The organism is Pseudomonas sp. MYb185, assembly GCF_002979975.1.
GTDB lineage: Bacteria > Pseudomonadota > Gammaproteobacteria > Pseudomonadales > Pseudomonadaceae > Halopseudomonas.
Map to the genome: position 1 here is coordinate 169,770 of NZ_PCQD01000007.1, position 56,093 is coordinate 225,862.

The window sequence follows — 56,093 nt, forward strand, 5'->3', positions numbered from 1 at the left end:
CGTGCTGACCAGCACCAGTCCGCCGCTGAGCATCGACGTGACCCTGGGACAGCCATTCAGCTGGGAGGTCGACGGCCACACTTTCAGCATGACCCTATCCGGCAAGCCGCTGGATGGTGACAGCTTCTCGGTGGACTTCAATAGCGGGGGTGTTGCCGACAACCGCAACGCGCTGGCGTTGGCCGGCTTGCAGACCAAGCAGGTGCTGGGGCAGGGCGAGGGCGCCCGCGGTTTCTCGCTGCTCGATGGCTATGGTGACCTGGTACAGCGGGTGGCCACCTTCACCGCACAATCGCGCACCGAGACCGAGGCCAACATGGCAATGCTGACCCAGGCGACCAACAACCGCAATTCGGTCTCGGCGGTCAACCTCGATGAGGAGGCGGCCAGCCTGATCCAGTTCGAGCAGTACTACAATGCGTCGGCGCAGATCATCCAGGTTGCGCGTACGGTATTTGATACATTGATCAGCAGCATGCGCTGACAGGACTGACAATCATGCGTATTTCCACCATTCAGGCATTCAATACCGGGGTTCGCGGGATTCAGGACAACTATGCCGCGGCGGTCCGCACCCAGGAGCAGATCAGCTCGGGCAAGCGCATCCTCACCCCGGCCGACGACCCGGTGGCGTCGGTGCGGCTGCTGCAGCTGGATCAGGAAGCCAGCAAGCTGAGCCAGTACAAGGACAACCTGACCGCGGCAACCAACAGCCTGACCCAGCAGGAAGCTATCCTCAATTCCGTAAACAACGTATTGCAGCGGGTCCGGGAAATCACCCTGGAAGCAGGCAATGGCGCCCTGGATGCTGCCGGCCGTCAGGCCCTGGCCCAGGAACTGGCGGAGCGCGAGGATGAACTCTACAGCCTGCTCAATAGCCAGAACGCCCGTGGTGAATACCTGTTTGGCGGCTATCAGAGCGACAGCCAGCCCTTCGTCAAGAACCCCGACGGCAGCTATACCTACGCCGGTGACGAGGGCCAGCGGTCGATCCAGATCGGCAGCGCGAAGATGATCGCCATCAATGACAACGGCAAGCAGCTGTTCGTCGATATCGGCAACGTCAACCGGGTGGAGACCGCTGCCGATCTGGTCGATACCGGCGAAGATCGCAATGCGCGCATCTCCCTCGGTGTGGTGGAGAACAAGGGCCGCTACGATACCGAGTTCTACCCCCAGGGCAGTGTCAGCATCCGTATCACCGACGATGCCAATGGTGACGCCGCTGGCTACGAAATCCTCGATAACGACGGCAATCCCATGGTGCCGCCGGTGACCGGTGAGCTGCAGGCCAACGCCAGCGGTAGCTACGAGATCCGTTATGCTGGCGTGGTGGTGACACTGGATGGTGAGCTGGAGCCGGGTGATCAGTTCTCTATCAGCGTCGGCAGCGGTGAGCAAACGGAAAAACGCAGCGTGCTCGACAGTGTCCGGCTGCTGCGCGAAACCCTGGAAAATACCGATGACAGTACCGAAGGCAAGCTGCAGCGCCGCGACATGCTGGCCATCAGTCTGCAGAATATCGACAATGCGAAGGACCAGGTCCTGGGTGTGCAGACCAGCCTGGGTGCCCGTCTCAATGTGATCGAGTCGACCATGCTGGAAAACGATGAGGCCACCCTGATCAATACCCAGGTGCAATCCGGCCTGGAGGACCTCGACTACGCTGAGGCGCTGAGTCGCCTGAGCATGCAGAGCATAGTGCTGGAAGCGGCGCAGCAGAGCTTCGTCAAGATCAGCGGACTCAACCTGTTCAACTACCTGCGCTGAGGCGCAGGGGGATTCTCAGGTAGCGAGTCCCGTTGGACTCGGGGCGTGGCAGTCGGGCATGGGCTGTTTGCGGGTGATCGCTTGCGTGGCTTGTTATATTAGATTAATCTAATTTAGTGAATTTTCAAGTAGGTTGATATGTCTTTGAGCGGGAAGGATGCTGAGTTTTTTGCCGAGGGCGCTGCCCGAGCGGCGGCCCTGCTGCGTGCGGTGGGCAACGAGCATCGCTTGTTGGTGTTGTGTCTGCTGGTCAGTCAGGGGGAGATGACGGTAGGTGAGCTGCTCGAGCGGGTGACGCTCAGCCAGTCGGCCTTGTCCCAGCACCTGGCGAAGATGCGCGAGGAGGGCCTGGTGACCTACCGGCGCGAGGCGCAGACGCTGCACTATCGTATCGCCGACCCCAATGTGGAGCGGCTGCTGGCTACGCTCAAGGCCATGTTCTGCCCCTGATCGAGAACACGCAGGAGAGGCCCATGTCATTGAAGTCGATTTCGCCCCAGGCGGCACGCCAGTTGCTGGAGCAGGGCGCGGTGCTGGTGGATATCCGCGCTGCGGATGAATATGCCCGCGAGCACATCGCCGGGGCGCGGCATATGCCGGTCGATCAGCTCGGCGGCGGGCAAAGGCCCTTTGCCGAGGCCAGCGCCGTGATCTATCACTGCCGCGGCGGCCAGCGGACCCTGATGAATGCGACGGCACTGGCGGAGTGTGTCAGCTGCGAGGCCTATATGCTCGACGGTGGCCTTGAGGCCTGGAAACGTGCCGGTCTTGAGGTCGAAACCGACCGTAGCCAGCCGCTGGAGCTGCAGCGCCAGGTGCAGATTGTTGCCGGCTCGCTGGTTCTACTGGGTGTGCTATTGGGATACACGGTCTCGCCCTGGCTGTTCCTTATCTCTGGGTTGGTCGGGGCCGGGTTGGTCTTTGCCGGGATCTCCGGCTTCTGCGGCATGGCACGGTTGCTGCGGGTGATGCCCTGGAACCGCCGTGCTGGCGGTTAAGCCAGGCGCTCGCTGTCGGCCAGGCGGTCGAGGATCGGGCAGTCTGGACGCTCGTCACCCAGGCAGCAGCTGGCCAGTTCCGACAGGCTGTCATGCATGGCCTGCAGCCCGGCGATCTTCTCTTCCAGTTCCCGCAGATGCTGGCGCGCCAATTCCTTGACCACCGCACTGCTGCGCTCGCGGTCCTGCCACAGGGCCAGCAACTGCGCGATCTGCTCGATGGAAAAACCCAGGCTGCGGGCACGCTGGATAAAGCGCAGGGTATGCAGGTCCTGCTCGTTGAACAGCCGGTAGCCCGCTGCGGTACGCGCCGTACCGGCAAGCAGGCCGATGCTTTCGTAATGTCTGATCATGCGTGGCGTCAGACCGGTGGCCTTGGCCGCCTGGCTGATATTCACTGCTGTTGCGCTCATTGAGGACACCTCATGCCGCAGAGTCGCTGCTGTCGGCCTTTTTGCTCTGATCCTTGCCTATTTTCAGCCCAACCTTGCTGATCCATTCACCTTCGCCTTCGGTCTCCGCTACCGTCCAGGTCATACCCTGCCATTGTATGCTGTCACCCTGCACAGGGTAGCCGCCGAATTGCCGCTCGAAAAAGCCGGCCAGGGTCTGCCGGTGCATTTCGGCAGGCACCTCAAAGCCATAGAACTGGCCGATATCTTTCAGCAGCGCACCGCCATCCAGGATGAAGTCGCCGTAGACGTGCTGGTTGGCCAGATGGCGGGACGTATTCACCGTGCTGAACAGCTTGGAGAGGGAGGGAAGATCCTTGGCGCGACCGATGATGCAGAGCACATCGCCCAGCTCAAGTCGGGTGCTGCCCGACGGATGGAGCAATTGCTTGCTGCGAAATACCGCGGCGATGCGGGTGTCCGCTGGCATCTTCAGGTCGCGCAGTTGCATGCCGATACACCATTTTGGCTGCGTCAGCTGGTAAACCATCAGTTCGTAATCGCTCTCCACAGACATGTCCAGGCTGGTGCGATACAGCGGCTCGGGGCTTGGCGGCATCTCTACGCCGCACAGGCGGGCGGCAAATGGCAGACTGGTGCCCTGCAGCAGCAGCGATACCAGTACCACCACGAAAGCCACGTTGAACAGAAGCTGCGCCTGTTCCAACCCCGCGACCAGCGGAAATATCGCCAGCATGACCGGCACTGCCCCGCGCAGACCCACCCAACTGATAAAGACGCGCTCGCGCCAGGAGAAGGAGAAAGGCGCGATGCAGATCAAGACGGCAATCGGGCGCGCCACCAGGATGATGAAGAAGGCGATTGCCAGGGCCGGCAGGGCAATGTTCAGCATTTCCGATGGCGTTACCAGCAGGCCGAGCATCAGGAAAAGTCCTATCTGGCTCAGCCAGGCCATGCCGTCCTGCATATGCAGGATGTTCTGCAGGTTGCGCAGCTTGCGGTTGCCCAGCACCAGCCCGGTAATGAAGATCGCAAGAAAGCCGCTGCCCCCCAGTATATTGGTAAGTGCAAAGACCAATATCGCACCGGCCGTGATCAGCAGTGGATACAGACCGGTATCCAATGTCATCCGGTTGACCAGCCAGGTGAGGAATAGACCGCCGGCTACACCACAGATACCGCCGATGCCGAATTGCTGGATGAACATCAGCAGGAAAGACCAACTGAAGCTGGTTTCCCCTTGGGCGAGCATCTCGACCAGCGTAATGGTCAGGAAGATCGCCATGGGGTCGTTTGAAGCGGACTCGATTTCCAGCGTAGCGCCGACCCGCTTCTTCAGGTTCAGCCCCTTGCCCTGAAGCAGGGAGAACACGGCTGCGGCATCAGTGGAGCCGACAATCGAACCCAGCAGCAGTCCCTCAAGCCAGTGCAGGTCAAGCAGCCAGGCCGTGGCCAGGCCGGTAATCAGGGCGCTGATCAATACGCCGAAACTGGCGAGTGACAGGGAGGGTGCCAGTGCTACCTTGAAGTTCTCGGCACGTGTGCGCATGCCCCCATCCAGCAGGATGATGGCCAGTGCCAGGCTGCCGACGATATAGACAACGTTGGTATTGTCAAAGACGACCCCGCCGAGGCCTTCCTCGCCGGCGAGCATGCCGACTACCAGGAACACCAGCAGCAGGGGGATACCCAGCCTGGAAGACATCGAGCTGGCCAGAATGCTGATGGTCAGCAGTCCGGCACAGATCACGAACAGGCTATTCATTATTTCCATGTATGATCAGGCCCAGCAAAAAGTTTGATGGTGGATGTTATCATCCCGACCGATGTTTTTTGCATGGAAAAGGCCCGGTTGATGCAAATGCGGCTCTCGGGGCAGGGTCGGCCTGGAAGCAGGCTGGCGAATCTGACACGGCTGGTGGTTGGCGGTATCCTCTGCAAACCAGGCCAGATCATGAGGGGGGCGTTATGACGGCAGCGCTGGCTCTGCTGTACAAACTGCTGCCGCTGTATGTGACCGTGATCCTGGGCTGGCTTGCCGGGCGGTTCCTGGAGGCCCGGGGTAGCCATATCGCCGGGATCATGATGTACATCATCACGCCGTCGGTGGTGTTTGCCGGGGTGATGCGGGCGCCCTTGTCGCTGGAAGTGATTGCGTTGCCCTTTCTCATCCTCGGCCTGTGTTCGCTGATCGGTTATGCACACCTGCTGCTGGCCCGTCGCTGGGTGGGTGATGCCAGCGCCAACCTCATTCCGCTGGCGGTGGGTACCGGTAATACCGGCTATCTGGGCATCCCGGTGGCGCTGCTGCTGTTCGGCGAGCAGGGGCTGAGCATCTATATCCTGTGCATGCTCGGCACGGTGCTGTACGAAAACTCGGTGGGTTTCTATCTGGCGGCGCGGGGACGCTACAGCGTGGCCGACTGCCTGCGCAAGATGAGCCGGCTGCCGTCGTTGTACGGCTTCTTCCTGGCCGTGGCGCTCAATCTCGGTGGGATCGGCATACCCTCGATCTTCGAGCCCCTGTTCGACAACCTGCGCGGCGCCTACAGCGTGTTCGGCATGATGATCATCGGCATGAGCATTCTCAGCTTCCGCGGGCTGGCGGGTAACCTGCGCTTCACCGCATTGGCGTTCTTCGGCAAGTTCATCGCCTGGCCGTTGGTGGCATTGCTGCTCTGGTGGCTGGACAGCCAGGGGCCGCAGATCTACGACCGTCAGGTGTATCAGGCGATCTTTCTGGTCTCCATCACGCCTATTGCGGCCAACACCGTGGTCATCGCCACGCTGCTCGATCTCGAGCCGGCGCAGGTGGCCGGCAGCGCCTTGCTCAGCACCCTGGTCGCGCTGTTCAGTATTCCGCTGATGATCGCGCTGTTTATCGGTGCCTGAGCGCTGGTTTGCTGCGCAGCGGATCGAGCAGCGCTGACAGGCCGTTGTGATCGATCTCCTGCATCAATTGCAGCAGGCGCCCGATCTCGCCCTGGGGAAAGCCCTCGCGGGCGAACCAGTTGAGATAGTGGCCGGGCAGGTCAGCGATCAGCCGGCCCTTGTATTTGCCATAGGGCATTTTGCGGGTGACCAGCAGTTGCAGGTCTTCAGGTTGCATGGGTGGCCTCCGGCTGGGAAATGCCCCGATTATACCCATGCAGGATCGCCGTGGCGCACGGCCGCAGCCTCTGGCCCGTGCATTGGGCGCTATTTATGGTTGTAACTTGCGCGCAAGCCGTTACAATAGCGCGGCCCTCATATGCAGGGCACGCTATGGTGACCCTGTCGGTCCCCTCGCAATGATTCGCCGTGAACCCGGTCAGGCCCGGAAGGGAGCAGCCGCAGCGGTTATATCGTGTGCCGGGGTGTGGCTGGCAGGGTTGCCACCCATGGCGCCTTCCGCCAGTTCTTCTATTTTTGTCTTCTTGTCTTCTTGTCTTCTTCTTCGCCGCTACGCGTCGAGGCGCTTCTGTCATTTGTCCGTCTATGAGACGCAGCGCTATTCAGTGGCGAAAGGAGCATCTCTCTACTAGAGTCTCATCAGTGGTTTTGTGGTTCTCTGATCCTGTAGTCAAAGCCCTTTTTGCATAACAACAAGAAGGTCAGCGCCATGAACAATGCCCAAACCAACATCCCGGCCCGCCTGCCATGGCGTGCTTCACTCCTCCTGCTTCTCGGCCTGGGACTCCTGGCTGGCTGCCTGGGTGGTTCTGGCGGGGTGTCCTGGCCAGGTGGTCCGAAAATGCCGGATATCGATGAAGAGCGCATTCTCCCTCTCATCTTCGTGCACGGTACCGCCGGATCGGCTTCCCAGTACCAGACCCAGGCCATGCGCTTTTCCAGCAATGGTTATCCCGGTGATCATATCCTTGCGTTCGAATACAGTACCGCCTCGGAGGCCGACGTAGGGCGCGCTCTGACCGGTGGCCTGAGCGCAGAGCTGGATGCTTATGTCGATCAGGCGTTGCAGGATCTGGACGCGGAGCAGGTCTACCTGGCCTGTCATTCGCTGGGTACCGCCGTCTGCGGCTACTATCTCGCCGCGCCGGACCGGGAGGCCAAGGTGGCCGGTTATGTGGCCATCGATGGTGCTACCGGTGACAACTGCCCGGGTGGGTCCAATTGCCTGGGCGTGTTCGTCGACGAGAGCAGGGCGCTGGGCCAGCGCAATGTCTATTTCCCGGATGAGACCCATGTGCAGGTGGCCACCTCGGCAGCATCCTTTGCCGCGCAATTCGAGTTCCTGACGGGTGTCGAGCCTGAGCGCAGCACCATCCTGCCGCAGCGCGGGGAGGTGCGTATCTCCGGTCGAGCGGTGTACTTCCCCGCCAACACCGGGGCGAGTGGCACCCGGCTGCAGATATGGGAAGTGGACGAGGATAGCGGTGAGCGCCTCGATAGTGAGCCGCTGACCAGCTTCGATATCGCCAGTAACGGCGAATGGGGCCCGGTCCGGCTGGACCCGCAGGCCCATTATGAATTCCACCTGCTGCGTCCTGGGCGGGCGGAACATCATTTCTACCGCCAGCCACTGATCCGGGACAGCGCCTTCGTGCGCCTGAACACCTCACCCGCCGGCTCGCCGATCGAAACCAACACCCAGGTCAGCGATGATCATGCGGCGCTGGTCATCAGCCGCGACATGGAATGGTGGGGGAGCCGGGGGGCGGATAATGACATTCTGGAAATTTCCACCACCAGCGCGCTGTGGGGAGATCAGCCGGCGGTGAATATCATCGATACAGCCATCGGCAGCAGCCGGATCGGTATCCATGTGCACGATGACCAGGCCACGCCGGCGTTGACCACCGGTGACCCATTACCCTACTTTCCGGACCAGCCATTCCAGTGGGGGGTGGATGTCTACATGCCGGCCAGCACACCCGTCGATGGCACCATCTCGGTGGTCAGCACACCGCGGGGCGAGACTGGCAGCCAGCAGCAGCTGAATGTGCCCAACTGGGCCTCATCCAGCCACCGTATCTCATTGATATTCAACGATTACATTCAGGATTGAAATGCAGGGCCGGGGCGGCTGTGCCGTCCCGGCCATCAAGGCGCTCACCCCATGCCCCTGTGCCGCTATCGGGGAGTGTATCTCGCATTCACCGGCCCCTTTGCGGTACAGTAGCTGCTTGCAAATGACACCGGACAGCAGCCCTCGATGAGTTACCAGGTATTAGCCCGCAAATGGCGTCCGCGCCTGTTTCGTGAAATGGTCGGCCAGACCCACGTGTTGCAGGCCCTGATCAATGCGCTGGATCACAATCGTCTGCACCATGCCTATCTGTTCACCGGCACCCGCGGTGTCGGCAAGACCACCATTGCGCGGATCCTGGCCAAGTGCCTGAACTGCGAGGCGGGCGTCAGTTCCGAGCCCTGCGGTGTCTGCTCCGCCTGCCGGGAAATCGACGAGGGGCGCTTCGTCGACCTGATCGAGGTTGACGCGGCCAGCCGTACCAAGGTCGAGGATACCCGCGAGCTGCTGGACAACGTGCAATATGCCCCCTCCCGCGGGCGCTTCAAGGTCTACCTGATCGACGAAGTGCACATGCTCTCCAGCCACAGTTTCAACGCCCTGCTCAAGACTCTGGAAGAGCCGCCGGCGCATGTGAAGTTCCTGCTGGCGACCACCGACCCGCAGAAGCTGCCGGTGACCATCCTGTCGCGCTGCCTGCAGTTCTCGTTGAAGAACATGCTGCCGGAGAAGGTTGTCGAGCATCTGCGCCATGTGCTGGCTGAAGAGCAGGTTCCCTTCGATGACGAGTCGCTGTGGCTGCTGGGCCGGGCTGCTGATGGATCCATGCGTGATGGTCTGAGTCTGACCGACCAGGCCATCGCCTTCGGCAATGGCGAGCTGAAGGCGTCCGAGGTGCGCAGCATGCTCGGCACCATCGACCACGGCCAGGTCTTCGACCTGCTCAATGGGCTGGCTGCCGGCGATGCGCGTGCGTTGCTGGCGGCGGTGGCCGAACTGGCCGAGCAGGGCGCTGATTTCGCCGGCGTGCTGGCCGAGCTGATCTCCACCCTGCAGCGGGTGGCCATCGCCCAGGTTCTGCCGGAGGCGGCGGATAACAGTCTCGGTGACCAGCAGCGGGTATTGGAGCTGGCCGGACGCATCAGCGCCGAGGATGTGCAACTGTTCTACCAACTGGCGCTACACGGCCGTCGTGATCTGCCGCTGGCACCGGACCCGCGCGGTGGTTTCGAGATGGCGCTGTTGCGCATGCTGGCATTCCGTCCCGGCACCCTGCAGCATACCGGCAGCGTCGCACCGGCAGGGCTGGCGCAGAGGCCACCGACGGGCCAGCCGGCAACCGAGCCCGCGCCGGACAGCGACACGGGAAAGCCCACCGGGATCAGCCAGGCCAGGGCTGATTCCACGGAAGATCGGCCGGCAGCACAGGCATTGCCCGCTGCCGAGCCGGCCATTGTCGCCAGCGCGCCACCGTCCGCTGCCACGCCGGCGCCTGTCACGCCTGCCGTCGCTGTCCAGCCGGAGCCAATAACGGAGCCAGCGGTACAGCCGGCACCAGCCCCGCAGGTCACAACCCCAGCTGCGGTACAGCCGCTGCGTTCGGCTACACCGGTCAAGCCAGCGCCGACCGCAGTCGAGGACGAGCCGCCGGAATGGTTGCAGGGTCCGCCGCCGGACGACAGCTTCGACCCGGATACCGACGATGACGACGTGGATGTCAACCAGTACCTGGGTGACTGGCAACCGGCGGAAGACGCCTCAGCCGAGTCGGCCGCCGAGGAGGACGAGGTCAGCGACCTGCCGCCGGCGACCGGGCTGGCCGCATACTGGCTGGAAATCTACCCTCGCCTGGGGGTAGCAGGCCTGACCCAGAGCATTGCCGCCCATTGCCAGTTGGTCAGCAATGACAACGCCGTCTGGCGGTTGCATCTGGACCCGGGTCACAGCGCGCTGTACAACGAAAACCACCGCCTGCGTCTGCAGAACGCCATCACCGAACTGGAAGGCCAGTCGCTGACGCTCGAGGTAGTGGTGCAGGCGCCGGATCAGGAGACGCCGGCCGTGGCTGCCGCCCGCCGGCGCGTGGCGCGACAGAAGGAAGCCGAAGCCAGCATCCAGAGCGACCCGCTGGTACAGGCACTGGTCAATGATTTCGCGGCGCAGATCTGTGCAGACAGTATCCGCCCGGTAGACGCTTGAATAACCCTTCGAGGATAGAACCATGATGAAAGGTGGCATGGCAGGCCTGATGAAGCAGGCCCAGCAGATGCAGGAAAAAATGCAGAAGATGCAGGAAGAGCTGGCCAACGCCGAAGTGACCGGTGAATCCGGCGCCGGCCTGGTATCGGTAGTCATGACCGGTCGTCACGATGTGCGTCGGGTCAATATCGACGACAGCCTCATGACCGAGGACAAGGACGTGCTGGAAGACCTGATCGCCGCCGCCATCAACGATGCGGTGCGCAAGCTGGAAAAGCATAATCAGGAGAAAATGGCCGGCATGACCGCGGGGATGAACTTGCCCGACGGTTTCAAGATGCCCTTCTGAGCGAGCGATCCCTACCGGTATGAGCTTCAGTCCGCTGATTCGCCAATTGATCGATGCGCTGCGTGGTTTGCCCGGTGTCGGGCCGAAAACCGCCCAGCGCATGGCCTTGAACCTGCTTGAGCGCGACCGTGATGCGGCGCGTCATCTGGCCCACGCGCTGGAATCGGCCATGGATGGGGTAGGCTACTGCAGCCGCTGCCGCACCCTGAGCGAGACCGAACTGTGCGAGCTGTGCGACGACCCGCGCCGCGATGACAGTCTGCTGTGCGTGCTGCAGAGCCCGGCGGACGTATGGGCAGTGGAGATGGCCGGCAGCTTTCGCGGGCGCTATTTCGTGCTCAAGGGGCACCTGTCGCCCATCGACGGGCTGGGCCCAGAGGAGATCGGCATTCCCGCATTGCTGGAACGGGTCGAAGGCAGTGCGGTGAGCGAAGTGATTCTGGCCACCAACCCGACCGTCGAGGGCGAGGCTACCGCGCATTACATCGCCAGTCTGCTCAAGCCGCTGGGCATCAGGGTGTCACGCATCGCCCATGGTGTACCGCTGGGGGGCGAGCTGGAGTTCATCGACGGGGGAACCCTGGCCCACGCGCTGGCCGGGAGAACACTGATCGGGTGAGGGGGCTGCTTCGATCAGCGGCTTGCCCGGTTTGTCGGGAAGCCGCTCGGCGCTGAGGGTTCAGATGCCGCCAGCGGCATTCTTCTCTTCAAGCTCATGGATGATGCGATCATAGGCTTCGCAGGCGCCATGATGGCTGCGGGTAGGGTCGCGCTCCTGCAGCGCCTTCAGTTGTTCATGCAGGCGGGCGGCCTTTTCAGGGTTGCCAGCCGCGATGCGGTTGATGGTCACGGCGGTTTCTTCCGCCTTCTTCAGGGCTTCTTCCGGGGTGCATACAACAGTCTGGGCCGATGCTGTGGCAGCGCAGGCCAACAGGGCGGCAAACATCAGGGGGGAGCGCAGTTTCATCATTTACCTCGTCAAACCCGCAATGGGGTGTAAAGACCTTATATTAGTCCTTCGCTGATCATCCTCCAAGCGTCATGGCGGCGCTGCGTCACCCTGAAGCAGGGCGGCTGCCGCGTCACTCCTGATCGCCAGCGGCCTCGCGCAGCAGTTCGGCTGGGACATCCCGGCGGTTGGCCAGGCTGGTATCGCCGCTTTCGGGATGGAATACGATCAGCACCTCGCCGCGTTCGATCAGCCGCCGCAGGCGCTGCACACGCTGCTCGAGGGTGTCGTCGTAGCCATTGTCGGTGCCGTCGCGGGTAACGAAGTCCTCCAGCATGTGCTGGAACACCTCGGGGTCGAGCAGGGTGTGGGGAATCAGCATGACGTCTACTTCCTGGATGACTGTCTGGAGATGAGCCAATGATACACTGTCGGTTTTTCCGCTACGCTTCCGGTTACGATGATTACTGATCCGCTGTTCTATCTGTGTGCGATTCCTGCAGTCCTGCTCTACGGCATCGCCAAGGGTGGTTTTGGCGGCAATATCGCCATTCTTTCGGTCCCGCTGATGTCCCTGGTCATGCCGCCCCAGCAGGCGGCGACCATTCTGCTGCCGATCCTCTGCACCATGGACCTGGTGGCGCTGCGCACCTTCCATGGTCGCTGGAGCAGGCCCAACCTGCGCATCATAATACCGGCGGCGCTGGTCGGTACGCTGTTGGCCTGGCTGAGCTTCCACTGGATGACTGACGCGCATATCCAACTGATGATCGGCGTGATCGCCGTGGTCTTTACCCTGAACATCTGGCTGCGCCGGGGGGAGCCGCCGGTGCGCGGCGTCAGCGTCTGGCGTGGCGGGTTCTGGGGTATGGTGGCGGGCTTCACCAGCTTCGGCATCCATGCCGGCGGACCGCCGATCAACGTCTATCTGCTGCCGCAGAAGCTGGACAAGACCTTGCTGATGGGTACCATCGCGGTGTTCTTCGCGGTGGTCAATTTCGCCAAGATTCCGGCCTATATCCAGCTCGGGCAGTTCGACAGCGACAACCTGCTCACCGCCCTGGTGCTGCTGCCGCTGGCGCCCATCGGTATCCGCCTGGGCTTCTGGATGCTGCAGCGCGCCAACCAGGAACTGATCTACCAGCTGTGCTACATCTTCCTGTTCTTCACCGGTTGCAAGCTGCTCTATGACGGGTCCGTTGCCTTGCTGTTCTGACCGCGGATCAACTGGCGCAGCAGGAAGCGGCTGGGGTGGACGGCCTGCGCGACATCCAGAGGCAGGGGCAATGGCTCATCGCCGATCCAGGCGGCAATCAGCTCGCCGCTCAGCGGACAACTGACCAGCCCGCGTGAACCATGCCCGGCATTGATGTACAGGCCCGGATACCAGTGGGCCGGTGTCGCTGGCTGTTTTGACGCGTCCTTGCCCAGCACCGCATAGTCTTCATTGAAAGCCTGCGCCTCGGCCAGGGGCCCGATCAGCGGCAGGTAGTCCGGGGAGGTGCAGCGTAGCGCCGCGCGGGCCGCCAGGGTTGCCGGGTCCTGGCGCTGCGGTTGCAGCGCCTCGGCCAGCGCCGGCGACAGCTTGTCCAGCAACGCCAGGTTACCGAGGTTCTCCTCGGCGCTGGGTTCGCTGTCCAGTCGGTCGAAACGAAAACTCGCGCCGAGGTGATGTCGGTCCTGACGCGCCGGCGAAATGTAGCCCTCGGCGCAGAGGACAGTGCGCAGCTGCCGGCTGGGCGCGGTGGCCGGCAGCTCGGTGATCTGTCCGCGGATCGCCTTGAGTGGCAGATGACTGCTCTGATGGAAGCGTCGGCTGTCGGCGGCGCTGCAGATCACCGCCACGGTGGCATTGGCGATGCTGTGACCCTGGGCGTCGAGAGCATGCCAGTGCTGGTCGCGCTGTTGCAGTTGCAGGGCCTCGTTATTGGTCAGCAACCGGATATTCGGATGCTGCAGCAGTGCCTGGCACAGGCTGGGCGGGTTGACCCAGCCGGCGCCGGGAAAGAATAGCCCCGGTCGTTGCACGGCCAGTCCGGCGAGGGCGCTGGCCTGTTCGGCATCGACGCTGTGCAGGAAGCTGTGCGGATAGTCCTGATCGGCCAGCGCCAACTGCCGCTGGCGTTCCTTGTCATCGGTGCTCAGCTGCAGCACGCCGCAGGCAGCCCAGGTGCTGTCACCCTGGGGCAGCACCTCGTGCAGCAGGCGCAGGCAATAGGTGTAGCTGGCCTGGACGAAGCGTGACAGTGGCGTCTGGTGTGGCGACAGCTTGCAGTAGAGAATGCCCTGGGTGTTGCCCGAGGCTTCGGCGGCGGCAGTGGCGTGGCGCTCGATGACGGTGACCTGCCAGCCACGCCGGGCCAGGGCGAAGGCGGTACAGCATCCGGATAGTCCTGACCCTATGATCAGCGCACGGCGTTCGCCATCCGGCAGGGTGCCGGGCCGCTGGTACCAGGGGGCGCTCCAGTCCGTTTCTGGCAGGCCCTGCATACGCCCGCAGAGCATTTCGCGCTTGCGCCCATAGCCCTTGACCTTGCGCATGTCGAAGCCAGCGGCCTGCAATCCGCGCCGCACATCGCCGACGCTGGTGAAGGTCGCCACCGTGGCTCCGGGACGGGATAGCCGCGCCATCTGCTGATACAGCGCCGGTTGCCACATATCGGGATTCTTCGCTGGAGCGAAGCCATCGAGAAACCAGGCGTCGACCTGGGCATCGAGTTGCGGCAGGGTGTCCAGCAGGTCGCCGACCAGCAGGGTCAGGGTGACCCGGCCGGCGGCCAGGGAAAATTGCTGCCAGCCGGCCGTCAGGTCACTGTATTGCGCCAGCAACTGGCTGGCCCAGGGCTGCAGTTCGGGCCAGAGCGCCAGGGCGCGCCGCATGTCTTCGCTGCTCAGTGGGTATTTTTCGCTGCTGATGAAATGCAGCCGGGCATCGGCGGGTGCCAATTGCTCCCAGCGTTGCCAGGCACAGAGAAAGTTCAGGCCGGTGCCGAAGCCGGTTTCGCCGATACAGAAGGTTGCGCCAGGGGGCAGGGCGGCCCAGCGTTGATCGAGATCGTTGTGCTGCAGGAACACATGGCGGGTTTCTTCCAGCCCCGACTCGCGGGAGAAATACACATCGCCGAAGTAGGTGGAAAAGGGCTGTCCGTCATCCGACCAGCTCAACTCTGCAAAGGGTGGTGAGGTTTTCACGGGATCTCCGGCGCATACTGAAGCCGGCTATTGTAACCGTGAAAGGACGTTCACCCCATATTGGGCAGAATCAGCAGCAGCCAGGTAGCGAGAAAAACCAGGGCAACACTGGGCAATTTGGCCCGAATATCGAATTTCATGATGTACCACCTTTTATTTTTGTGTGCGGGCATCTTTGTAAGTTGCCCGGCGGCCAGCGTCGGATAGAGCGCTGGGTTCGATTGTATGGGTTCAAACCGGTTGACCGCAATGCATGCGACCCTCAATTTACCGGCATGTTCCTCCATGCTAGAACATGACAGACGTCCTGTTAGAACGATTGGCTACATCCTTCCTGCGGCTAGTTGCCAGGGGATATGCCTGCTCGCACGCTGTTCAGTACCGCCGCGCAGCTCTACAATAGCGATCTTCTTCTTCCTTCCCTTCGTTTTCGAGAACACTCATGCACGTCGCATCCGGTCGCTGGTTGTACGGATTTCTATTGGCATTGACCACCACCGCCCTGTGGGGCGTGTTGCCGATCATGCTCAAGGAAGTGCTCAATGGCATGGATGCCTTCACCGTGTCCTGGTACCGCATGCTGTCCTCGGGGGTGGTGCTGTTACTGTGGTTGGCGGCGCGCCACCGTCTGCCATCGATTCGGGCACTGTCCTCGCGCAACCGCTGGTTGTTGCTGGTGTCGGTGCTCGGACTGGCGTTCAACTACGTGTTGTATGTGCTGGCGCTGGACAGGTTGACCCCCGGCACCATGCAACTGATGATCCAGATCGCACCGATCATGCTGATGCTCGGCAGCATGCTGGTGTTCAAGGAGCGCTTCGGTATCGGTCAGTTGCTCGGTCTGCTGATACTGTTGCTGGGCTTCGGCTTGTTCTTCAACCAGCGCCTGGTGGAGCTGTTCACCCAGTTGAGCGATTACACCCTGGGCATTCTCATCACCCTGGCCGCGGCCTTCGCCTGGGCGTTGTACGGCCTGGCACAGAAGCAATTGCTGACCATCTGGTCGTCGGTCACCATCATGATGGTCATCTACCTGGCCTGCGCTGCGCTGATCACCCCGCTGGCCACGCCCAGCCAGATACTGCAGCTCAGTCACCTGCAGCTGTGGCTGCTGCTCGGCTGCTGTCTGAATACCCTGGTGGCCTATGGTGCCTTCGCCGAGGCGCTGGTGCACTGGGAAGCCTCACGGGTCAGTGCGACGGTGGCGACCACACCGCTGTTCACCTTCCTGTTGGTGGCGCTGGGTTCGATGCTCTGGCCGGCGGTGATCAAGCCCGAGTTGCTGAACAGCATCGCCTACCTCGGCGCTTTGCTGGTGGTCTCGGGCTCGGCATTGATCGCCCTGGCGCCCAGCCTTCTGCAGAAGCTGAAGAACCGTCGTCTTCGGCAGCTGAGTATCAGTCCACCGCTGGAGTAGCAGCTCCTCTCTGGAAATGCTGGTCGAACCGCCCCCAACCTGCGGGGTGGTGTCGCAGGGGAGTGGCCAGATATCCACGCTCAATCGGTATTGGTTATTAATCTCAAATGGGAGTTAATATCATATCCGTCGATTGAGGCTTTCCCATGTTTCGACCCCGCATGCTGCCCTGCCTGGACTGTTGGTATTGGCAGGGTTTCCGTATCCGTTGTGCGCTGTTGCCCGATGAGCCGCGCCAGTTGGAGCAACATTGGGCGCTGGGGCGGCAACTGGTCGAGCATGGCCTGCTGAGTCCCTGGCGTATGTCGCTGGCCACCCTCAATCTGATGCTCGACAGTGCCTGCGACCCGGCATTGCCCTGGCATTGGCGCAACCTGTGCCTGGATAACGCCTATCGCTCCCTCTACGCCCTGGAACATCTGGCAGATGGTCCTGCGCAACAGCAGATGCTGAATCGTCTACGTAATCGCCTGGCCACCCTGCAGATGCAGCCCTCTCTTTCATTATCCGAACTGGCAGAAGGAAACCCCTATGACTGACACTCCCACCCGTAGCGGCACCCGCATCGAACACGACAGCATGGGTGAACTGGCCGTTCCGGTCGAAGCGCTGTACGGCGCACAGACCCAGCGGGCGGTGAACAACTTCCCGGTCTCCGGGCAGCGCATGCCGGCTGCGTTCATCCGTGCCCTGATCCTGGCCAAGACCGCTGCGGCGCGGGCCAACGTCGAACTGGAGCAGCTCAGTCCAGCACAGGGCGATGCCATCGTCGCGGCCTGCCAGGAACTGCTGGCTGAGGATTTCATGCAGCACTTCCCGGTCGAGGTATTCCAGACCGGCTCCGGCACCAGCTCGAACATGAACGCCAACGAGGTGATCGCCACCCTGGCCAGCCGCCTTCTTGGTGAGCAGGTCAGCCCGAACGATCATGTCAATTGCGGGCAGAGCAGCAATGACATCATTCCGACGACTATCCATGTCAGTGCCGCCATCGAGATCGCCGAACGCCTGTTGCCGGCACTTGACCACCTGCTGAATGTGCTCCGCGAGAAGTCGCTGGCCGTGCAGCCCTACGTGAAAACCGGACGCACGCACCTGATGGATGCCATGCCGGTGCGCATGAGCCAGGTGCTCGATGGCTGGGCACAGCAGATCCAGGCCAATATCGAGCATTTACGCCTGTTGTTGCCGAGCCTGCAGGCACTGGCGCAGGGTGGTACGGCGGTCGGTACCGGGATCAATGCCCATCCGCGCTTCGCCGAACTCTTCTGTGTCGAGCTCAAGGGGCTGACCGGTCAGCCATTCCGGCCTGGCGCCAACTTCTTCGCTCTGATCGGTTCGCAGGACACCGCGGTGTCGGTGTCCGGCCAGCTCAAGACCACGGCCGTGTCGCTGATGAAGATCGCCAACGACCTGCGCTGGATGAACTCCGGGCCGCTCGCTGGTCTCGCCGAGATCGAGCTGGAAGCGCTGCAGCCGGGATCCTCGATCATGCCCGGCAAGGTCAACCCGGTGATCCCGGAAGCCACGGCCATGGTAGCTGCCCAGGTCATTGGCAACGATACAACCATCGCCGTCGCCGGCCAGTCCGGCAACTTCGAACTGAACGTGATGCTGCCGGTGATCGCGCAGAACCTGCTGCATAGCATCGAGCTGCTGAGCAATGTCAGTCGCCTGCTGGCCGACCGGGCCATCGCCACGTTCAAGGTCAACCAGCCCAAGCTCAGGGAGGCGCTGGAGCGCAATCCGATTCTGGTCACGGCGCTGAACCCGCTGATCGGTTACCTCAAGGCGGCGGAAATCGCCAAGCAGGCCTACCAGCAGGGGCGGCCGATCATCGAGGTGGCACTGGAAAACACCGACCTGGAGCGCGATCAGCTCGAACAGTTGCTCAACCCGGAAAAGCTCACCCAGGGCGGCCTGTAACGGCGCCCTGATACCCGTCACGCTCACTGAGGAAGTCGATTATGAGCCATACCCTGCCTGCGTTGCCCTATGCCTACGATGCGCTGGAACCGCACATCGATGCGCAGACCATGGAGATCCATTACAGCAAGCACCATCAGACCTATATCAACAACCTCAACGCTGCGCTGGAAGGCCATGAACTCGCCGAGCTGCCGGTCGAGACGTTGCTGAGCCGCCTCGACCAGGTGCCAGAGGCATTGCAGGCCGCGGTGATCAACCAGGGCGGTGGGCATGCCAACCACAGCCTGTTCTGGACGGTGATGTCGCCGCAAGGTGGGGGCGAGCCGGAGGGCCCGCTGGCGCAAGCCATCGAGACGCAGCTGGGTGGCTTCGCCAGTTTCAGGGAGGCTTTCACCAAGGCCGCCTTGAGTCGTTTCGGCAGCGGCTGGGCCTGGCTCAGCGTGACCCCGGCGAAAACCCTGGTGGTGGAAAGCAGTGCCAACCAGGACAGCCCGCTGATGCATGGCAATACCCCGATCCTCGGCCTGGATGTGTGGGAACACGCCTACTACCTGCGCTATCAGAACCGCCGTCCCGAATACATCGGCGCGTTCTACAAGGTCATCGACTGGGCCGAGGTGTCCCGGCGTTACCATGCGGCGCTGAGCTGACTTTCTCCCTTCATCCTCAAGTAGCAACTGCCTGTCCGCGGGGGCTTTCCGGGAGATGGCAGGGTCAGGGGGCGGGCGGCCGCTCACCTAGCATGGCCTGCGGTTGCACGGCCTGGTCGAAGGTTCGTTCGTCCAGATAGCCGAGGGCCAGCGCCGCCTGACGCAGCGAGGTGCCTTCGGCATAGGCCTTCTTGGCAATCTCGGCGGCCTTGTCATAACCGATCACCGGGTTCAACGCAGTAACCAGCATCAGACTGTTGTCCAGGTGTTCGCGCATGCGCTGGGCGTCCGGCTGCATGCCGTCCACGCAGTGCCGGCGGAAGCTGTCGCAACCGTCGGTAAGCAGTCGCACCGACTGCAGCAGGGCATGGATGATCACCGGCTTGAACACGTTCAGCTGTAGCTGGCCATAACTGGCAGCCATGCCCAGGGAGACATCATTGCCCATGACCTGGCAGGCGATCATCGACAGTGCTTCGCACTGGGTCGGGTTGACCTTGCCGGGCATGATCGAACTGCCCGGTTCGTTGGCGGGCAGGCGCACTTCGGCAAAACCCGCTCGCGGGCCGCTGCCGAGCAGGCGCAGGTCATTGGCCAGTTTCATCAGGGTGACTGCCAGCTGTTTACAGGCACCATGCAGTTGTACCAGTGGCTCATGACCGCTGAGTGCGGCGAACTTGTTGGTGGCACTGGTGAACGGGAGCCCGCTGAGCGTGGCGACCTGTTCGGCCAGCAGTCCGGCGAAGCGTGGCGGAGTGTTCAAACCGGTGCCGACCGCGGTACCACCCTGGGCCAGAGCAAATACCCCCGGCAGGGCCTGTTCCAGCGCCTGGATGCCCATATCCAGTTGGGCAACGAAGGCCGACAGTTCCTGACCGAAGGTGACCGGGGTGGCATCCATCAGGTGGGTGCGGCCGATCTTGATCAGATCGGCATGCCGCCGAGCCTGCTCATCCAGACTGTCACGCAACGCCTTAACAGCGGGCAGCAGATGTTGACGAACCTGCGTCGTGGCAGCCACATGCATGGCACTGGGAAAGGTGTCGTTGGAACTCTGAGAGCGATTGACGTGGTCATTCGGGTGCACCGGCGCCTTGCTGCCGCGCGGTTGGCCTGCCAGCTCGTTGGCGCGGTTGGCAATCACTTCGTTGATGTTCATGTTGCTCTGGGTGCCACTGCCGGTCTGCCACACTGACAGCGGGAAGTGTTCATCGAGTTTGCCGGCGATGACCTCGTCCGCGGCCCGGGCAATCAAGTCGGCCACCTCGGGCTCCAGATTGTTCAACTGCCGGTTGGTCAGTGCCGCGGCTTTCTTGACCAGTGCCAGGGCGTGCACCACCGCCAGGGGAATACGCTCCTCGCCAATGGCGAAGTGGTGCAGCGAGCGCTGGGTCTGCGCGCCCCAGTAACGGTCGGCGGGTACTTCTATATCGCCCATGCTGTCCGATTCAATGCGTGTGCTCATGATCGCTCCCGTGGCTGGAGAATGATTGTCTGACCTGCCAGTATAGGTGCCTGTTCACTTCACGGATGCATTGTCATGCGATTGCTGACTGCCCTGGGCCTTGCCTGCCTGATCATCTCGCCGCTGGCCGGTGCCGACGAAGCGTCACACCGTGCCAGCGCCGAGCGTTTCCTCAAATTGGCCAATGCCGAGGGCATGACTGCGCCGGTCTATTCCCAGATCGAGCAGCTGTTGACCGCGCGTTTTGCCCAGATGGGTGGCTCCATGCAATATGAATCCATCCTGCGTGACTATCGTCAGCGCGCCAGGGCCATGCTGGATGAGCAACTGAGCTGGGAGGCGATCCGCGAGGAACTGGTGGATCTGTATCTACCGGTGTTTTCCGAACAGGAGTTCGAGCAGTTGGCGGTCTTCTATCAATCCCCGGCGGGCAGCAAGTTGCTGCAGCACCTGCCCCAACTGACCCAGGACTCGATGGCGATCACCCGCGAGCGGGTCGAACAGATCATCGCCCCGCAACTGGAGCAGTTGGTGGAGGAGATGGAGGCCGAGGTCGAGGAGCGGCAGGCAGGTAGGGCGGGTAACAGGGAGTAAGGGAAAGTATTGACCCTGCACATTGCCAATAGGCGAGGCCATACCCGACCTCGCTGACACTCAGCTCTGGTCGGTCAATGCTTTCCCGGTTCGCCAGGGCCCGGCTCAGTTACAATGAATCAAACTTTCATGGAGGCATACTCATGCGCACCACACAATCCGCCCTGGAACAGGCTCTGCAGAGCCTGGCCCCGATTCATCTGGAATTGCTCAACGAAAGCCACATGCACGCCGTACCGCCGGGCTCCGAGTCGCACTTCAAGCTGGTCATTGTCAGCCAGGAGTTCGAGGGGCTGAATGCGGTCAAGCGTCACCAGGCGGTATACCGCACCCTGGGCGACCTGATGCAGCAGATTCACGCCCTGGCCCTGCACACCTACTCGCCGACGGAGTGGGCGGCTACCGGCCAGGCGCCGAATTCTCCCCAGTGCATGGGTGGCAGCAAGGCGGATCATTGAACGGTTGGCAGACGGTGCGTTGCCAGATCTTTTTTTGTTAGACTTGCCGCCCCCAAAGTACGCCCTTTACGCGGGCGATAACTGAATAACGAGGTTCTGCATGTCCGACATCGTCGTGGTGGCGCTCTACAAGTTCGTCACCCTGGAAGATTTCGAAGCCCTGCGTCAGCCGCTGCACGACACCATGATGGAGCATGGCGTCAAGGGCACTCTGCTGCTGGCACTGGAAGGTATCAATGGCACCGTTGCCGGCAGCCGCGAAGGCACCAGCGCGCTGCTGGAATGGCTGCGCCGTGACCCGCGCCTGAGTGATCTGGACTGGAAGGAATCGCTCTGCGACGAGATGCCGTTCTACCGCACCAAGGTCAAGCTGAAGAAGGAAATCGTCACCATCGGCGTGCCGGGCATCAGCCCCAACGAGCGGGTCGGCACCTATGTCGAGGCGAAGGACTGGAATGCGCTGATCAGCGATCCGGAAGTGCTGCTGATCGACACCCGCAATGATTACGAGGTATCGATCGGCACCTTCGAGGGGGCGATCGACCCGCAGACCAAGTCCTTCCGCGAATTCCCCGAATATGTGCGTCAGCAGTACGATCCGCAGAAGCACAAGAAGGTGGCCATGTTCTGCACTGGTGGCATTCGTTGCGAGAAGGCTTCGAGCTTCATGCTCAAGGAAGGTTTCGAGGAGGTCTACCATCTCAAGGGCGGTATCCTGAAATACTTCGAGGAAGTGCCGGCCGAGCAGAGCAAGTGGCAGGGCGAGTGCTTCGTCTTCGACAACCGGGTGACGGTGCGCCATGACCTGGCGCCGGGCTCCTTCGACCAGTGCCATGCCTGTCGCCACCCGGTCTCGGCCGAGGACATGGCCTCACCACTCTACGAGCAGGGCATCAGTTGCCCGCATTGCCATGCCAGCCTACCGGAGAAGACTCGCCGTCGCGCCGAGGAGCGTCAGCGGCAGATAGAGCTGGCCAGGCTGCGCAACCAGCCGCACCCGATCGGCTTGCCACCGGAGCTGGCGACCCCCAACGCCAGATAACCCGTCTGCAGGAGACACCGCATGTCCCAGCGCCTGATCTATGTGATGGACCCGATGTGTTCATGGTGCTGGGGCTTCGCTCCGGTCATCGATGCCATTCAACAGGCCTTTCCGCACCTGCCGCTGCACCTGGTGGCAGGTGGGCTGCGGCCCGGGGTTACCGATCCGATGGCCGACTCCGCGCGCCAGGCGTTGGCCGAACATTGGCGGGCGGTCAAGGCCAATACCGGGCAGCCTCTATTGACCCCTGATGCGCTGCCGGCTGGATTCATCTATAACACTGAGCCGGTATGTCGGGCACTGGTCGTGGCCCGGGAACTGAATGTCGATCGGGTATGGGAGTTGGTCGGGATTATCCAGTACGCCTTCTATGCCCAGGCGCAGGATGTCACTCAGTGTACGGTGCTGGCGGATCTGGCCGAGCAGGCCGGCTACAGCCGTGGCAGATTCAGCAAGGCGTTTGTCGCCGAGGTGGCGCAGACCGCGGTGGCCGCCGACTTCACCTGGGCTGCCAATCTGGGGATCAGCGGTTTTCCCACATTACTCGCCGAACGCCATGGCATGCTGGCGCTGTTGTCACAGGGGTATCAATCGGCGGACGGCATCATGCCGTTGTTGCAGCGGTGGGTAGAGGCGGGGGAACAGCGCGCCTAGCGTCATTCCCCCTCCACCCTGACAGGCCCTTTCTGGACCTGCAGGAAAATCATACAAGCGACGCAGGAAGCCAAAGCCGAGGCGGGGGATCCAGGGAGTCTCAGTGGCGCGGGTCGAGCAGTGCCGGGCGGGATTTTTCTTCCGGGGCCTGGAACAGCAGATAGAGCTGGGTCAGCACATCGGGGATATGGTCGAGCATGTCCTGAACCATTTCCTCGTCCTTGGCGATCTCGGCGAACTCGGGCTGGTCTTCGAACAGGCCGGAACCGACCATGATCGGCAGCAGCAGTTCGCTGACGGTTTCCTCATCCTGGCTGAACCAGTCTTCTTCGCGCAGGAACACCCCTTCGAGGAAGCCGACACACCAGCTGCGCAGGTCGGACAGGTCCGGCTCGTCGCCCAGGGTCAGTTCACACGGCGGCTCCAGATCTTCATCGCTGGCCAGGATGCGCCCGATCAGCGCCTTGAGTTCGCGCAGGGTGCCTTCGATATCGGCCTTCTGGGCGTCATCGGTGTACTTTGGCTCCTCGGCGAACAGTTCGAACATCCACTCCTGTTCGGGTACCTCGGCAGGACTTATGGTCAGGGCGGTCAGGTAACCATGCCCGGCAAGATAATCGAGAGCTTCATCGTGCAGATCATCAGCATCCAGGAACTGCTGCAGGCGCTCGAGTTGGTCGGCGAAGGACATGGCACACCTCATTATGGATAATGGTCTGCATTGTACGCATATGGCCGGATTTTGCCAAAGTCTTGGCATTACCAGACGCGGGCCACAGCGAATCTCGGTAGGCCTGATATAATCAGCCCCTTTGTGCTGGCCGGTACCGGCTGCCCGAATGCAATCATGCAAGGAGAATCATGCGCGAGCAAGCCTTACAGCGGCTGCGGGACATTTTCGGCTATGGCGAGTTTCGCGGGCATCAGGCTGACATCATTGATCAGGTAGCTACCGGTGGCGATGCCCTGGTGCTGATGCCGACCGGTGGCGGCAAATCGCTGTGCTATCAGATTCCCGGTTTGCTGCGCCCCGGCCTGGCCGTGGTGGTGTCACCGCTGATCGCGCTGATGGATGATCAGGTGGCCACCCTCAACGAATTGGGACTGCGAGCCGCGGCGCTGAACTCCACGCTGGACGAGCCGGGCCGGCGTGAGATCGCCGAGCGGCTGCGCCGTGGCGATCTGGATTTCCTCTACCTGGCTCCCGAGCGGCTGCTCAAGCCGCGCACGCTGCAGTTCCTGCAGAACCTGGACATTGCCCTGTTCGCCATTGACGAGGCGCATTGCGTGTCCCAGTGGGGGCATGACTTCCGCCCCGAGTATCTGCAGTTGGGCCAGCTCGCCGAGCTGTTCCCCAACGTGCCGCGCATGGCACTGACCGCCACCGCCGACGAGCGTACCCGCGAGGAAATCGCCCAGCGTCTCAGATTGGATGAGGCCAAACGCTTCGTCTCCGGGTTCGACCGGCCGAACATCTTCTACCGCATCGTGCCCAAGGATCGGCCGCGCCAGCAACTGCTGGCGTTTCTCAAGGACCAGCGCGGCAATGCCGGTATCGTCTACTGCCTGTCACGCAAGAAGGTCGAGGACACGGCGCAGTGGTTAAGCGACCAGGGCTGGCCGGCCTTGCCCTACCATGCCGGGCTGAGCTCGGATTTGCGGGCCACGCACCAGCGGCGTTTCCTCAACGAGGAAGGGTTGATCATGGTGGCGACCATCGCCTTCGGCATGGGTATCGACAAGTCCAATGTGCGTTTCGTGGCCCATCTGGATCTGCCCAAGAGTATCGAGGCCTATTACCAGGAAACCGGTCGCGCGGGGCGCGATGGCTTGCCGGCCGATGCCTGGATGGCCTACGGCCTGCAGGATGTATTGTTGCTCAACCAGATCATGGCCGGCTCCGATGGTGACGAGCGGCACAAGCGCATCGAGCGGCACAAGCTCGATGCCATGCTGGCGTTGTGCGAGCTCACCAGTTGCCGGCGGCAGTCGCTGCTCGGCTATTTCGGTGAGACGCTCGAGGAGCCCTGCGGGCATTGCGATAACTGCCAGGAGCCGGTGGCCACCTGGGATGGCAGTGAGGCGGCGCGCATGGCGCTGTCGACCGTCTATCGCAGTGGACAGCGCTACGGGGTAGGGCATCTGGTGGACATCCTGCTGGGCCGGGACAACGAGAAGATCCGCAGTGCCGGTCATCAGCACCTGTCGACCTACGGTATCGGCAAGCAACTGGGCGAGCAGGAGTGGCGTTCGGTGTTCCGCCAACTGATCGCCCGCCGGTTGGTAGAGATCGATCTGGATGGCTTTGGCAGCCTGCGCCTGTCTGACAGCTGCCGCCCGCTGCTGCGCGGCGAGGAATCACTGGCGCTGCGCAAGGATGTCTCCCGCTCGACGGCGGCGCCGCACAAGTCCGGGGACAAACCGGTCATTGCCGAAGCGGACAGACCATTGTGGGAAAACCTGCGCGCCCTGCGCAAACGGCTGGCCGAAGCTCATGGTGTGCCGCCCTATGTGGTGTTTGCCGACTCGACGCTGGTCGACATGCTGCGCCAGCGGCCAACCACCATGCAGGACATGGCCCTGGTCAGCGGTGTCGGCGCGCACAAGCTGGAACGCTATGGCGCGGACTTCCTGCAGGTGTTGCTGGCCGGTGATGATCCGGCCAGCGCACCGCCGGTGCATGAGACCCAGGAAGTACAGGCGCTGGCACTGGCCGGCATGGAGCCGGCGCATATCGCGGCGCAGACCGGAATGCCGGTCAGGCAGGTGTACATGAAGCTGGCCCAGGCGATCAGTACCGGACAGCTGGAATTGCACCACGCTGTCGATCTACCGGCGGGTCAGTTGGAGCGCATCCAGGATCTGTTTCTCAATGCCGCCGAGGAAGACCTCCCCGGTGTGCGCGCGGTGGCCCAGGAGCTCGACGAGCCGGTGGAGGAGGGCATGCTGCACTGCATCCGCGCCGCGTTGGTGCTGGAAATCAGTGGCTGACTGCGGCACCCAGGCGTAGCGCAGGCGCGCTACACCCCCGGGATGAGCGGGGCGGCTGGGGTTGTCGAGCGCCCGCTCGACGACAGGGTGCAAGCACGCAGATCTTCGGCGTAGCGCAGGCGCGCTACACTCCCGGGATGAGCGGGGCGACTGGGGTTGTCGAGCGCCCGCTCGACGACAGGGTGCAAGCACGCAGATCTTCGGCGTAGCGCAGGCGCGCTACACTCCCGGGATGAGCGGGGCGACTGGGGTTGTCGAGCGCCCGCTCGACGACAGGGTGCAAGCACGCAGATCTTCGGCGTAGCGCAGGCGCGCTACACTCCCGGGATGAGCGGGGCGGCTGGGGTTGTCGAGCGCCCGCTCGACGACGGGGGTGCAAGCACGCAGATCTTCGGCGTAGCGCAGGCGCGCTACACTCCCGGGATGAGCGGGGCGGCTGGGGTTGTCGAGCGCCCGCTCGACGACGGGGGTGCAAGCACGCAGATCTTCGGCGTAGCGCAGGCGCGCTACACTCCCGGGATGAGCGGGGCGGCTGGGGTTGTCGAGCGCCCGCTCGACGACGAGGGTGCAAGCACGCAGATCTTCGGCGTAGCGCAGGCGCGCTACACTCCCGGGATGAGCGGGGCGGCTGGGGTTGTCGAGCGCCCGCTCGACGACGGGGGTGCAAGCACGCAGATCTTCGGCGTAGCGCAGGCGCGCTACACTCCCGGGATGAGCGGGGCGGCTGGGGTTGTCGAGCGCCCGCTCGACGACAGGGTGCAAGCACAGATCTTCGGCGTAGCGCAGGCGCGCTACACCTCCAGGGTGAGCGGGTTTGCTAGAACGTCTGCCCCAGGTTCATGTACAACGCGCGTTCACCTTCCTGATTGGCGCCGATGCCGAGGAACAGCGGACCGAGAAAGGTATCCATGCCCAGCAGCAGACTGCCGGCGCCCATATAGCCGGTATCCAGTGCGTCGTCACCCTTGTTGTAGACCCGTCCGTATTCCAGGGTACCACCCAGGTATACCGGGATGGTCAGCGGCATGCTGCTGGCATTCAGCCGCCGGTAATACACCACCCGGGCCAGGTTGTAGTTCTGGCCCGCCAGACCGTTCTGCCGGAAACCGGAGAACTCACCCAGGCCACCAAGGATGAAACTGTTCTGGGCCACGTCCACCTCGTCGTAGGTGCGTCCGGCGGCGGCACCCAGTTGGAGGCTGTGCGAGCCGCTGGCGAAGGCCTTGTTGAAGCGCACTTCCAGCTGCTGGTAACGCTCGTCCGCGCCCAGATCCGGCTCCGACTGGCGCCAGAGAATACGTCCCGCGTCGCCGGAGCGGGGGAAGTTGACGTTGTCCTGGGTGTCGCGGTCGATCTGCAGCGAGTAGAACGCCTCATCGAATTTCAGGGTCGGCTGGTCCGGGTCACCAACGCGGATCTCCGACTTGCCGCCATAGCGCGACAGCCCCAGACGGACCTCGCCGTTGTTGGCGATCTGCCGACCGATGTTGAGGCCGGCACCGTAGCGCTGCTGGCGATAGTCGGCGACCGGATCGTTGTCCAGGATGACCTCGATATTGCGCGCCTCGGCATCGATGAAGGGAGCGACGAAGTAGCGTGAGCCGTAATCCAGGGGTTGGTAGAACTCGCTGTAGAACTGCTGATGCTCACCGATCTGCAGGCGCGTCAGCCATTCGGCGCCCAGCGGATTGACGCCGTTGACGCGGAAGCTGGCGCCGATGGTGAACTGACTGCCACCCTCGAAGTCGTCCACCAGATTCAGCCCCAGGCGCAGGTAGTCGGTGCCGGTCTCCCGGCCGCTGGTGCGGATCAGCAGGGTGTTGCGCTCATCCTCATGGAGGATCTCGTAGTTCACCTGGCTGAAATAGTCGGTGCCGTAGATGGTGCCCATGTCCTTGGCCAGGTGACTGATGTTCAGCGGCTCGCCAAGCTGCTGGCGGACCATGCTGCGCACCACCTCATCGGCAACCTTGCCACTGTTGACCACGCGGATCTCATCGATGATCGGCTGGCGATGCGGACGTTTGCGCGCCAGAATACCGCCGGGTTGCCGCTGGCTGGCCGGCTGGGCGAACGCATGCAGTTCAGGGGACTGCAGCAGACTCTGCTCGCCGGCGCTGATCGCCTGCTCGGCCTCGGCGAAACTGCTGAAGGCGATCTCGCCGAGTTCGGGCTGCAGCAGCATGTCCTGATCGGTGAGGGTAGCCAACTGCTCCTGGGTATTGTTGCGGGTCAGCAGGGTCGTGGTCTGGTCCATGATGTCGAGGATGGTGTGCATGTCATCAGCCGGTTTCAGCGGCGTGGCGATGTCCACCACGATGACCCGGTCCACGCCCATTTCCCGGGCCACATCCACTGGCAGGTTCTTCGACAGCACGCCATCCACCAGCATGCGCCCGTCGACCATCACCGGTGCGAAGAAGCCAGGCAGGCCGATACTGGCGCGAATGGCCTGGGGCAGGTGCCCGCTCTTGAACACCACGGCATCGCCGGTGGCGATGTCGGTGGCCACGGCGCGGAAGGGGATCGGCAACCTGTCGAAATCGTCGATATCGTTGGTGTGTACCAGCAGGCTTTCCAGCGCCAGTCCCAGGTTCTGGCCCTGCAGTATGCCCAGCGGGAAGCTGAGCTTGCCATCCTTGAACGATAGCCGCTGCTTGACCAGGAAATCGCGGTCATCCTGCTTGCGCCGGAAGGGAATGTCCTCGCGCAGTGGCGAATCGCTCAGCGCGGCTGGCCAGTCCATCTCCAGGGCGATCTGCTCCAGCTCGTCGGCACTGTAGCCAGCGGCATACAGACCGCCGATCACTGCGCCCATGCTGGTGCCGGCGATCGCATGCAACTGGATGTCGAGCTTCTCGATCTGCTTCAGTACGCCGATGTGCGCCAGGCCCCGGGCGCCCCCGCCGGACAGCACCAGCCCGGTACGCGGCTCGGTGGTGGGTTGGTCCTGGGCCATGCTCAGGGGCGTGAGCAGGGCTAGCAGCAACAGGAGGGTGCATCTGAACATGGCGAAGCCTGACTGGTTGAGCAAAGAGGGCGGATCGACGGGCCATTGTATACGAGGCAGTCGGACAAGCGGCATTGTTCCTTGTATTAGGCAATGACGTCACCTGGTTGTCATGCGGCTGTCATCAGCCGGTCACCCCGCAGGGCTAGTTTGACCGCAGATAGAGCAAGGGGAGCGACAGATGACTCACGCGGAAGATTTCTCGGTGGTCGGCAAGCAACGGGTGCGTACCATCTGGATATCCGATGTTCACCTGGGTACGCGCGATTGCCAGGCCGAGAAACTGGCGGGCTTTCTCAAGGAATACGAGTGCGATCAGCTGTACCTGGTCGGCGACATCATCGATGGCTGGCGCCTGCGCAAGAGCATGTACTGGCCGCAGTCGCATACCAACGTCATCCGTCGCATCCTGACCATGAGCAAGCGCGGCACCCGGGTGGTCTATGTTACCGGCAACCATGACGAGTTCCTGCGCCGTTACGCCACCTTGAACATCGGCAATATCCTGCTGGTCGACGAGGCCGAGCACCTGACCGCCGATGGTCGCAAGCTGCTGGTCATTCACGGCGACCAGTTCGATGTGATCACCCGTTGCCACCGCTGGTTGGCATTTCTCGGCGACCATGCCTATGAGTTCAGCCTGCGGCTGAACCGCTGGCTCAACTTCTGTCGCAGCCGCTGCGGCTATGGCTACTGGTCGCTGTCAGGCTACCTGAAACACCGGGTCAAGAAAGCCGTCAACTTCATCAGCGACTTCGAGGATGCACTGGCCCATGAGTGCCGCAAGCGTGACATGCAGGGGGTGGTCTGCGGACACATCCACCATGCGGAAATCCGCGAGGTCAATGGTGTCGACTATCACAACTGTGGGGATTGGGTGGAGTCCTGCACCGCGCTGATCGAGCACTGGGACGGCAGCATCGTGCAGTACCAGTGGGGCGAGGCGGTCGCCGAGCCACTGGAGGCGCCCGGTGAAGCGGTCGAGGTGGCAGGTGCTGCCCCACAGACCAGGGTCTGCTGAAACGGCAACCGATCCTAGATGATCACCTTGTCGCGCAGCTTGCGGGCGGCCAGTTCCAATGCCTTGACGATTTCTTCCTTGTCGTAATTGCGAATGCCATTGGTATCCAGGTACATGGAAAAGCCCGGCAGTTCATGTTCGACGAAGGTCGGCGTGGCGCCCAGGTCGCGGCGCAGGCCGACTACCTGATAGATCTGTACTGGCCGGGTAAAGCCCTTGACGTTGATATGGCCCTTGTCGCGGCACATGACCAGGTCCTTGGTCAGCGACCAGGTTTCATGGGGAATCAGTATCTCACCCGCTTCGGCGGCACTTTCCAGACGGCTGGCCAGGTTCACCTCGCGACCGATGATGGTGTAGTCCATGCGCATGTCGGCACCGAAGTTGCCCACCGTGCAATAGCCGGTGCTCAAGCCCATGCGGATCTCCAGCGGCCGGGTGATGCCCTGGCTGCGCCACTGCTGGCGCAGCACCTTCATGTGCTTGCGCATGGCGATGGCCATGGACACTGCTGCCTCGGCGTCCTGCTTGGCACCGCGGCTGACCGGGTCGCCGAAGAACACCATCACGCTGTCACCGATGAACTTGTCGATGGTGCCGCCGTACTGCAGGGCGATGCGTGACATCTCGTTGAGATAGTTGTTCAGCAGGTCGGTCAGCGCTTCGGCTTCCATTTCCTCGGCCAACTCGGTAAAGCCGCGGATATCGGAAAAGAACACAGTCAGCTTCTTGCGCCGGGTTTCCAGGGTGACCCGCTGGTTGCCGGAGAAGATCGACTGCCACACCTGGGGCGACAGGTACTTGGCCAGGTTGCTGGTCAGCTCGGCAGTCTTGGCCTGCTCGGCGCTGATCAACTGCTGCGCATGCTCCAGACGCCGGCCCTGGTGGTAGACGAAGGTGGCGATGATGACGATGAAGACCCCGCCAGCGGCCAGGCTGCAGAAGGCCAGTAGCGGACTGCTGAGCAGTTGCGGCTCGGGGGTGATCAGGGCTGCCGAGAGCATGCTGCCGGTGAAGGTCAGCAGCGCGGCGGAAAACAGATACAGCGGCCCACCGATGATGGTGCTGGCGAAACTGATCAGCAGCACCAGGACCAGGCTGGGCACCAGGCTGAATTGGCACAGGGTGATGAACACGCCGGTATGTACGGCGTCCAGCGCCAGCAGGAGCAGCTTCAGATTACGCCGGCCGGTCTTGCGTCGCAGTCCGGCGATCAGGCGCAGTGCATGTGGATAGACCAGGGCGTAGAGAACGACGCCGCCGAGTAATGGCGTCAGGCCCTGTTCGTAGATGATGGCGGCGAAGATGGTCGCCACGCACAGGTAGGCCATGACCCGGGAATAATAACCTTCCAGTGGCGGTCGGACCGGTTGTATGCGGGTTTCCAAAGTCATGATCAGTCGTTCCCTGGCTAATGGTCCGGTAGTGCTGATCAGTGTGGCAGGGCTGATCGGTCCGGAATGCCAGACCGATCATAGTATGCAAGGGAGGGTTGAACAATGCCTCTCGGGAGACGACAGACAGCTCAGGCGTACACGGACTGGCGCGGGCGGGCAAATACCCGACGCAGCATGGGCTCGAAGAAACTCAGCGGTTCTGCCGGGTAGTCCGGGTCGAAGGCCGGCGCATCGTACAGCGCGCAGAATTCGGCGGTGCGCTGGTACAACGGATGATCCTTGAACTGCTCACGCAGGTGCCGGTCCATTCCCAGGTGATGGAAGAAGTAGTAGCCCTGGAAGACGCCATGTTTCTCCACCATCCACAGGTTCTCCTCCGAGACGAAGGGCTTGAGCATGGCTGCGGCGATATCCGGATGGTTGTAGCTGCCGAGAGTGTCGCCGATGTCGTGCAGCAGCGCGCAGATCACGTATTCCTCATCGCGACCGTCACGGTGCGCGCGGGTGGCGGTCTGCAGGGAGTGCTGCAGGCGGTCGATGGGAAAGCCACCGAAGTCGCCATCGAGCAGTTTCAGGTGCGTCAGGATGCGGTCAGGCAATTGCTGGGCAAATGGGCGGAAGTGTCCGGCGATGATGCTCCAGTCCTCGGCGGTACCGTCCTGCATGGCGCGGAAGGTGGCGCGCTGTTCGCTCATGGCATGTCTCCTCTGATTATCGTTATGCACCTGATGTTACACCGCAGTGGGCGGCGTAACTGTCGGCTGCTCGACAGTCTGGGGGCGCCGTCTGCCTGATCCTGTAGTTCACAGGGCCCGCTGCATGTGCTCGCCGCAGCCCGAGGCGCTCGACAACCCGGCATTGGCTAGAAGCGTATGCGCCCGGTGAGCATGTCCTTGAGCATCACCCAGTCACCCATGAAGCTGTACAGGGGATACTTGAAGGTGGCCGGACGGTTCTTCTCGAAGAAGAAGTGGCCTACCCAGGCAAAGCCGTAGCCGGCCACCGGCAGGGCCAGCAACCACCAGCCGTTGGAGCCGAGGATGGCCCAGGCGAGAATCACCAGCACCAGCAGGCTGCCGACATAATGCAGGCGGCGGCTGGTGTCATTGCGGTGCTCGCTGAGGTAGAACGGATAGAACTCGGCAAACGAACGGAATTCGCCAGTGGCGGGTTTCGAGGTGTCGGTGGCAGGCATGGGAATCTCCTTTGTTATTCTGGCATTGAATGTCGGCGGCCCGGCTGAGGGGGATCGACTTTGCTATGCTGCGCAACTCATGTTTGTGGAGTCTTGATGATAATGGACGCACTGAGTGCATTGCACAACCGGGTTTCCATGCCGCGCCTGACCGGACCGGCACCTACGCCGGAGCAGCAGCAAGCGCTGTTCCAGGCCGCCTTGCGAGCGCCGGATCACGCCTGGCTGCGGCCCTGGCGGTTTCTGGTGCTGGAGGGGGAGTCGCTGGAGCGCCTGGGGGATCTGTTCCACGCCGCGGCGTTGGCGAAAACCGGCGATCCGACCGCCGAGGCGGTACAGCGCTCGCGCAGCCTGCCGTTGCGCGCGCCGCTGATGATCATCGCCATCAGCAGCCCCAAGCCGCATCCCAAGGTACCCGAACAGGAGCAGGACATGTCCTGCGCGGTCGCCGTCGGCAACATGTTGGTCGCCGCCCATGCCATGGGGCTTGGCGCGGTCTGGCGCACCGGGGAGCCGGCCTACGACCCGCTGATCCGGGAGGGGCTGGGGTTGGCAGCCGGGGAGAAGATCATCGCCTTCCTGTATGTCGGTCAGTCCGCCGGTGAAGGCAAGACGGTGCCGGCGCTGGACTCGCGGGACTTCTTCCGCCGCTGGCCGGGCAACTGACCGCTGCGGGGCAGATACAGGCATGCCCGCAGGCCGCCGTGGTCGCCGCAGGTGAAGGTCAGGGTGCCGCCATGCCGTACCACCGCGCGGCGGGCTATGGCCAGCCCCAGGCCGTGACCGCTGTCGGCCGGCTGGCCGGGTACCCGGGCGAAGGGCTCGCCGAGCCGTGCCAGCCATTCATCGGGCACGCCGGGGCCCTGGTCGGTGATCACTACCGAGCAACCCAGCGCATCGGCGTCCAGGTTGACGGTGATGCGCCCATGTTCCGGGGAGAAGCGCAGCGCATTGCGCAGCAGGTTGTCCAGCGCGCTGGAGAGCTGGTCCGCCCAGCCGTGCAGTTCGCAGCCGGTGGTACCGTGGATTTCCAGGGTCTGGGTGTCGGCGGCGAAGCGGGCATCTTCCACGGCGGCACTGACCAGTTCATCCAGCCGGAACGGGGCGGCCGGCATGTCCCGCGCATCGAGCCGGCTGAGCGTAAGGATATCGCCGATCAGGCTGTCCAGGCGGCTGCACTCACGGTCCAGTCGGTTCCACAGCGGGTCATCCGCCGCCAATCCCTGTTTGCTGCCCAGCGCCAGGCCGATGCGTAGCCGGGCGAGCGGCGAACGCAGTTCATGGGAAATATCGCGCATCAACTGATTCTGGCTGTTCAGCAGGCTCTGTACCCGGTCGGCCATGCTCTGGAACCGGCGCGACAGTTGGCCGATCTCGTCCCGGCGGCGACCGATGCGCGCCAGTGCCCTGGCATCGAAGCGTCCTTCGGCCAGCTCCTCGGCGGCGACCCCGAGCTTCTGCAGTGGGGCGGTCAGATAGCGGCTCAGCAACAGGCTCAACAGGGCCAGCAGCAGCATGACCATGGTGATGTTGGAGAGCATGGCGAGGGGCGTGCGCTGCCAGCGGAACAGTTCCTGTGCCGGGACGTGCAGCAGCAGTTGATAGGAAGCCTGCTCGGAGTCCCAGGCCAGTTGGAACAGCCGCCCGTGGCGGGTACGTTGCTCGCCGCCGGTGAGGTTCGGCGCCTCGTATCGAGGCAGGGTGGGCAGGGTACCGCGGATCAGGCGCTGGCCCTGGCTGTCGAACAGTTCGGCACGCAGGCGATGCCGTTGCTGCTGGCGTTCCAGCCATTGCTGGGCGGCAGCCGGACCCTGGCGTTCATAGACGGAAACCAGTTGCTCGCTGAAGTCGCGTAACTGGGGGTGGAACTGCAGCAGCAGCCAGTCCTGCTGCAAGGTGCGGCTGATCAGAAAGCCGGAGCCACCCACCAGCAGGGTGGCCAGCCAGAGAACGGCGAAGACTTTCCAGAACAGCCGCATGGGCCTTAGTTGCTCTTGGCGTCGGCTTTGTCGGCCGCTGCGCGTTCACCGCGATGCGGACGACCCTTGCGCTCATGGCGCTCCTGCATGTGTTTTTTCATCTTCTCGCGACGGTTATCGCGCAGTTCCTGCAACTTGGTACGCTGCTCGTCGGTGAGGATGGCGTCGACTTTCTGCTGTTTTTCGTCACGCAGGGCCTTCATCTTCTCGAACTGCTCGGTATGCACCGCACGCAGTTGTTCCTGTTGCTCGGCGGTCAGTTGCAGTTCACTGGCCAGTCGCTCCAGGTGTTTCTGGTGATGCTTGCCCATCTCGGCTGCATCGGGTGCGGCCAGTGCGGCGCCGGCGGTAGCGGTGGTCAAGGCGAACAGGCCTGCGATCAGGATCTTTTTCATGGCTGTAGCTCCAGGTTGCGGCAGGCCGGTGGATCCGGCCATTGTAGTGTCGGCTCCCGCTTCATTTGCCACCGCGTTGCTGCGTCAAATCGCGCCAGGCTAGGCGTGGGGCGCAGGCAATGGTTATTCCCTTGCCAAGTCCCGCAACGACGCATGGCGCGATTTGACGCGCAACCCGAAGGGCCGGGCCTGTTTTTGCGCGATGCTGCGTTACTCGTCGTTCATTTGGAATAACCAAATCTCTCTCCTCGCGCCTTGCCTCGCGCAAAAACAGGCGCCGGCGCGGTGGCAAATGAAGCGGGAGCCGACACTGAGCAGTCTACCCAATAGGGTGTCAGCTAACGCCGGTGCTTGGTAAAGGCAGTGTAAAGGCTTGTCAACCGTATAGATCAACCATACAGATAGCCCCGCCCACGCACCGACTGGATGCGATTGCGGCCATCCGGGTGCATGCCCAGCTTGCGTCGCAGGTTGCTCATGTGCATGTCCAGGCTGCGATCATAGGGACCCAGCGGTTTGCCCAGCGCCTGGCGTGACAGCGTCTGGCGGTCGATCAGTTGGCCGGGGTGTTCCAGCAGTTCGCGCAGGATCAGTGCCTCGGTCTGGGTCAGCGGTAGCAGTTCGTCCTGCTGCCAGACCATCAGGCTGCCGGTATCCATGCGGAGGTCACCGACCTGCAGGGTCTGGTCATCGGCTGTGGGCGTGCTGCGGCGCAGCAGAGCGCGCAGCCGGGCGACCAGTTCGCGTGGGTCGCAGGGCTTGGCCAGATAGTCGTCGGCGCCCAGTTCCAGGCCGAGAATGCGGTCCACCGGCTCGCCCCGGGCGCTGAGCATCAGCAGTGGGGTATTGCAGGTCTGGCGCAGCGCACGCAACACCTCCAGGCCATTCATGCCGGGCAGCATCATGTCCAGCACTATGGCCTCGTAGTTGCCGTCGCGGGCCGCCTCCAGGCCGGCGGTGCCGTCATGCACGCTGGTCAGGCTGAAACCTTCGGCCTGCAACCAGGAACCCAGCAGTTCGCAGAGTTCCTGGTCATCATCGATCATCAGGATGTTCTGTTTCAATTGAGCCACATGTCGCGTTTACGGCGGCCACCGAGCTGTGCCAGCAACCAGCCGGCCAGCAGGCTGACCGCTACCGTACTGGCACCGACGATGAACCACTTGCGTTGCTGTTCCTCGCGACGGCTGTCGGCCAACTGTTCCATGGCTGCCAGGCGGTCGCGCAGGGCGAGGTTCTGTTCGGTCAGTTGTTCGACCTGGGTGTTGTCGACGCCCTGGGCCAGCTCGTCAGCCAGGCGTTGGCGCTCGGCCTCGACCTTGGCCAGCTCGGCCTGCAGGGTACCGATATCCTGCTCGCCCTCGACGGCTGCTTCCTGTTCTACCGGGGTATCGGCTGGTTGGGCCAGCAACGGCAATGGCAACAGCAGGATGCCGAGCAACGGCAGCATCGAGGGGCGGATGGACATTCTGGCTCTCCTCATGGCTCAAGCCGGCAGGACGCGTTTGAAAGGCTTTACCAGTACCTGGTCATATACGCCGGCAGCGATATAGGGATCGGCATCGGCCCAGTTGCGCGCTTCCTCCAGGGAGGCGAACTCGGCCACTACCAGGCTGCCGGTGAAGCCGGCGCTGCCGGGATCATTCGAGTCGATGGCTGGATGCGGGCCAGCCAGCAGCAGGCGGCCCTGGTCCTGCAGTTGCTGCAGACGGGCAAGGTGTGCGGGGCGGGCTGCCAACCGAGCGTCGAGGGTGCCTGGGGCGTCGCTGGCCATGATGGCATAGAACATATCGTTTCCTTAATTGGCGGTTACAAATGGGCAATAGCGGTAACTTATGCCATTCGGTTAGGTGTTGTCAGTGTCCAGACGGCATAATAGCCAAATTCTTTCATCGAATGAGCAGGGGCTGTTGAGTGTTGGTAGATCTGCACATGCACAGTACCGCTTCGGATGGTGTTCTGACACCGGCCGAGTTGATGGCGCGTGCGGCGGCAGCCGGGATCGATCTGCTGGCGCTGACCGATCATGATTGCATCGATGGCCTGGTCGAGGCACGGGACGCCGCCGCCCGGCACGGCATGCGCTGGATCAGCGGCGTCGAGCTGTCGGCACAGTGGCAGGGGCATACCGTGCACGTGCTGGGTTACGGCTTCGATATGCAGGCGGCGGGGCTGCTGGAGGCGCTGGATGCGGTGCGTGACGGCCGTTGGCAACGCGCCGAGCAGATTGGCGATCGGCTGGCAGCCAAGCGCATGCCCGGTGCGCTCGAGGGTGCCCTGGGGATACAGCAGGCTACCGGTAGCGACCCACACAGTCCGCCGGCGCGTCCGCATTTTGCCGACTGGATGGTGCAGGCCGGCCATGTGCGCGATCGCGCCGAGGCCTTTCGCAAATGGCTGGGTGCCGGCAAGCTGGGTGATATCAAGCAACATTGGCCGACCTTGCCGGACGCCGTGCAGCAGTTGCGTGGCGCCGGCGGCGTCGCCGTGCTGGCCCATCCCTGGCATTACGGCTTCACCCGCGCGCGCCTGCGCCGCCTGTTGCGCGATTTCGCCGAGGCCGGCGGTCGCGGCATCGAGGTGTCCAATGGCAAGCAGGCTCCCGAACAGGTGGCGGTGCTGGCGCACATGGGCACCGAGTTCGGCTTCCTGGCCAGCTGCGGCAGTGATTTCCATCACCCGGACGCACCCTGGATGGCGCTGGGCGCGATGACGCCGCTGCCGGCTACCTGCGTTCCGCTGTGGAGCGATGCCCGCTTCGCCGAGGGGGTATCGGCGTGAGCGCGACTCGACGCGCCGTCTGCAGTTCCCTAAACTTCAGCAAAACAGAATGAGAATGCAGCCGTGAGCCAATATTTCCAGATTCACCCGGACAACCCGCAAGCGCGTTTGATCAGTCAGGCGGTGGAGATCATCCGCAGCGGCGGAGTGATCGCCTATCCGACTGACTCGGCCTACGCGCTGGGCTGCCACCTGGGTGACAAGAACGCACTGGAGCGCATTCGCCGCCTGCGCCAGTTGGATGACAAGCACAACTTCACCCTGGTGTGCCGGGACCTGTCCGAGCTGGGCGTGTATGCCAAGGTCGACAACGCCACCTTCCGGCTGCTGAAGAACAATACCCCGGGCCCCTATACCTTCATCCTGCATGCCACCACCGAAGTGCCCCGGCGCCTGCTGCACCCCAAACGGCGTACCATCGGCCTGCGCATACCGGGCCACCGGATCACCCAGGCGTTGCTGGAAGCACTGGGCGAACCGCTGATGAGCGTGACCCTGATGCTGCCGGGGGAGGATCTGCCGCTGACCGATGCGGAGGATATCCGTGACCGGCTGGACAAGCAGGTCGACCTGATCATCGATGGGGGTGCCTGCAACATCGATCCGACCACCGTGGTGGCGCTGCTCGATGGCGAAACCGAGGTGCGCCGCATCGGCCTCGGTGATCCCGAACCCTTTGGTGTCAGCCGTGACTGACGCTGGTCGTGCCGGCAGCCACCTGCTGCCGGCTGACGATATAATAACGACTGCCAACATGACGTATCACAGACAATCAGGAGTTTCCCTTGAGTTCCGTTGAATCCCAGCGCCGGGTAGTGTCCGGCATGCGCCCCACCGGTCGCCTGCACCTTGGTCATTATCACGGCGTGCTGAAGAACTGGGTAAAACTGCAGCATGAGTACGAGTGCTTCTTCTTTGCCGCCGACTGGCACGCGCTGACCACGCTGTACGAAACCCCGCAGGATATCGAGCAGAACGTCTGGGACATGATGATCGATTGGCTGGCGGCGGGTGTCAGTGGCACCTCGGCGACCATGTTCATCCAGTCCCAGGTGCCTGAGCATGCGGAACTGAACCTGTTGCTGGGCATGTCCACGCCGCTGAGCTGGCTGGAGCGGGTACCGACCTACAAGGATCAGCAGGAGAAACTGCGGGAGCTGGACCTGGCTACCTACGGCTTCCTCGGCTATCCGCTGCTGATGAGCGCCGACATTCTGGTCTACCGTGCCGGCCTGGTGCCGGTGGGTGCCGACCAGCTGTCCCACGTCGAGATCACCCGCGAGCTGGCGCGCCGCTTCAACCACCTGTATGGCAAGGAGCCGGGCTTCGAGGACAAGGCGCGGGCGGCGATCCAGAAGATGGGCAAGAAGGCTGCCAAGCTGTACAGCAACCTGCGTACCGCCTACCAGCAGCAGGGCGATGCCGAGGCGCTGGATACCGCCCGGGCGCTGCTGCAGGAGCAGCAGAACATCACCCTGGGTGACAAGGAGCGTCTGTTCGGCTACCTCGAAGGTGGCGGCAAGGTCATCCTGCCCGAGCCCCAGGCGCTGCTGACCCCGGCGTCGAAGATGCCCGGCCTGGACGGGCAGAAGATGTCCAAGTCCTACGGCAACACCATCACCCTGCGCGATACCACCGACGAGGTCAGCGAGAAGATCCGTCGCATGCCGACCGACCCGGCCCGGGTGCGGCGCACCGACCCGGGTGACCCGGACAAGTGCCCGGTCTACCAACTGCACCTGGTGTACACCGACCAGGCCACCCATGACTGGGTCAACCAGGGATGCCGCAGCGCCGGCATCGGCTGCCTGGACTGCAAGAAACCGGTGATCGACGCCATCTGCACCGAACTGGCGCCCATGCAGCAGCGCGCGGCGGACTATGAGAGCAATCCCGATGCGGTACGCCTGATCCTCAGCGAGGGCGCCGAGCGTGCCCGCGAGGCGGCCCGCGATACCCTGGTCGAAGTGCGCCAGGCCATCGGCCTGAGCTACCGCCGCAGCTGATGACCGCCCGAGAGCCGGAGCAGCTTGCCGTCGCCGCCAGCGCAGCGGCGCAGCCGGTTGCCCCGGCTCCGGTGCAGCAGGAACTGCCGCTGGCCATCATCAACGGCCAGCCGCTCACCGAACTGCCACAGGACCTGTACATTCCCCCGGAGGCACTGGAGGTATTTCTCGACGCCTTCGAGGGGCCGCTGGACCTGCTGCTGTACCTGATCCGCCGGCAGAACCTGGATATCCTCGATATCCCGGTAGCCGAGATCACCCATCAGTACATGGGCTATGTCGAGCTGATGAAGGCAGTGCGCCTGGAGCTGGCCGCCGAGTATCTGGTCATGGCCGCGATGCTGGCCGAGATCAAGTCGCGCATGCTGCTGCCGCGCCAGGAGCAGCAGGCCGAGGAAGAGGATGACCCGCGCGCCGAGCTGATTCGGCGGTTGCAGGAGTACGAACGTTTCCGCCACGCCGCCGAACAGCTCGACGCGCTGCCCCGGGTCGGGCGCGACATCGCCCTGGCCGCTGCCGCACCGCCGGCACTGGAGGCGCGCAAGGCACATCCGGAGGTCAGCATGGAGGAGCTGCTGCTGTCGCTCAGCGAGGTGCTGCGGCGTGCCGACATGTTCGAAAGCCATCAGATCAGCCGCGAAGTGCTGTCCACCCGCGAGCGCATGGCCGATGTGCTGGAGCGTCTCAAGGGCGGACAGTTCGTGCCCTTCATCAGTCTCTACAGTCTCGAGGAGGGCAAGCTCGGGGTGGTGGTGACCTTCATGGCGGTGCTCGAGCTGGTCAAGGAGCAACTGATCGATCTGGTGCAGACCGAACCCTTCGCAGCCATTCACGTCAAGGTAAAAGGCGATGTCACAACCAGCGCTTGAACGGATTCTCGAGGCGGCACTGCAGGCCGCCGGCAAGCCTTTATCTCTGGAACGCATGCGCGACCTGTTCGATGAAGATCGCGCGCCCTCGCAGGGCGAGTTGCGCCAGGCGCTGGAGCGGCTGGCCGAAGACTGCGCCGGGCGCTCGGTCGAGCTGCGCGAGGTGGCCAGTGGCTGGCGCCTGCAGGTGCGCGACGACTATGCGCCCTGGGTCGGCCGGCTGTGGGAAGAGCGCCCGCAGCGCTACTCCCGGGCACTGCTGGAAACCCTGTCGCTGATCGCCTACCGCCAGCCCATCACCCGGGGCGAGATCGAGGATGTGCGCGGTGTTGCGGTGAGCAGCCAGACCATCCGCACGCTGCTCGAGCGCGAGTGGGTCAGGGTGGTGGGGCATAAGGACGTACCGGGGCGCCCGGCGATGTATGCCACCACCCGGCAGTTTCTCGATTACTTCAACCTGCGCAGCCTGGCCGAACTGCCGCCGCTGGCGGAGTTGCGCGAACTGGTCGAGGAAGAGCTGCCGGCCCCGGCGGCACCGTCCGAGCCAGCCAGCGAGACGGCTGCCTGGATTCCGATGGAGCCCTTGGCGGCGGATGAGCCGGACGCTGGTGGTGACTTCAATGCGCTGCTGGACGAGCTCAACGCCATGGAAACCGATCTGAAGACCGACTTCGACGACCTCCTGCCCGAGGACGAATGACCGCGCGTCCGGCTGGCTGCCGGGCGGGCAGGGTGCTATTCTGCGCAACCACAAATGATCCATCACACCGGGAGGTGCCACGCATGACAGACCAACCCCTCAATCCCGAGCAGGAAGAGATTCCCGCCGCCGGGGAAAAACTCCAGAAAGTACTGGCCCGCATGGGTCTGGGTTCACGCCGCGAAATCGAAGGTTGGATCGGTGCCGGTCGCGTCACCGTCAACGGTGAAGTCGCGCAGCTGGGCTGCCGGGTCGACAGCCTGGACCAGATCATGGTCGATGGCCGTCCTCTCAAGCGTGACCTGAATACCGAAGTGGTGCGCCGGGTACTCATCTATAACAAGCCCGAAGGCGAAGTCTGCACCCGCGATGACCCCGAAGGCCGTCCAACCGTATTCGACCAGTTGCCACGTCTGAAGCAGGGCCGCTGGGTCAATGTCGGTCGTCTGGACATCAACACCAGTGGCCTGCTGCTGTTCACCACCGATGGTGAGCTGGCCAACCGGTTGATGCATCCATCCTGGCAGATGGACCGCGAATATGCGGTGCGGGTCATGGGCGAGATCGACGACGAGATGATCGAGCGGTTGAAGGATGGCGTCATGCTCGAAGATGGTCCGGCCAAGTTCTCCGACGTGGTCAGTTCCGGCGGCGAAGGCATCAACCGCTGGTTCCACGTATGCCTGCTCGAAGGTCGCAACCGGGAAGTGCGCCGGCTCTGGGAATCCCAGGGCGTCCGGGTCAACCGGCTCAAGCGGGTGCGTTTCGGACCGGTGTTTCTCGGCCCCGAGCTGCCAGTGGGCCGCTGGCGGGAAATGAAGCAGAACGAACTGGATATCCTCAGTGAGGAAGTCGGCCTCAAACCGATCCGGCTGCCGGAGACCAGCGTCGCCGAGAAGGAAAAGCAGAAACGTCAGGCACGCAAGCCCTCGATGCACCAGGCGCGCGTTGTGCGCCAGAGCAAATTCAAGGGCAGTGACCGTACCCGCAAGTAGTACCTCTCACTCGTCATCCGTCACCTCTCGGCATCCTTCGTCTTCCCGTCATCCCCGGCCTTCGCCGAGGATGACGGGAAGCGGTTGGCCTGCAGGGTTGGGCCGACCGTCGGTTGCCATGGATGGCAACCGCGAGCTTACAGGGAAGTATTCACAGCGTGTCGGCACGGCCCTGCAGGCCAACCGCTTCCTTGCAGAAGAATCCCACAAACACCCGGGCGAGTTGGTGTAGCTCCGCCTGCGGCTGCCTTCAGCCCCGCGCGTTCAGCGCCTGGCCATTGACCTTCTTGCTTTCAGGCCCCAGCAGATACAGGAATACCGGCATGATCTGTGCTGGCTCCGGGTTGTTCTCCGGTTCCTCGGCGGGGTAGGCGGCCTTGCGCATGGCGGTGCGGGTGGCGCCGGGGTTGACGCTGTTGACCCGTATCTCGCTGGTGCCTTCCTGCTCGTCCGCCATTACCTGCATCAACCCTTCGATGGCGAACTTGCTGACCGCATAGGGCCCCCAGTAGGCGCGGGCCTTGCGGCCGACGCTGGAGGAGACGAACACCACCGAGGCGTCGGGGGCGGCGCGCAGCAAGGGCATCATGGCCTTGGTCAGGGCGAACGGGGCGTTCACGTTGACCTGCATCAGCTGCTGCCAGGCCTCGTTCTTGACGCTGTCGAGCAGGGTGCGGGGGCCGAGCAGAGCGGCGTTGTGCACCAGGCCATCGAGCTTGCCGAAGGTGTCGAACAGCTGGTCGGCGAGATCGTCGTAGTCCTTCTCCGCCGCGGTTTCCAGGTTCAGCGGGCAGATCGCCGGTTGTGGATGGCCGGCTGCCTCGATCTCATCGTAGACCGCTTCCAGCTTGCTCAGCGTGCGGCCCAGCAGGACTACGGTAGCGCCGTGGGCGGCGCAGCTCAGGGCGCAGGCGCGGCCGATGCCGTCACCAGCGCCGGTAATCAGAATGACACGTCCCTGCAGCAGATTCGGTGGGGCGCTGTAGTCAAACATGGGATAACTCCTGTGTCCGTTGCTGCTCCAGCCAGGGGCGCAGGGCAGCGGCGTTCTCGATACTGTAGTTGGCGTTCCATTGCTGCGGATCATCGCCCTCTGGCAGGTAGCCGTAAAGGGCGGCCACGGTGCGCATGCCGGCGGCGCGCCCAGCCTGGATATCGCGTAGATGATCACCGACGAAGACGCTGCGGGCGGGGTCGACACCGATCTCGGTGCAGGCCTTGAGCAACGGCTCGGGGTGCGGTTTGCCATGCTTGACCTGATCCGGGCAGACCAGGCTGGCGCAACGCCCGGCCAGGCCGGTGGCTTCCAGCAGCGGGATGCTGAAGCGGCTCAGCTTGTTGGTCACCACGCCCCAGGGCAGGCCTTCGGCATCCAGCCAGTCGAGCAGCTCGGGAATGCCGGGGAACGGGCGGGTGTGCACGGCCAGCTGGCGCTGATAGCGTTCCAGGAAGTCATCGCGCAGTTCGCCGAACTTGTCATGCTCCGGGGTGATGGAAAAGGCCGCGCAGAGCATACCGGCGGAGCCGTCGGACACCGTGGAGCGGATCAGGTGCAGTGGTGAGTCGGCCAGCCCGCGATCCTGGCGCATGCTGTGGATGATCGCCAGGAAGTCATCGACCGTATCCAGCAGGGTGCCATCCAGATCGAACAGTACACTGTCGAGCATGATCAGTCTCCGCGCTGGCAGTGGACCATGTAGTTGACGTCCACGTCGGCGGCCAGCTTGTAGTGCCGCAGCAGCGGATTGTAGGTCAGGCCGATGATGTCCTGCATGTCCAGCCTGGCTTCCCGTGACCATTTGCCCAGCTCGGCCGGGCGGATGAACTTGGCGTATTCATGGGTGCCACGCGGCAGCATGCGCAGCAGGTACTCGGCACCGACGATGGCGAAGGCGAAGGATTTCGGGTTGCGGTTGATGGTCGAGAAGAACACATGACCGCCGGGCTTGACCAGCGTGGCGCAGGCGCGGATCACCGAGGCCGGGTCGGGCACGTGCTCGAGCATCTCCATGCAGGTGACCACATCGAAGCGGCCGGGGTGCAGTTCGGCCATTTCCTCGGCGGTGCATTGCTGGTAGTCGACCTCGACGCCGGACTCCAGCTGGTGCAGCCGGGCCACCGCCAGGGGCGCCTCGCCCATGTCGATGCCGGTGACCCGCGCTCCGCGTTGGGCCATGGCTTCGGCGAGAATGCCGCCGCCGCAGCCGACATCCAGCACTTCCTTGCCGGCCAGCGCCGCCTTGTCGTCAATCCAGTTGGTGCGCAGTGGATTGATTTCGTGCAGCGGCTTGAATTCGCTTTCGCGATCCCACCAGCGGCTGGCCAGAGCCTCGAATTTGGCGACTTCCGCCCGATCGACGTTAAGCGTCATGTTGATCCCCTTGTTGAATCTGCCTGGCCCATGCCTGGGCCCTGGCAATCAGTGTGTTCTGCTCGATACCGGTCAACTGCCGATCGCGCACGGCCTGCCGACCGGCGACCCAGACATCGGTCACCTGCGCCGCGGAGCAGGTATGGAGTAATTGGGATACCGGCTGGTAGACCGGCTGATGAGCGATGCCGGACAGGTCCACGGCTACCATGTCTGCAGCCTTGCCCGGCTCCAGTGAGCCGGTTTCCTCGCTCAGGCCCAATGCCCTGGCTCCGGCCAGTGTAGCCATGTACAGCGCGGCGTGCGCGTCCAGGGCAGTGGGTGTGCCGGATACCGCCTTGGCCAGCAGCGCGGCACTGCGCAGCTCTTCGAGCATGTCCAGATCATTGTTGCTGGCCGCACCATCGGTGCCCAGCGCCACGTTGATGCCGGCATCCAGCAGCCGCTGCACCGGGCAGAAGCCGCTGGCCAGTTTCATGTTGGACTGCGGGCAGTGAATGACCGAGACCTGGTGCTCGCTGAGCAACTGCAGATCCTGCTCATCGACCTGGGTCATGTGCACCGCCTGCAGCCGTGGGCCGAGCAGGCCCAGTTGGTGCAAACGCTGCAGCGGACGCTGGCCGGTCTGGCGCACGGCCTCGGCAACCTCTCCGGCGGTTTCGTGCAGGTGCATCTGCACCGGCAGCTCCAGCTCGTCGCTCAGCGTGCGCACCTGGGCCAGTGTCGCGTCGCTGACGGTATAGGGCGCATGCGGGCCGAAGGCGAGGCTGATCAGGTTGTGATGGCGGTACTCGTCATGCAACTGCAGGCCGGTGGCGATGGCTTCGTCGCGATTGCGTGCACCGGGTATGGCATTGTCGATCAGCGGGAAGGCGATCTGCGCGCGAATGCCCAGTTCCTGCGCCACGCGGGCGGTAACCTGGGGGTAGAAATACATATCGGAAAAACAGGTGGTGCCGCCCAGCAGCATCTCCGCGATCGCCAGCTCGCTGCCGCACTGCACGAAGGCACCATTGACCCAGCGTGCTTCGGCCGGCCAGATATGCTGCTGCAGCCAGGTCATCAGCGGCAGGTCATCGGCCAGGCCGCGAAACAGCGTCATCGCCGCATGCCCGTGGGCATTGATCAGGCCGGGGATCAGCACGTGCTCAGGCAACTCGCGGCGTTCGCGCGCCTGTATCGTGGCGGTCGCGCTGAGTGGCACTATGGCTACGATGCGCCCCTGATGCACGGCCACTGCATGCTGCTCCAGCACCTGGCGTGCCGGCACCACCGGTACTATCCAGCGGGGGATGACCAGCAGGTCCAGTTCGTCGGCGAGTGAATGCAGTGGCAAATCGTTCTGTCTCATGGCTGGCAGTATACCTGCTGGCCTTTGTTGCGGGCAGCGACATTCGTTCGCAGGTCAGCAGACAGGGTATAATGGCGTTTTCCGCTGGAGTCGTTCATGCAGTTTCAATCCCAGGTCGCCGAACAGAGCGGCGTGCAGGCCATGGAGTGGTGTGGTAGCCATCTTCGTATTCTTGATCAGCGCTACCTGCCCGGCCAGCAGGTCTGGGTCGAATGCAATGATGCCGCCGAAGTGGCCGAGGCCATCGAGCTTGGTGTGGTCCGCGGCGCGGCGGCGGTGGGTATTGCCGCGGCCTATGGTATCGCTCTGGCCGCCCAGCGCATCGGTCACACCGATGACTGGGCCGCAGCGCTGGAGATCGACTTCACTCGGCTCGGCCGCAGTCGCCCCTCGGCGGCCAACCTGGCCTGGGCGCTGCGCATCATGCATGACCGGCTGCGCCGCCCCGGGGCGGACGTGCCGGAGCAGTTGGCCCAGGCGGCGATAAGCATCCAGATCAGCGATCTGGAAGCCAACCGGACCATGGCACGGCTTGGCATGCAACTGATTCGTCGGCACCAGCGCCAGTCGCAGCGGCTGATGACGCTGGGCAACGCCGGTGCCCTCGCTGGCGGTGGCTACGGCAGTGCCCTGGGCGTGATCCGTGCGGCCCACGGTGCCGGGCTGGTGGAGCAGGTGTATGCCTGCGAAAGCCGGCCAGGGGATACTGGTGAGGTGACCGCATGGGAGCTGGCGCAGGACCAGGTGCCGGTGATATCGCATGTCGACAGTGCGGCCGGGCAACTGATGAGATTGGACAATCCGAGCTGGGTGGTGGTGGGGGCCGAGCGCATCGCCGCCAACGGCGACGTCATCAACACTGTGGGTACCTACACGCTGGCGGTACTGGCCATGCATCACGGTCTGCGCTTCATGGTGGTGGCGTCCAGCTCGACCATCGACCTGACCCTGGAATCCGCCGATGAACTCGACCTCGCCAGCGAGGCGCTGGAGCAGGGCATGCAGCCGCTGCTGGATGTAACCCCGGCAGATCTGATCGATGTGATCGTCACGGAAAAAGGTATCGTCGAGCGCCCGGATGAGAGCAGGATTGCCGATCTGCTGAGTCATCGGCGCCTGCATTGACATTCCACGGAGCCGCGGGTCTGTTGGAGTGTGAAACGCCCCACGGCATTGTCTTTCAACTCCCGTCGGGCCCCGCAGTGTGGTATCATTCGCGGCTTTGATCCGGTCCCGACAGGGCCTCGTTCCGCGTTGCATACGCATTGGCACCGTCAGGGCGCCAACAATAAAAGGAATGCCGTTTCATGGGTGAACTGGCCAGAGAAATTCTTCCAGTCAATATCGAAGATGAGCTGAAGCAATCGTACCTTGACTACGCCATGAGCGTGATCGTCGGGCGGGCACTGCCTGACGTGCGCGACGGCCTCAAGCCGGTGCACCGTCGGGTGCTGTTCGCCATGAGCGAACTGAACAACGACTGGAACAAACCGTACAAGAAGTCCGCCCGTGTGGTCGGTGACGTGATCGGTAAATACCACCCCCACGGCGACTCGGCGGTGTACGACACCATCGTACGCATGGCCCAGCCATTCTCCCTGCGTTATCTGCTGGTCGATGGCCAGGGTAACTTCGGTTCGGTGGATGGTGACAGCGCAGCGGCCATGCGTTACACCGAAATCCGCATGACCAAGCTGGCCCATGAACTGCTGGCCGACCTGGACAAGGAAACCGTGGACTGGGTGCCCAACTACGACGGCACCGAGCAGATCCCCGAAGTATTGCCGACCAAGGTGCCCAACCTGCTGGTCAACGGCTCCAGCGGTATTGCCGTGGGCATGGCGACCAATATTCCGCCGCATAACCTGACCGAGGTCATCAACGGCTGCCTGGCGGTGATCGCCGATCCGACCATCGGCATCGACGAACTGATGGAGTATATCCCCGGCCCCGATTTCCCCACCGCCGGCATCATCAATGGCCGGGCCGGTATCGTCGAAGCCTACAAGACCGGGCGTGGCCGCATCTATGTACGCGCCCGTTGCGAGATCGAGGACATCGACAAGGTCGGTGGCCGCCAGCAGATCATCATCAACGAACTGCCATACCAGGTGAACAAGGCCAAGCTCATCGAGCGCATCGCCGAGCTGGTCAAGGAGAAGAAGCTCGAGGGTATATCCGAGCTGCGTGACGAGTCCGACAAGGACGGCATGCGCGTGGTCATCGAGCTGCGCCGTGGCGAGGTGGCCGAGGTCATCCTCAACAACCTGTATGCCCAGACCCAGATGCAGAACGTGTTCGGCATCAACGTGGTCGGTCTGCTGGATGGCCAGCCGCGGATTCTCAATCTCAAGGAACTGCTCGACGCCTTCATCCGTCACCGCCGCGAAGTGGTGACCCGGCGCACTGTGTACGAGCTGCGCAAGGCGCGCGAGCGTGGTCATATCCTCGAAGGCCAGGCAGTGGCGCTGTCCAACATCGACCCGGTCATCGCGCTGATCAAGGCCTCACCGTCCCCGGCTGAAGCCCGTGAACGCCTGCTGGCCGAAGCCTGGGAGCCGGGCGCGGTGATCGAGATGGTCGAGCGCGCCGGTGCCGACAGCTGCCGCCCGGATGAGCTGCCCGAGCAGTACGGTCTGCGTGATGGTCGCTACTATCTGTCGCCGGAGCAGGCCCAGGCCATCCTGGATCTGCGTCTGCACCGCCTGACCGGTCTGGAGCATGAGAAGCTGCTCACCGAGTATCAGGAAATCCTCACCCAGATCGGCGAGCTGCTGCGCATCCTCAACAGCGAAGAGCGGTTGATGGAAGTGATCGTCGAAGAGCTGGAACACATCAAGACCAGCTTCGGCGACGAGCGTCGCACCGAAATCGTCGCCTCGCGCATGGATCTGAGCATCGCCGATCTGATCACCGAGGAAGACCGCGTGGTGACCATTTCCCATGGCGGCTATGCCAAGAGCCAGCCGCTGTCCGACTACCACGCCCAGCGTCGTGGCGGGCGTGGCAAGGCAGCCACCGGCGTCAAGGACGAAGACTACGTATCGCACCTGCTGGTCGCCAACAGCCATACCACGCTGATGCTGTTCTCCAGCAAGGGCAAGGTCTACTGGCTGAAGACCTACGAGATTCCGGAGGCCTCGCGCACCGCCCGTGGCCGTCCGCTGGTCAACCTGTTGCCGCTGGATGAGGGTGAGTACATCACCACCATGCTGCCGGTGGAGGAGTACACCGAGGGCTGGTTCGTGTTCATGGCCACCGCCAACGGCACGGTGAAGAAGACCCCGCTGCCGCAGTTCAGTCGCCAGCGCACGGTCGGTCTGATCGCGCTGGACCTGGACGAGGGCGATACGCTGATCAGTGCCGCGCTGACCGACGGCAGCAAACAGGTCATGCTGTTCTCCGACGGTGGCAAGGTCACCCGTTTCGAGGAAACCGACGTGCGTGCCATGGGGCGTACTGCCCGTGGTGTACGGGGCATGCGTCTGGCCGAGGGCCAGCGCCTGGTGTCCATGCTGATTGCCGAGGAAGGGACGCAGATTCTCACTGCCTCCCAGCACGGCTACGGCAAGCGTACCCCGGTGGAGGATTTCCCGCAGTACAAGCGCGGTGGCCAGGGTGTCATCGCCATGGTCAGCAACGAGCGCAACGGCCCGCTGGTCGGCGCCGTGCAGGTGATCGACGGTGAGGAAATCATGCTGATCTCGGACCAGGGCACCCTGGTACGTACCCGGGTATCCGAGGTTTCCAGCCTGTCGCGTAATACCCAGGGCGTCACCCTGATCAAGCTGTCCAATGGTGAGAAGCTGGTTGGCCTGGAACGGGTGCAGGAGCCTTCTGACGAGGAAGGCGAGGAAGACGCAGAAGAGTTTGGCGAGACCGATGCCGGCGTAGCTGAAGACAGCGCCGGAACCACTGACGATCAGGAGTAGAGGCGAAGGTGAGCAAGCGACTGTTCAATTTCTGTGCGGGCCCGGCTGCGTTGCCGGAAGCGGTGCTGCAAACGGCCAGGGACGAGCTGACGGACTGGCAGGGCAAGGGCCTGTCGGTCATGGAAATGAGTCACCGCAGCGATGAGTTTGTCGGTATTGCCGAGCAGGCCGAACAGGACCTGCGCGACTTGCTGACCATTCCCTCGGACTACAAGGTGCTGTTCCTGCAGGGCGGTGCCAGCCAGCAGTTCGCGCAGATTCCGCTGAACCTGATGGGGGAAGACGGCAGCGCGGACTATATCGACACCGGTATCTGGTCACGCAAGGCCATCGAAGAGGCGTCCCGTTACGGTCACGTCAACGTCGCCGCTTCGGCCAAGGGCTATGACTACTTCGCCATTCCCGGTCAGAACGAGTGGCAGCTGTCGGACGATGCGGCCTATGTGCACTACACACCCAACGAAACCATTGGTGGTGTGGAGTTCAGCTGGATACCCGAGGTGGGTGACAAGCCGCTGGTGGCCGATGTGTCTTCCGACATCCTGTCGCGGCCGCTGGATGTGTCGCGCTTCGGTCTGCTCTACGCCGGTGCGCAGAAGAACATCGGCCCCAGCGGGCTGGTAGTGGTCATCGTCCGTGAGGACCTGCTGGGCAGGGCGCACAGCAAGTGCCCGACCATGCTCGACTACAATGTCGCGGCGCAGAACGGTTCGATGTACAACACGCCGCCGACCTTCGCCTGGTATCTGTCGGGCCTGGTGTTCAAGTGGCTCAAGGAGCAGGGCGGCGTGGAAGGCATGGCGCGCATCAACGATGCCAAGCAGCGCAAGCTGTATGCGGCAATCGATGCCAGCGAGCTGTACAGCAACCCGATCAATATCGCCGACCGTTCGTGGATGAACGTGCCCTTCCGCCTGGCCGATGACCGCCTGGACAAGCCGTTCCTGGCTGGGGCCGAGCAGCGTGGCCTGCTGAACCTGAAGGGCCATCGTTCGGTCGGCGGCATGCGCGCCTCCATCTATAACGCAGTGCCGGAAGCGGCAGTGGATGCGCTGGTGGCCTACATGGCCGAATTCGAGAAACAGCACGGTTGAACAATCATGTCAGATGAAGCGCAACTCAAGGCCCTGCGCAACCGTATCGACTCGATCGACGAGCGGATACTGGAGCTGATCAGCGAGCGTGCCCGCTGTGCCCAGACGGTGGCCGAGGTCAAGCAGAAATCGCTGGTCGAAGGCGAGCAGGCGGTGTTCTACCGGCCTGAACGGGAAGCCTGGGTACTCAAGCACATCATGGAGCTGAACAAGGGGCCGCTGGACAACGAAGAGGTGGCGCGGCTGTTCCGCGAGATCATGTCCGCCTGCCTGGCCCTGGAGGAGCCCGTACGGGTCGCCTATCTCGGGCCGGAAGGCACCTTCACCCAGGCGGCTGCGCTCAAGCACTTCGGGCATTCGGTGCACAGCGTGCCGATGGCGGCGATCGACGAGATCTTCCGTGAGGTCGCCGCCGGGGCGGTGCACTTCGGTGTGGTGCCGGTGGAGAACTCCACCGAAGGGGCGATCAACCACACGCTGGACAGCTTTCTCGAGCATGATCTGGTGATCTGCGGCGAGGTCGAGCTGCGCATCCATCACCATCTGCTGGTCGGGGAGAACACCCGTACCGACAAGATTTCCCGAGTCTATTCCCACGCCCAGTCGCTGGCCCAGTGCCGCAAGTGGCTGGATGCGCATTACCCGAACATCGAGCGGGTGGCGGTGGCGAGCAATGCTGACGCCGCGCGCCGGGTCAAGGGTGAGTGGAACTCGGCGGCGATCGCCGGGGACATGGCCTGCGAGCTGTATGGCCTGACCTGCATCGCCGAGAAGATCGAGGACCGCCCGGATAACTCCACGCGGTTCCTGATCATCGGCAATCAGGAAGTGCCGCCGACCAGTGATGACAAGACCTCCATCATTGTGTCGATGAGCAACCGCCCGGGTGCGCTGCATCACCTGCTGCAGCCGTTCCATGACAATGGCGTGGACCTGACCCGCATCGAAACGCGCCCCTCGCGTAGTGGCAAGTGGACCTATGTATTCTTCATCGATTTCTTCGGTCACCAGCATGATCCGTTGGTCAGGGATGCGCTGGAGAAGATCCGCGATGAGTCCGTAGGGCTGAAGATCCTTGGTTCCTACCCCAAGGCGGTACTTTAACTGTAGCGACAGGCTGCAAGCGGCAAGCTGCAAGCGGTTCGGCAGATGGTGTTGCTTGTGGCTTGCCGCTTGAAGCTTGAGGCTTTGTCATGAGTTGCGATTTCCTCAGCCTGGCGCTGCCGGGTGTGCAGAAGCTGTCCCCCTACGTGCCCGGCAAGCCGGTGGAAGAACTGGCCCGGGAGTTCGGTCTCGATCCCGCCGAGATCATCAAGCTGGCCAGCAATGAAAACCCCCTCGGTCCGGCGCCAATGGCGCTCAAGGCGATCCAGCAGGCGCTGCCGGAGCTGACCCGTTATCCCGATGGCAACGGTTTCGTCCTGAAGCAGGCATTGTCCCAACGGTTCGGTTTCGACCTGTCTATGATCACCCTCGGCAATGGCTCCAATGACGTCATTGAGCTGATCGGTCGGGCCTTCGCCATGTCCGGTACCGAGGTGGTGTTCAGCCAGCACGCCTTCGCCGTCTACCCGATCGTCACCCAGGCGGTCGGCGCGACCGCCGTGCAGGTGCCGGCGCGCGACTGGGGCCATGATCTGGAAGCGATGGCCGCGGCGGTCACCCCGGCCACCCGCCTGGTGTTCATTGCCAACCCGAACAACCCGACCGGCACCTGGGTCGAGCGTGCCGAGTTCGAGGCGTTCATGGACAGGGTGCCGGAGCAGGTGCTGGTGGTGCTGGATGAGGCCTACACCGAATACGTGATGGCTGAGGACGTGCTCAACGGTTTCGATTACATCGACCGCTATCCCAACCTGATCGTCAGCCGTACCTTCTCCAAGGCCTACGGCCTGGCGGCGCTGCGGGTCGGTTACTGCATCAGCCATCCAGAGGTGGCCGATGTGCTCAACCGGGTGCGCCAACCGTTCAACGTCAATAGCCTGGCCATGGTGGCTGCGGTCGCCAGCCTGGAAGATGACGCCTATCTGGCGGAAAGCCGTCGGGCCAACCGCGAGGGCATGCTGCAGCTGGAGCAGGGCTTCCGTGAGCTGGGGCTGGAATGGATCGCCTCGCGGGGTAACTTCATTGCCGTGGACCTGGGTCGCGATGCTGGGCCGGTCTTTCAGGGCCTGCTGCGTGCCGGGGTTATCGTGCGGCCGGTAGCCGGCTACGAGATGCCCAACCACCTGCGGGTTTCCGTCGGCCTGCCGCAGGAGAACAAGCGTTTCCTCGAGGCATTGGCCGGAGTGTTGGCCGGTGAGTAGACGGGTCACCACAGTGTCATCCGGAGCGCCGATAATCGGACGCCTGGCAGTGATCGGCCTGGGTCTGATCGGCGGCTCCTTTGCCAGGGGCCTGCGCCAGTCGGGTCTATGCCGCGAAGTGGTGGGCTGCGACCCGGACCCGGCCACGCAGCAATTGGCGATCTCGCTGGGCGTCGTGGATGTGATGACCGACGACCTGGCCACGGCGGTGCAGGGCGCGGAGCTGATCCTGCTGGCGGTGCCGGTGCTGGCCATGCAAGGCGTACTCGAGCGGCTGGCAGCGCTGGACCTGGGGCAGGCGGTGATCACCGATACCGGCAGCACCAAGGGTGCCGTGGTCGAGGCGGTGCGCGCCGCGTTCGGCCATCTGCCCCCGCGTTTCGTGCCCGGTCATCCGATCGCCGGCTCCGAACGCAGTGGCGTGGAAGCCGCCGACGCCGGGCTGTTTCGCCGGCACAAGGTGATCCTTACGCCGTTGGAGGATACCGACCAGTCAGCGTTGGCACTGGTGCGGCGCGCCTGGCAGGCGCTGGGTGCGGATGTCGAGGATATGCCGCTGGAGGATCATGACGAAGTCCTGGCGGCCACCAGCCATCTGCCGCACCTGCTGGCCTTCTCGCTGGTGGATACCCTGGCCTCGCGCAGCGAAAACCTGGAGATATTCCGCTATGCTGCCGGTGGTTTTCGAGATTTCACCCGGATCGCCGCCAGCGATCCGGTAATGTGGCGTGATGTGTTCCTGGCCAACCGCGACGCGGTATTGCGCAGCCTGGATGCCTTCACCCGTGATTTAAGCCGCTTGCGTGCGGCGGTCGAGGACGGTGACGCCAATACCCTGCTGGGGGTGTTCACCCGGGCCCGCTCCGCGCGCGAGCATTTCAGCAAGATATTGGCCCGCAGGGCATATATGGAACCCATGCAGACTCAATCTATCAATTTCATCGCCAGCCCCGGGGCCAACGTACAGGGTCGTATCCGTGTTCCGGGCGACAAATCCATTTCCCACCGCTCGATCATGCTCGGCTCCATCGCCGAAGGCGTGACCGAGGTCGAGGGTTTCCTGGAGGGCGAGGACAGTCTGGCCACCCTGCAGGCATTCCGCGACATGGGCGTGGTCATCGAAGGGCCGCAGCGCGGTCGGGTGACCATCAACGGCGTTGGCCTGCACGGCTTGCAGGCACCTCCGGGACCGATCTATGTCGGTAACTCGGGCACCTCGATGCGCCTGCTGGCCGGCCTGCTGGCAGGACAGGATTTCACCACCGAGCTGACCGGGGATGCTTCCCTGACCAAGCGCCCGATGGGCCGGGTAGCCAATCCGCTGGGCGAGATGGGCGCGACCATCGAGACCGGTGAGGGCGGCCGCCCGCCGCTGCGTATCCGTGGCGGGCAGAGCCAGCTCAAGGGCATGGATTACGTTATGCCGGTGGCCAGTGCCCAGGTCAAGTCCTGCCTGTTGCTGGCCGGCCTGTACGCTACCGGCAGCACCGCGGTGACCGAGCCGGCGCCGACCCGTGACCATACCGAGCGCATGCTCAAGGGCTTCGGTTATCCGGTCAAGGTGGAAGGCGCCAGGGTCACCATCGAGCCGGGCCACAAGCTGACCGGCTGCAAGATCGATGTGCCGGCGGACATCTCCTCGGCGGCCTTCTTCATGGTCGCTGCCAGCATTGGCGAAGGCTCCGATCTGATCCTCGAGCATGTCGGCATCAACCCCACCCGCATCGGTGTGATCAACATCCTGCGGGCCATGGGCGGTGATATCACCCTGAGCAACGAGCGTGAAGTGGGTGGCGAGCCGGTGGCCGATATCCGCGTGCGTTATGCACCGCTCAAAGGCATCGAGATTCCCCTGGACCAGGTGCCGCTGGCGATCGACGAGTTCCCGGCCCTGTTCATCGCCGCGGCCTGTGCCGAAGGGCGCACCGTGTTGCGCGGCGCCGAAGAGCTGCGGGTCAAGGAGTCCGACCGCATCCAGGTCATGGCCGATGGGTTGCAGACCCTGGGCATCAAGGCCGAGCCGACCCCCGACGGTGTCATCATCGAGGGCGGTGAGATGGGCGGCGGCACCATCGACAGCCACATGGATCACCGCATTGCCATGTCCTTTGCCATTGCCTCGCTGCGCGCCACCGGCGAGATCCGCATCACCGATTGCATCCATGTCGGCACCTCGTTCCCCGGGTTCATCGACCTGGCGAAGTCGGTGGGTATCGTGATCCGCCAGGAGGATAACGCGTGAGCGAGCAAGCGGTACCAGTCATCACCATCGACGGGCCCGGCGGCTCCGGCAAGGGCACCCTGGCGGGCATGCTGGCCGCGCGGCTGGGTTGGCACCTGCTGGATTCCGGTGCGCTGTACCGGTTGCTGGCCTTCGCCGCGCGCAACCATGGCGCCGATTTGACCAATGAGGAAATCCTCACCAGTCTGGCTGCGCACCTGGATGTGCAGTTCATCGTCGGCGAGGACGGCGACGAGCAGCGCATCATCCTCGAGGGCGAGGACGTCACCCGCGGCATCCGCACCGAGGCAACCGGTGCCGGCGCCTCCCAGGTGGCGGCGTTGCCTGCCGTTCGTCAGGCGCTGCTGGCGCGTCAGCAGGCGTTCCGCGAAGCCCCGGGCCTGGTGGCTGATGGCCGCGATATGGGCACC

General features: G+C 63.2%; 54 protein-coding genes, 1 other RNA gene and 1 pseudogene (2 of these 56 cut by a window edge). 35 read left to right on the plus strand and 21 right to left on the minus strand.

What is annotated here, in order from left to right; all coding sequences use genetic code 11:
• From flgK to CQ007_RS12730, 4 genes are all read left to right on the plus strand, one after another.
• Positions 1–484, plus strand: the end of a protein-coding gene (gene flgK, locus CQ007_RS12715; RefSeq protein WP_105646202.1) for a flagellar hook-associated protein FlgK. The gene continues 1,487 nt to the left of window position 1, outside the view; only the last 484 of its 1,971 coding nucleotides appear in the window; the start codon falls outside the window, past its left edge; it ends in the stop codon at positions 482–484.
• Between the two features lie 14 nt (positions 485–498).
• Positions 499–1,770, plus strand: a complete 1,272-nt coding sequence (gene flgL, locus CQ007_RS12720; protein WP_105646203.1) for a flagellar hook-associated protein FlgL — start codon at positions 499–501, stop codon at positions 1,768–1,770.
• Between the two features lie 138 nt (positions 1,771–1,908).
• A complete protein-coding gene (locus CQ007_RS12725) occupies positions 1,909–2,220 on the plus strand; it encodes a helix-turn-helix transcriptional regulator (protein ID WP_105646204.1) in 312 nt (103 codons plus the stop codon).
• Positions 2,221–2,243: 23 nt separating this feature from the next.
• The gene (locus CQ007_RS12730) at positions 2,244–2,768 is read left to right on the plus strand and encodes a rhodanese family protein (RefSeq protein ID WP_105646205.1); all 525 of its coding nucleotides are present in this window, start codon (positions 2,244–2,246) and stop codon (positions 2,766–2,768) included.
• Here the strand turns inward: CQ007_RS12730 and cueR are convergent.
• Both cueR and CQ007_RS12740 read right to left on the minus strand, forming a co-directional pair.
• A complete protein-coding gene (cueR, locus tag CQ007_RS12735; RefSeq protein ID WP_218278878.1) occupies positions 2,765–3,166 on the minus strand; it encodes a Cu(I)-responsive transcriptional regulator in 402 nt (133 codons plus the stop codon). The genes CQ007_RS12730 and cueR overlap by 4 nt on opposite strands.
• Before the next feature lie 25 nt (positions 3,167–3,191).
• Positions 3,192–4,946: a potassium/proton antiporter gene (locus CQ007_RS12740; protein WP_371919828.1), complete on the minus strand. Its 1,755-nt coding sequence runs from the start codon at positions 4,944–4,946 to the stop codon at positions 3,192–3,194.
• 203 nt (positions 4,947–5,149) lie between these two features.
• Between CQ007_RS12740 and CQ007_RS12745 the strand changes: the two genes are divergently transcribed.
• Positions 5,150–6,073 (plus strand): AEC family transporter, encoded by a 924-nt coding sequence (locus CQ007_RS12745; RefSeq protein WP_105646208.1) that lies wholly within the window; start codon positions 5,150–5,152, stop codon positions 6,071–6,073.
• Here CQ007_RS12745 and CQ007_RS12750 read toward each other — a convergent pair.
• Complete coding sequence (locus CQ007_RS12750) at positions 6,060–6,290, minus strand: DUF3820 family protein (protein ID WP_105646209.1); 231 nt, start codon at positions 6,288–6,290, stop codon at positions 6,060–6,062. The two genes, CQ007_RS12745 and CQ007_RS12750, sit on opposite strands and share 14 nt — an antisense overlap.
• A 165-nt stretch (positions 6,291–6,455) precedes the next feature.
• Here CQ007_RS12750 and ffs point away from each other — a divergent pair.
• From ffs to recR, 5 genes are all read left to right on the plus strand, one after another.
• An RNA gene (gene ffs / locus CQ007_RS12755) (signal recognition particle sRNA small type) lies at positions 6,456–6,552 on the plus strand.
• Between the two features lie 230 nt (positions 6,553–6,782).
• Positions 6,783–8,189: an alpha/beta fold hydrolase gene (locus CQ007_RS12760; RefSeq protein ID WP_105646210.1), complete on the plus strand. Its 1,407-nt coding sequence runs from the start codon at positions 6,783–6,785 to the stop codon at positions 8,187–8,189.
• Between the two features lie 147 nt (positions 8,190–8,336).
• Positions 8,337–10,349: a DNA polymerase III subunit gamma/tau gene (dnaX, locus tag CQ007_RS12765; RefSeq protein WP_105646211.1), complete on the plus strand. Its 2,013-nt coding sequence runs from the start codon at positions 8,337–8,339 to the stop codon at positions 10,347–10,349.
• Between the two features lie 22 nt (positions 10,350–10,371).
• Complete coding sequence (locus tag CQ007_RS12770) at positions 10,372–10,698, plus strand: YbaB/EbfC family nucleoid-associated protein (RefSeq protein WP_105646212.1); 327 nt, start codon at positions 10,372–10,374, stop codon at positions 10,696–10,698.
• Between the two features lie 19 nt (positions 10,699–10,717).
• Complete coding sequence (gene recR, locus CQ007_RS12775; RefSeq protein ID WP_105646213.1) at positions 10,718–11,317, plus strand: recombination mediator RecR; 600 nt, start codon at positions 10,718–10,720, stop codon at positions 11,315–11,317.
• A 60-nt stretch (positions 11,318–11,377) separates the two neighbouring features.
• Here the strand turns inward: recR and CQ007_RS12780 are convergent, their stop codons facing one another.
• Positions 11,378–11,665 (minus strand): hypothetical protein, encoded by a 288-nt coding sequence (locus CQ007_RS12780; RefSeq protein WP_105646214.1) that lies wholly within the window; start codon positions 11,663–11,665, stop codon positions 11,378–11,380.
• 115 nt (positions 11,666–11,780) lie between these two features.
• A complete protein-coding gene (locus CQ007_RS12785; RefSeq protein ID WP_105646215.1) occupies positions 11,781–12,029 on the minus strand; it encodes a YheU family protein in 249 nt (82 codons plus the stop codon).
• A 78-nt stretch (positions 12,030–12,107) separates the two neighbouring features.
• Here CQ007_RS12785 and CQ007_RS12790 point away from each other — a divergent pair, with 78 nt between their 5' ends.
• Complete coding sequence (locus CQ007_RS12790) at positions 12,108–12,863, plus strand: sulfite exporter TauE/SafE family protein (RefSeq protein WP_105646216.1); 756 nt, start codon at positions 12,108–12,110, stop codon at positions 12,861–12,863.
• Here CQ007_RS12790 and mnmC read toward each other — a convergent pair.
• A complete protein-coding gene (mnmC, locus tag CQ007_RS12795; protein ID WP_105646217.1) occupies positions 12,833–14,839 on the minus strand; it encodes a bifunctional tRNA (5-methylaminomethyl-2-thiouridine)(34)-methyltransferase MnmD/FAD-dependent 5-carboxymethylaminomethyl-2-thiouridine(34) oxidoreductase MnmC in 2,007 nt (668 codons plus the stop codon). The two genes, CQ007_RS12790 and mnmC, sit on opposite strands and share 31 nt — an antisense overlap.
• A gap of 442 nt (positions 14,840–15,281) precedes the next feature.
• On the opposite strand from mnmC, the gene CQ007_RS12800 reads away from it, so the two are divergent.
• The 4 genes from CQ007_RS12800 to CQ007_RS12815 all read left to right on the plus strand — a co-directional run bounded on the left by CQ007_RS12800 (position 15,282) and on the right by CQ007_RS12815 (position 18,835).
• Entirely contained in the window at positions 15,282–16,256 is a 975-nt protein-coding gene (locus CQ007_RS12800; RefSeq protein WP_105646218.1) for a DMT family transporter, read from the plus strand.
• Positions 16,257–16,402: 146 nt separating this feature from the next.
• Complete coding sequence (locus CQ007_RS19215; RefSeq protein ID WP_256582285.1) at positions 16,403–16,795, plus strand: FagA protein; 393 nt, start codon at positions 16,403–16,405, stop codon at positions 16,793–16,795.
• Entirely contained in the window at positions 16,788–18,182 is a 1,395-nt protein-coding gene (locus tag CQ007_RS12810; protein ID WP_105646219.1) for an aspartate ammonia-lyase, read from the plus strand. Before CQ007_RS19215 ends, CQ007_RS12810 begins: the two co-directional genes overlap by 8 nt.
• Before the next feature lie 41 nt (positions 18,183–18,223).
• Positions 18,224–18,835, plus strand: coding sequence for a superoxide dismutase (locus tag CQ007_RS12815; protein WP_105646220.1), 612 nt, complete (start codon positions 18,224–18,226; stop codon positions 18,833–18,835).
• 64 nt (positions 18,836–18,899) lie between these two features.
• On the opposite strand, the gene fumC is transcribed toward CQ007_RS12815, so the two are convergent.
• Positions 18,900–20,300, minus strand: a complete 1,401-nt coding sequence (fumC, locus tag CQ007_RS12820; RefSeq protein WP_105646221.1) for a class II fumarate hydratase — start codon at positions 20,298–20,300, stop codon at positions 18,900–18,902.
• A 75-nt stretch (positions 20,301–20,375) separates the two neighbouring features.
• Here fumC and CQ007_RS12825 point away from each other — a divergent pair, with 75 nt between their 5' ends.
• The 4 genes from CQ007_RS12825 (at position 20,376) to CQ007_RS12840 (ending at position 23,048) form a co-directional block, all read left to right on the plus strand.
• Positions 20,376–20,894, plus strand: a complete 519-nt coding sequence (locus CQ007_RS12825) for a DUF2059 domain-containing protein (protein ID WP_105646222.1) — start codon at positions 20,376–20,378, stop codon at positions 20,892–20,894.
• 143 nt (positions 20,895–21,037) lie between these two features.
• Entirely contained in the window at positions 21,038–21,352 is a 315-nt protein-coding gene (locus CQ007_RS12830) for a BolA family transcriptional regulator (protein WP_105646223.1), read from the plus strand.
• 100 nt (positions 21,353–21,452) lie between these two features.
• Complete coding sequence (locus CQ007_RS12835; RefSeq protein ID WP_105646224.1) at positions 21,453–22,394, plus strand: rhodanese-related sulfurtransferase; 942 nt, start codon at positions 21,453–21,455, stop codon at positions 22,392–22,394.
• A gap of 21 nt (positions 22,395–22,415) precedes the next feature.
• Positions 22,416–23,048, plus strand: a complete 633-nt coding sequence (locus tag CQ007_RS12840; RefSeq protein WP_105646225.1) for a DsbA family protein — start codon at positions 22,416–22,418, stop codon at positions 23,046–23,048.
• A 100-nt stretch (positions 23,049–23,148) separates the two neighbouring features.
• On the opposite strand, the gene CQ007_RS12845 is transcribed toward CQ007_RS12840, so the two are convergent.
• Complete coding sequence (locus CQ007_RS12845; RefSeq protein WP_105646226.1) at positions 23,149–23,739, minus strand: YecA family protein; 591 nt, start codon at positions 23,737–23,739, stop codon at positions 23,149–23,151.
• A 170-nt stretch (positions 23,740–23,909) separates the two neighbouring features.
• Between CQ007_RS12845 and recQ the strand changes: the two genes are divergently transcribed.
• A complete protein-coding gene (recQ, locus tag CQ007_RS12850) occupies positions 23,910–26,039 on the plus strand; it encodes a DNA helicase RecQ (protein ID WP_105646227.1) in 2,130 nt (709 codons plus the stop codon).
• 817 nt (positions 26,040–26,856) lie between these two features.
• Here the strand turns inward: recQ and CQ007_RS12855 are convergent.
• The gene (locus tag CQ007_RS12855; RefSeq protein WP_105646228.1) at positions 26,857–29,049 is read right to left on the minus strand and encodes a patatin-like phospholipase family protein; all 2,193 of its coding nucleotides are present in this window, start codon (positions 29,047–29,049) and stop codon (positions 26,857–26,859) included.
• Between the two features lie 181 nt (positions 29,050–29,230).
• Between CQ007_RS12855 and CQ007_RS12860 the strand changes: the two genes are divergently transcribed.
• Entirely contained in the window at positions 29,231–30,070 is an 840-nt protein-coding gene (locus CQ007_RS12860) for a UDP-2,3-diacylglucosamine diphosphatase (protein WP_105646229.1), read from the plus strand.
• A gap of 14 nt (positions 30,071–30,084) precedes the next feature.
• Here CQ007_RS12860 and CQ007_RS12865 read toward each other — a convergent pair whose 3' ends face one another.
• From CQ007_RS12865 to CQ007_RS12875, 3 genes are all read right to left on the minus strand, one after another.
• Positions 30,085–31,464, minus strand: coding sequence for an adenylate/guanylate cyclase domain-containing protein (locus CQ007_RS12865; RefSeq protein WP_105646230.1), 1,380 nt, complete (start codon positions 31,462–31,464; stop codon positions 30,085–30,087).
• Between the two features lie 131 nt (positions 31,465–31,595).
• Positions 31,596–32,162 carry an HD domain-containing protein gene (locus tag CQ007_RS12870; RefSeq protein WP_105646231.1) on the minus strand — a complete coding sequence of 189 codons (567 nt, stop codon included), beginning with the start codon at positions 32,160–32,162 and terminating at the stop codon, positions 31,596–31,598.
• 167 nt (positions 32,163–32,329) lie between these two features.
• The gene (locus CQ007_RS12875) at positions 32,330–32,662 is read right to left on the minus strand and encodes a DUF962 domain-containing protein (protein ID WP_105646232.1); all 333 of its coding nucleotides are present in this window, start codon (positions 32,660–32,662) and stop codon (positions 32,330–32,332) included.
• Between the two features lie 102 nt (positions 32,663–32,764).
• Between CQ007_RS12875 and CQ007_RS12880 the strand changes: the two genes are divergently transcribed.
• Positions 32,765–33,328 carry a nitroreductase gene (locus CQ007_RS12880; RefSeq protein ID WP_105646233.1) on the plus strand — a complete coding sequence of 188 codons (564 nt, stop codon included), beginning with the start codon at positions 32,765–32,767 and terminating at the stop codon, positions 33,326–33,328.
• On the opposite strand, the gene CQ007_RS12885 is transcribed toward CQ007_RS12880, so the two are convergent.
• From CQ007_RS12885 to CQ007_RS12905, 5 genes are all read right to left on the minus strand, one after another.
• Positions 33,253–34,641 (minus strand): HAMP domain-containing sensor histidine kinase, encoded by a 1,389-nt coding sequence (locus CQ007_RS12885; protein WP_105646234.1) that lies wholly within the window; start codon positions 34,639–34,641, stop codon positions 33,253–33,255. The two genes, CQ007_RS12880 and CQ007_RS12885, sit on opposite strands and share 76 nt — an antisense overlap.
• A gap of 5 nt (positions 34,642–34,646) precedes the next feature.
• Positions 34,647–35,036, minus strand: a complete 390-nt coding sequence (locus CQ007_RS12890) for a periplasmic heavy metal sensor (RefSeq protein WP_105646235.1) — start codon at positions 35,034–35,036, stop codon at positions 34,647–34,649.
• A 389-nt stretch (positions 35,037–35,425) separates the two neighbouring features.
• On the minus strand, positions 35,426–36,082 hold the full coding sequence (locus CQ007_RS12895; protein WP_105646287.1) for a response regulator transcription factor: 657 nt from the start codon (positions 36,080–36,082) through the stop codon (positions 35,426–35,428).
• A 14-nt stretch (positions 36,083–36,096) separates the two neighbouring features.
• Positions 36,097–36,504, minus strand: coding sequence for a hypothetical protein (locus CQ007_RS12900; protein ID WP_105646236.1), 408 nt, complete (start codon positions 36,502–36,504; stop codon positions 36,097–36,099).
• Between the two features lie 18 nt (positions 36,505–36,522).
• Positions 36,523–36,825 (minus strand): YciI family protein, encoded by a 303-nt coding sequence (locus tag CQ007_RS12905; protein WP_105646237.1) that lies wholly within the window; start codon positions 36,823–36,825, stop codon positions 36,523–36,525.
• A 125-nt stretch (positions 36,826–36,950) separates the two neighbouring features.
• Here CQ007_RS12905 and CQ007_RS12910 point away from each other — a divergent pair, with 125 nt between their 5' ends.
• From CQ007_RS12910 to rluB, 6 genes and pseudogenes are all read left to right on the plus strand, one after another.
• Positions 36,951–37,817 carry a PHP domain-containing protein gene (locus CQ007_RS12910; protein WP_105646238.1) on the plus strand — a complete coding sequence of 289 codons (867 nt, stop codon included), beginning with the start codon at positions 36,951–36,953 and terminating at the stop codon, positions 37,815–37,817.
• Positions 37,818–37,880: 63 nt separating this feature from the next.
• Entirely contained in the window at positions 37,881–38,513 is a 633-nt protein-coding gene (locus tag CQ007_RS12915; protein WP_105646239.1) for an L-threonylcarbamoyladenylate synthase, read from the plus strand.
• 89 nt (positions 38,514–38,602) lie between these two features.
• Positions 38,603–39,823 carry a tryptophan--tRNA ligase gene (locus CQ007_RS12920; protein WP_105646240.1) on the plus strand — a complete coding sequence of 407 codons (1,221 nt, stop codon included), beginning with the start codon at positions 38,603–38,605 and terminating at the stop codon, positions 39,821–39,823.
• Positions 39,824–39,978: 155 nt separating this feature from the next.
• Complete coding sequence (locus CQ007_RS12925) at positions 39,979–40,692, plus strand: ScpA family protein (protein ID WP_177424353.1); 714 nt, start codon at positions 39,979–39,981, stop codon at positions 40,690–40,692.
• The gene (gene scpB, locus CQ007_RS12930) at positions 40,673–41,392 is read left to right on the plus strand and encodes an SMC-Scp complex subunit ScpB (RefSeq protein ID WP_105646242.1); all 720 of its coding nucleotides are present in this window, start codon (positions 40,673–40,675) and stop codon (positions 41,390–41,392) included. The genes CQ007_RS12925 and scpB overlap by 20 nt, the downstream gene beginning before the upstream one ends.
• Before the next feature lie 83 nt (positions 41,393–41,475).
• A pseudogene (gene rluB, locus CQ007_RS12935) lies at positions 41,476–42,466 on the plus strand (23S rRNA pseudouridine(2605) synthase RluB); the annotation flags it as partial.
• A 171-nt stretch (positions 42,467–42,637) separates the two neighbouring features.
• Here rluB and CQ007_RS12940 read toward each other — a convergent pair.
• Genes CQ007_RS12940 through CQ007_RS12955 form a run of 4 tightly spaced genes read right to left on the minus strand, consistent with a single transcriptional unit; the run spans position 42,638 to position 46,109 of the window.
• Positions 42,638–43,381, minus strand: a complete 744-nt coding sequence (locus tag CQ007_RS12940) for a YciK family oxidoreductase (RefSeq protein WP_105646244.1) — start codon at positions 43,379–43,381, stop codon at positions 42,638–42,640.
• Positions 43,374–44,057: an HAD family hydrolase gene (locus CQ007_RS12945; RefSeq protein WP_105646288.1), complete on the minus strand. Its 684-nt coding sequence runs from the start codon at positions 44,055–44,057 to the stop codon at positions 43,374–43,376. Before CQ007_RS12945 ends, CQ007_RS12940 begins: the two co-directional genes overlap by 8 nt.
• Positions 44,057–44,758: a bifunctional 2-polyprenyl-6-hydroxyphenol methylase/3-demethylubiquinol 3-O-methyltransferase UbiG gene (gene ubiG, locus CQ007_RS12950; protein WP_105646245.1), complete on the minus strand. Its 702-nt coding sequence runs from the start codon at positions 44,756–44,758 to the stop codon at positions 44,057–44,059. The genes CQ007_RS12945 and ubiG overlap by 1 nt, the downstream gene beginning before the upstream one ends.
• Positions 44,748–46,109, minus strand: coding sequence for a TRZ/ATZ family hydrolase (locus tag CQ007_RS12955; RefSeq protein ID WP_105646246.1), 1,362 nt, complete (start codon positions 46,107–46,109; stop codon positions 44,748–44,750). The genes ubiG and CQ007_RS12955 overlap by 11 nt, the downstream gene beginning before the upstream one ends.
• A gap of 96 nt (positions 46,110–46,205) precedes the next feature.
• Here CQ007_RS12955 and mtnA point away from each other — a divergent pair, with 96 nt between their 5' ends.
• From mtnA to cmk, 7 genes are all read left to right on the plus strand, one after another.
• The gene (mtnA, locus tag CQ007_RS12960) at positions 46,206–47,234 is read left to right on the plus strand and encodes an S-methyl-5-thioribose-1-phosphate isomerase (RefSeq protein ID WP_105646247.1); all 1,029 of its coding nucleotides are present in this window, start codon (positions 46,206–46,208) and stop codon (positions 47,232–47,234) included.
• 182 nt (positions 47,235–47,416) lie between these two features.
• Positions 47,417–50,041: a DNA gyrase subunit A gene (gyrA, locus tag CQ007_RS12965; RefSeq protein WP_105646248.1), complete on the plus strand. Its 2,625-nt coding sequence runs from the start codon at positions 47,417–47,419 to the stop codon at positions 50,039–50,041.
• An 8-nt stretch (positions 50,042–50,049) separates the two neighbouring features.
• Positions 50,050–51,135, plus strand: a complete 1,086-nt coding sequence (gene serC, locus CQ007_RS12970) for a 3-phosphoserine/phosphohydroxythreonine transaminase (protein ID WP_105646249.1) — start codon at positions 50,050–50,052, stop codon at positions 51,133–51,135.
• A gap of 6 nt (positions 51,136–51,141) precedes the next feature.
• The gene (gene pheA, locus CQ007_RS12975; RefSeq protein ID WP_105646250.1) at positions 51,142–52,239 is read left to right on the plus strand and encodes a prephenate dehydratase; all 1,098 of its coding nucleotides are present in this window, start codon (positions 51,142–51,144) and stop codon (positions 52,237–52,239) included.
• Between the two features lie 89 nt (positions 52,240–52,328).
• Positions 52,329–53,441, plus strand: coding sequence for a histidinol-phosphate transaminase (gene hisC / locus CQ007_RS12980; protein ID WP_105646251.1), 1,113 nt, complete (start codon positions 52,329–52,331; stop codon positions 53,439–53,441).
• On the plus strand, positions 53,434–55,683 hold the full coding sequence (locus CQ007_RS12985; protein WP_105646252.1) for a bifunctional prephenate dehydrogenase/3-phosphoshikimate 1-carboxyvinyltransferase: 2,250 nt from the start codon (positions 53,434–53,436) through the stop codon (positions 55,681–55,683). Before hisC ends, CQ007_RS12985 begins: the two co-directional genes overlap by 8 nt.
• A protein-coding gene (gene cmk / locus CQ007_RS12990) for a (d)CMP kinase (RefSeq protein ID WP_105646253.1) crosses the window boundary here: on the plus strand, positions 55,680–56,093 show its 5' portion. The gene runs 279 nt beyond the window's last position; 414 of the gene's 693 nt are visible here — the first part of the coding sequence; the start codon lies at positions 55,680–55,682; its stop codon lies off the right edge, out of view. Before CQ007_RS12985 ends, cmk begins: the two co-directional genes overlap by 4 nt.

What these genes read in the sequence shown, in the direction of transcription:
- CQ007_RS12725 (WP_105646204.1), top strand. Translation starts at nt 1,909, where the DNA reads ATGTCTTTGAGCGGGAAGGATGCTGAGTTTTTTGCCGAGGGCGCTGCC.
- scpB (WP_105646242.1), top strand. Translation starts at nt 40,673, where the DNA reads ATGTCACAACCAGCGCTTGAACGGATTCTCGAGGCGGCACTGCAGGCC.
- CQ007_RS12895 (WP_105646287.1), bottom strand. Translation starts at nt 36,082, where the DNA reads ATGATCGATGATGACCAGGAACTCTGCGAACTGCTGGGTTCCTGGTTG.
- CQ007_RS12855 (WP_105646228.1), bottom strand. Translation starts at nt 29,049, where the DNA reads ATGTTCAGATGCACCCTCCTGTTGCTGCTAGCCCTGCTCACGCCCCTG.
- CQ007_RS12835 (WP_105646224.1), top strand. Translation starts at nt 21,453, where the DNA reads ATGTCCGACATCGTCGTGGTGGCGCTCTACAAGTTCGTCACCCTGGAA.
- hisC (WP_105646251.1), top strand. Translation starts at nt 52,329, where the DNA reads ATGAGTTGCGATTTCCTCAGCCTGGCGCTGCCGGGTGTGCAGAAGCTG.
- gyrA (WP_105646248.1), top strand. Translation starts at nt 47,417, where the DNA reads ATGGGTGAACTGGCCAGAGAAATTCTTCCAGTCAATATCGAAGATGAG.
- CQ007_RS12940 (WP_105646244.1), bottom strand. Translation starts at nt 43,381, where the DNA reads ATGTTTGACTACAGCGCCCCACCGAATCTGCTGCAGGGACGTGTCATT.
- CQ007_RS12745 (WP_105646208.1), top strand. Translation starts at nt 5,150, where the DNA reads ATGACGGCAGCGCTGGCTCTGCTGTACAAACTGCTGCCGCTGTATGTG.
- CQ007_RS12790 (WP_105646216.1), top strand. Translation starts at nt 12,108, where the DNA reads ATGATTACTGATCCGCTGTTCTATCTGTGTGCGATTCCTGCAGTCCTG.
- ubiG (WP_105646245.1), bottom strand. Translation starts at nt 44,758, where the DNA reads ATGACGCTTAACGTCGATCGGGCGGAAGTCGCCAAATTCGAGGCTCTG.
- CQ007_RS12780 (WP_105646214.1), bottom strand. Translation starts at nt 11,665, where the DNA reads ATGAAACTGCGCTCCCCCCTGATGTTTGCCGCCCTGTTGGCCTGCGCT.
- CQ007_RS12815 (WP_105646220.1), top strand. Translation starts at nt 18,224, where the DNA reads ATGAGCCATACCCTGCCTGCGTTGCCCTATGCCTACGATGCGCTGGAA.
- CQ007_RS12825 (WP_105646222.1), top strand. Translation starts at nt 20,376, where the DNA reads ATGCGATTGCTGACTGCCCTGGGCCTTGCCTGCCTGATCATCTCGCCG.
- CQ007_RS12760 (WP_105646210.1), top strand. Translation starts at nt 6,783, where the DNA reads ATGAACAATGCCCAAACCAACATCCCGGCCCGCCTGCCATGGCGTGCT.
- CQ007_RS12860 (WP_105646229.1), top strand. Translation starts at nt 29,231, where the DNA reads ATGACTCACGCGGAAGATTTCTCGGTGGTCGGCAAGCAACGGGTGCGT.
- CQ007_RS12785 (WP_105646215.1), bottom strand. Translation starts at nt 12,029, where the DNA reads ATGCTGATTCCCCACACCCTGCTCGACCCCGAGGTGTTCCAGCACATG.
- CQ007_RS19215 (WP_256582285.1), top strand. Translation starts at nt 16,403, where the DNA reads ATGTTTCGACCCCGCATGCTGCCCTGCCTGGACTGTTGGTATTGGCAG.
- pheA (WP_105646250.1), top strand. Translation starts at nt 51,142, where the DNA reads ATGTCAGATGAAGCGCAACTCAAGGCCCTGCGCAACCGTATCGACTCG.
- CQ007_RS12900 (WP_105646236.1), bottom strand. Translation starts at nt 36,504, where the DNA reads ATGTCCATCCGCCCCTCGATGCTGCCGTTGCTCGGCATCCTGCTGTTG.
- CQ007_RS12880 (WP_105646233.1), top strand. Translation starts at nt 32,765, where the DNA reads ATGGACGCACTGAGTGCATTGCACAACCGGGTTTCCATGCCGCGCCTG.
- CQ007_RS12890 (WP_105646235.1), bottom strand. Translation starts at nt 35,036, where the DNA reads ATGAAAAAGATCCTGATCGCAGGCCTGTTCGCCTTGACCACCGCTACC.
- CQ007_RS12740 (WP_371919828.1), bottom strand. Translation starts at nt 4,946, where the DNA reads ATGAATAGCCTGTTCGTGATCTGTGCCGGACTGCTGACCATCAGCATT.
- CQ007_RS12730 (WP_105646205.1), top strand. Translation starts at nt 2,244, where the DNA reads ATGTCATTGAAGTCGATTTCGCCCCAGGCGGCACGCCAGTTGCTGGAG.
- CQ007_RS12905 (WP_105646237.1), bottom strand. Translation starts at nt 36,825, where the DNA reads ATGTTCTATGCCATCATGGCCAGCGACGCCCCAGGCACCCTCGACGCT.
- CQ007_RS12955 (WP_105646246.1), bottom strand. Translation starts at nt 46,109, where the DNA reads ATGAGACAGAACGATTTGCCACTGCATTCACTCGCCGACGAACTGGAC.
- CQ007_RS12750 (WP_105646209.1), bottom strand. Translation starts at nt 6,290, where the DNA reads ATGCAACCTGAAGACCTGCAACTGCTGGTCACCCGCAAAATGCCCTAT.
- CQ007_RS12810 (WP_105646219.1), top strand. Translation starts at nt 16,788, where the DNA reads ATGACTGACACTCCCACCCGTAGCGGCACCCGCATCGAACACGACAGC.
- CQ007_RS12830 (WP_105646223.1), top strand. Translation starts at nt 21,038, where the DNA reads ATGCGCACCACACAATCCGCCCTGGAACAGGCTCTGCAGAGCCTGGCC.
- fumC (WP_105646221.1), bottom strand. Translation starts at nt 20,300, where the DNA reads ATGAGCACACGCATTGAATCGGACAGCATGGGCGATATAGAAGTACCC.
- CQ007_RS12770 (WP_105646212.1), top strand. Translation starts at nt 10,372, where the DNA reads ATGATGAAAGGTGGCATGGCAGGCCTGATGAAGCAGGCCCAGCAGATG.
- CQ007_RS12840 (WP_105646225.1), top strand. Translation starts at nt 22,416, where the DNA reads ATGTCCCAGCGCCTGATCTATGTGATGGACCCGATGTGTTCATGGTGC.
- recR (WP_105646213.1), top strand. Translation starts at nt 10,718, where the DNA reads ATGAGCTTCAGTCCGCTGATTCGCCAATTGATCGATGCGCTGCGTGGT.
- mtnA (WP_105646247.1), top strand. Translation starts at nt 46,206, where the DNA reads ATGCAGTTTCAATCCCAGGTCGCCGAACAGAGCGGCGTGCAGGCCATG.
- recQ (WP_105646227.1), top strand. Translation starts at nt 23,910, where the DNA reads ATGCGCGAGCAAGCCTTACAGCGGCTGCGGGACATTTTCGGCTATGGC.
- CQ007_RS12865 (WP_105646230.1), bottom strand. Translation starts at nt 31,464, where the DNA reads ATGACTTTGGAAACCCGCATACAACCGGTCCGACCGCCACTGGAAGGT.
- CQ007_RS12845 (WP_105646226.1), bottom strand. Translation starts at nt 23,739, where the DNA reads ATGTCCTTCGCCGACCAACTCGAGCGCCTGCAGCAGTTCCTGGATGCT.
- CQ007_RS12870 (WP_105646231.1), bottom strand. Translation starts at nt 32,162, where the DNA reads ATGAGCGAACAGCGCGCCACCTTCCGCGCCATGCAGGACGGTACCGCC.
- dnaX (WP_105646211.1), top strand. Translation starts at nt 8,337, where the DNA reads ATGAGTTACCAGGTATTAGCCCGCAAATGGCGTCCGCGCCTGTTTCGT.
- CQ007_RS12800 (WP_105646218.1), top strand. Translation starts at nt 15,282, where the DNA reads ATGCACGTCGCATCCGGTCGCTGGTTGTACGGATTTCTATTGGCATTG.
- CQ007_RS12885 (WP_105646234.1), bottom strand. Translation starts at nt 34,641, where the DNA reads ATGCGGCTGTTCTGGAAAGTCTTCGCCGTTCTCTGGCTGGCCACCCTG.
- CQ007_RS12875 (WP_105646232.1), bottom strand. Translation starts at nt 32,662, where the DNA reads ATGCCTGCCACCGACACCTCGAAACCCGCCACTGGCGAATTCCGTTCG.
- flgL (WP_105646203.1), top strand. Translation starts at nt 499, where the DNA reads ATGCGTATTTCCACCATTCAGGCATTCAATACCGGGGTTCGCGGGATT.